The 57,671-nt window shown below is 39.0% G+C and carries 55 protein-coding genes and 1 pseudogene (1 of these 56 running past the window's edge); 17 read left to right on the top strand and 39 right to left on the bottom strand.

Annotated elements, in window-relative coordinates; genetic code table 11:
- The 6 genes from FZF08_RS21275 to pdxA form a co-directional block, all read right to left on the bottom strand.
- Window positions 1-1,230, bottom strand: the 5' portion of a protein-coding gene (locus FZF08_RS21275; protein ID WP_159472988.1) for an RND family transporter. The gene continues 1,092 nt to the left of window position 1, outside the view; only the first 1,230 of its 2,322 coding nucleotides appear in the window; it begins with the start codon at window positions 1,228-1,230; its stop codon lies beyond the left edge, outside the window.
- 120 nt (window positions 1,231-1,350) lie between these two features.
- Window positions 1,351-2,532, bottom strand: a complete 1,182-nt coding sequence (locus FZF08_RS21270) for an SAM-dependent methyltransferase (RefSeq protein ID WP_159472985.1) — start codon at window positions 2,530-2,532, stop codon at window positions 1,351-1,353.
- A 73-nt stretch (window positions 2,533-2,605) separates the two neighbouring features.
- Window positions 2,606-4,216: a tetratricopeptide repeat protein gene (locus FZF08_RS21265; protein ID WP_159472982.1), complete on the bottom strand. Its 1,611-nt coding sequence runs from the start codon at window positions 4,214-4,216 to the stop codon at window positions 2,606-2,608.
- A 355-nt stretch (window positions 4,217-4,571) separates the two neighbouring features.
- Window positions 4,572-5,198, bottom strand: a complete 627-nt coding sequence (locus FZF08_RS21260) for a DNA-3-methyladenine glycosylase (protein ID WP_159472979.1) — start codon at window positions 5,196-5,198, stop codon at window positions 4,572-4,574.
- Entirely contained in the window at window positions 5,199-6,086 is an 888-nt protein-coding gene (locus FZF08_RS21255) for a YicC/YloC family endoribonuclease (protein WP_159472976.1), read from the bottom strand.
- Window positions 6,087-6,158: 72 nt separating this feature from the next.
- The gene (gene pdxA, locus FZF08_RS21250; RefSeq protein WP_159472973.1) at window positions 6,159-7,262 is read right to left on the bottom strand and encodes a 4-hydroxythreonine-4-phosphate dehydrogenase PdxA; all 1,104 of its coding nucleotides are present in this window, start codon (window positions 7,260-7,262) and stop codon (window positions 6,159-6,161) included.
- 204 nt (window positions 7,263-7,466) lie between these two features.
- Between pdxA and FZF08_RS21245 the strand changes: the two genes are divergently transcribed.
- The gene (locus FZF08_RS21245) at window positions 7,467-8,402 is read left to right on the top strand and encodes an NAD(P)-dependent oxidoreductase (protein ID WP_159472970.1); all 936 of its coding nucleotides are present in this window, start codon (window positions 7,467-7,469) and stop codon (window positions 8,400-8,402) included.
- A gap of 2 nt (window positions 8,403-8,404) precedes the next feature.
- Here the strand turns inward: FZF08_RS21245 and FZF08_RS21240 are convergent, their stop codons facing one another.
- The 7 genes from FZF08_RS21240 to FZF08_RS21210 form a co-directional block, all read right to left on the bottom strand.
- The gene (locus tag FZF08_RS21240; RefSeq protein ID WP_159472967.1) at window positions 8,405-8,899 is read right to left on the bottom strand and encodes a DUF421 domain-containing protein; all 495 of its coding nucleotides are present in this window, start codon (window positions 8,897-8,899) and stop codon (window positions 8,405-8,407) included.
- A gap of 123 nt (window positions 8,900-9,022) precedes the next feature.
- Complete coding sequence (locus FZF08_RS21235) at window positions 9,023-9,589, bottom strand: 50S ribosomal protein L25/general stress protein Ctc (protein WP_159472964.1); 567 nt, start codon at window positions 9,587-9,589, stop codon at window positions 9,023-9,025.
- A gap of 33 nt (window positions 9,590-9,622) precedes the next feature.
- Entirely contained in the window at window positions 9,623-10,567 is a 945-nt protein-coding gene (locus FZF08_RS21230; RefSeq protein ID WP_159472961.1) for a ribose-phosphate pyrophosphokinase, read from the bottom strand.
- 38 nt (window positions 10,568-10,605) lie between these two features.
- Window positions 10,606-11,181, bottom strand: a complete 576-nt coding sequence (locus FZF08_RS21225; protein ID WP_159472958.1) for a phosphatase PAP2 family protein — start codon at window positions 11,179-11,181, stop codon at window positions 10,606-10,608.
- Complete coding sequence (gene trpS, locus FZF08_RS21220) at window positions 11,178-12,155, bottom strand: tryptophan--tRNA ligase (protein WP_159472955.1); 978 nt, start codon at window positions 12,153-12,155, stop codon at window positions 11,178-11,180. Before trpS ends, FZF08_RS21225 begins: the two co-directional genes overlap by 4 nt.
- Before the next feature lie 46 nt (window positions 12,156-12,201).
- Entirely contained in the window at window positions 12,202-12,489 is a 288-nt protein-coding gene (locus FZF08_RS21215) for a type II toxin-antitoxin system RelE/ParE family toxin (RefSeq protein WP_159472953.1), read from the bottom strand.
- Window positions 12,486-12,713 (bottom strand): hypothetical protein, encoded by a 228-nt coding sequence (locus FZF08_RS21210; protein WP_159472950.1) that lies wholly within the window; start codon window positions 12,711-12,713, stop codon window positions 12,486-12,488. Before FZF08_RS21210 ends, FZF08_RS21215 begins: the two co-directional genes overlap by 4 nt.
- A 155-nt stretch (window positions 12,714-12,868) precedes the next feature.
- On the opposite strand from FZF08_RS21210, the gene FZF08_RS21205 reads away from it, so the two are divergent.
- The 3 genes from FZF08_RS21205 to trxA all read left to right on the top strand — a co-directional run bounded on the left by FZF08_RS21205 (window position 12,869) and on the right by trxA (window position 17,691).
- Window positions 12,869-13,558 (top strand): DUF2461 domain-containing protein, encoded by a 690-nt coding sequence (locus FZF08_RS21205; protein WP_159472947.1) that lies wholly within the window; start codon window positions 12,869-12,871, stop codon window positions 13,556-13,558.
- A gap of 57 nt (window positions 13,559-13,615) precedes the next feature.
- Complete coding sequence (gene dnaE, locus FZF08_RS21200; protein WP_159472944.1) at window positions 13,616-17,269, top strand: DNA polymerase III subunit alpha; 3,654 nt, start codon at window positions 13,616-13,618, stop codon at window positions 17,267-17,269.
- A gap of 89 nt (window positions 17,270-17,358) precedes the next feature.
- Entirely contained in the window at window positions 17,359-17,691 is a 333-nt protein-coding gene (gene trxA, locus FZF08_RS21195; RefSeq protein ID WP_159472941.1) for a thioredoxin, read from the top strand.
- Between the two features lie 257 nt (window positions 17,692-17,948).
- Here the strand turns inward: trxA and FZF08_RS21190 are convergent, their stop codons facing one another.
- The 8 genes from FZF08_RS21190 to FZF08_RS21155 all read right to left on the bottom strand — a co-directional run bounded on the left by FZF08_RS21190 (window position 17,949) and on the right by FZF08_RS21155 (window position 26,549).
- Window positions 17,949-18,764, bottom strand: coding sequence for a serine hydrolase (locus FZF08_RS21190; protein ID WP_229216635.1), 816 nt, complete (start codon window positions 18,762-18,764; stop codon window positions 17,949-17,951).
- 78 nt (window positions 18,765-18,842) lie between these two features.
- Window positions 18,843-19,718: an aldose 1-epimerase family protein gene (locus tag FZF08_RS21185; protein WP_229216634.1), complete on the bottom strand. Its 876-nt coding sequence runs from the start codon at window positions 19,716-19,718 to the stop codon at window positions 18,843-18,845.
- A gap of 55 nt (window positions 19,719-19,773) precedes the next feature.
- On the bottom strand, window positions 19,774-20,985 hold the full coding sequence (locus FZF08_RS21180; protein ID WP_159472935.1) for an aspartate aminotransferase family protein: 1,212 nt from the start codon (window positions 20,983-20,985) through the stop codon (window positions 19,774-19,776).
- An 81-nt stretch (window positions 20,986-21,066) separates the two neighbouring features.
- Window positions 21,067-22,260 carry a hypothetical protein gene (locus FZF08_RS21175; protein WP_159472932.1) on the bottom strand — a complete coding sequence of 398 codons (1,194 nt, stop codon included), beginning with the start codon at window positions 22,258-22,260 and terminating at the stop codon, window positions 21,067-21,069.
- A 37-nt stretch (window positions 22,261-22,297) separates the two neighbouring features.
- Complete coding sequence (locus FZF08_RS21170; RefSeq protein ID WP_159472929.1) at window positions 22,298-23,155, bottom strand: type 1 glutamine amidotransferase; 858 nt, start codon at window positions 23,153-23,155, stop codon at window positions 22,298-22,300.
- Window positions 23,156-23,322: 167 nt separating this feature from the next.
- The gene (locus FZF08_RS21165; RefSeq protein WP_159472927.1) at window positions 23,323-24,423 is read right to left on the bottom strand and encodes a carboxylate-amine ligase; all 1,101 of its coding nucleotides are present in this window, start codon (window positions 24,421-24,423) and stop codon (window positions 23,323-23,325) included.
- Window positions 24,424-24,456: 33 nt separating this feature from the next.
- Window positions 24,457-25,737 (bottom strand): RimK family alpha-L-glutamate ligase, encoded by a 1,281-nt coding sequence (locus FZF08_RS21160; RefSeq protein WP_229216633.1) that lies wholly within the window; start codon window positions 25,735-25,737, stop codon window positions 24,457-24,459.
- Between the two features lie 104 nt (window positions 25,738-25,841).
- The gene (locus FZF08_RS21155) at window positions 25,842-26,549 is read right to left on the bottom strand and encodes an esterase family protein (protein WP_159472923.1); all 708 of its coding nucleotides are present in this window, start codon (window positions 26,547-26,549) and stop codon (window positions 25,842-25,844) included.
- 276 nt (window positions 26,550-26,825) lie between these two features.
- On the opposite strand from FZF08_RS21155, the pseudogene FZF08_RS32355 reads away from it, so the two are divergent.
- Window positions 26,826-27,110, top strand: a pseudogene (locus FZF08_RS32355) (carboxypeptidase-like regulatory domain-containing protein); the annotation flags it as partial.
- Here the strand turns inward: FZF08_RS32355 and FZF08_RS31845 are convergent.
- The gene (locus FZF08_RS31845) at window positions 27,068-27,292 is read right to left on the bottom strand and encodes a hypothetical protein (RefSeq protein WP_229216632.1); all 225 of its coding nucleotides are present in this window, start codon (window positions 27,290-27,292) and stop codon (window positions 27,068-27,070) included. The pseudogene FZF08_RS32355 and the gene FZF08_RS31845 sit on opposite strands and share 43 nt — an antisense overlap.
- 162 nt (window positions 27,293-27,454) lie before the next feature.
- On the opposite strand from FZF08_RS31845, the gene FZF08_RS31840 reads away from it, so the two are divergent.
- Both FZF08_RS31840 and FZF08_RS21140 read left to right on the top strand, forming a co-directional pair.
- Window positions 27,455-27,970: a hypothetical protein gene (locus FZF08_RS31840; RefSeq protein ID WP_229216631.1), complete on the top strand. Its 516-nt coding sequence runs from the start codon at window positions 27,455-27,457 to the stop codon at window positions 27,968-27,970.
- A 98-nt stretch (window positions 27,971-28,068) separates the two neighbouring features.
- Window positions 28,069-28,860, top strand: coding sequence for an esterase family protein (locus tag FZF08_RS21140; RefSeq protein WP_159472915.1), 792 nt, complete (start codon window positions 28,069-28,071; stop codon window positions 28,858-28,860).
- 27 nt (window positions 28,861-28,887) lie between these two features.
- Here the strand turns inward: FZF08_RS21140 and FZF08_RS21135 are convergent, their stop codons facing one another.
- Window positions 28,888-29,907, bottom strand: coding sequence for an acyl-CoA reductase (locus FZF08_RS21135; protein WP_200837146.1), 1,020 nt, complete (start codon window positions 29,905-29,907; stop codon window positions 28,888-28,890).
- Between the two features lie 132 nt (window positions 29,908-30,039).
- Here FZF08_RS21135 and FZF08_RS21130 point away from each other — a divergent pair, with 132 nt between their 5' ends.
- From FZF08_RS21130 to FZF08_RS21120, 3 genes are all read left to right on the top strand, one after another.
- Window positions 30,040-30,387 (top strand): 4Fe-4S binding protein, encoded by a 348-nt coding sequence (locus FZF08_RS21130; protein WP_159472912.1) that lies wholly within the window; start codon window positions 30,040-30,042, stop codon window positions 30,385-30,387.
- Between the two features lie 347 nt (window positions 30,388-30,734).
- Complete coding sequence (locus FZF08_RS21125; protein ID WP_229216630.1) at window positions 30,735-31,973, top strand: porin; 1,239 nt, start codon at window positions 30,735-30,737, stop codon at window positions 31,971-31,973.
- 43 nt (window positions 31,974-32,016) lie between these two features.
- Window positions 32,017-33,336, top strand: a complete 1,320-nt coding sequence (locus FZF08_RS21120) for an ammonium transporter (RefSeq protein WP_159472908.1) — start codon at window positions 32,017-32,019, stop codon at window positions 33,334-33,336.
- A 160-nt stretch (window positions 33,337-33,496) separates the two neighbouring features.
- Here FZF08_RS21120 and mtaB read toward each other — a convergent pair whose 3' ends face one another.
- Window positions 33,497-34,825, bottom strand: a complete 1,329-nt coding sequence (gene mtaB / locus FZF08_RS21115; RefSeq protein WP_159472905.1) for a tRNA (N(6)-L-threonylcarbamoyladenosine(37)-C(2))-methylthiotransferase MtaB — start codon at window positions 34,823-34,825, stop codon at window positions 33,497-33,499.
- A gap of 39 nt (window positions 34,826-34,864) precedes the next feature.
- Window positions 34,865-36,703, bottom strand: coding sequence for an LTA synthase family protein (locus FZF08_RS21110; RefSeq protein ID WP_159472902.1), 1,839 nt, complete (start codon window positions 36,701-36,703; stop codon window positions 34,865-34,867).
- A 156-nt stretch (window positions 36,704-36,859) separates the two neighbouring features.
- Between FZF08_RS21110 and FZF08_RS21105 the strand changes: the two genes are divergently transcribed.
- Window positions 36,860-39,046 (top strand): glutamine synthetase III, encoded by a 2,187-nt coding sequence (locus tag FZF08_RS21105; RefSeq protein WP_159472899.1) that lies wholly within the window; start codon window positions 36,860-36,862, stop codon window positions 39,044-39,046.
- A gap of 42 nt (window positions 39,047-39,088) precedes the next feature.
- Complete coding sequence (locus tag FZF08_RS21100) at window positions 39,089-39,640, top strand: hypothetical protein (protein WP_159472896.1); 552 nt, start codon at window positions 39,089-39,091, stop codon at window positions 39,638-39,640.
- 76 nt (window positions 39,641-39,716) lie between these two features.
- Here the strand turns inward: FZF08_RS21100 and FZF08_RS21095 are convergent, their stop codons facing one another.
- Entirely contained in the window at window positions 39,717-40,727 is a 1,011-nt protein-coding gene (locus tag FZF08_RS21095) for a glutamine synthetase beta-grasp domain-containing protein (protein WP_159472893.1), read from the bottom strand.
- A gap of 391 nt (window positions 40,728-41,118) precedes the next feature.
- On the opposite strand from FZF08_RS21095, the gene FZF08_RS21090 reads away from it, so the two are divergent.
- From FZF08_RS21090 to FZF08_RS21080, 3 genes are all read left to right on the top strand, one after another.
- The gene (locus FZF08_RS21090; RefSeq protein WP_159472891.1) at window positions 41,119-41,826 is read left to right on the top strand and encodes a 16S rRNA (uracil(1498)-N(3))-methyltransferase; all 708 of its coding nucleotides are present in this window, start codon (window positions 41,119-41,121) and stop codon (window positions 41,824-41,826) included.
- A 47-nt stretch (window positions 41,827-41,873) separates the two neighbouring features.
- Window positions 41,874-42,551, top strand: coding sequence for a DUF4159 domain-containing protein (locus FZF08_RS21085; RefSeq protein ID WP_159472888.1), 678 nt, complete (start codon window positions 41,874-41,876; stop codon window positions 42,549-42,551).
- A gap of 144 nt (window positions 42,552-42,695) precedes the next feature.
- The gene (locus FZF08_RS21080) at window positions 42,696-43,442 is read left to right on the top strand and encodes an acyl-CoA desaturase (protein WP_159472885.1); all 747 of its coding nucleotides are present in this window, start codon (window positions 42,696-42,698) and stop codon (window positions 43,440-43,442) included.
- Between the two features lie 304 nt (window positions 43,443-43,746).
- Here FZF08_RS21080 and FZF08_RS21075 read toward each other — a convergent pair whose 3' ends face one another.
- The 5 genes from FZF08_RS21075 to FZF08_RS21055 form a co-directional block, all read right to left on the bottom strand.
- Window positions 43,747-45,120 (bottom strand): HAMP domain-containing sensor histidine kinase, encoded by a 1,374-nt coding sequence (locus FZF08_RS21075; RefSeq protein ID WP_159472882.1) that lies wholly within the window; start codon window positions 45,118-45,120, stop codon window positions 43,747-43,749.
- A gap of 2 nt (window positions 45,121-45,122) precedes the next feature.
- Complete coding sequence (locus FZF08_RS21070; RefSeq protein ID WP_137342906.1) at window positions 45,123-45,800, bottom strand: response regulator; 678 nt, start codon at window positions 45,798-45,800, stop codon at window positions 45,123-45,125.
- Complete coding sequence (locus FZF08_RS21065; protein WP_159472879.1) at window positions 45,797-46,330, bottom strand: 5' nucleotidase, NT5C type; 534 nt, start codon at window positions 46,328-46,330, stop codon at window positions 45,797-45,799. Before FZF08_RS21065 ends, FZF08_RS21070 begins: the two co-directional genes overlap by 4 nt.
- Complete coding sequence (locus FZF08_RS21060) at window positions 46,331-47,635, bottom strand: dihydrolipoamide acetyltransferase family protein (RefSeq protein ID WP_159472876.1); 1,305 nt, start codon at window positions 47,633-47,635, stop codon at window positions 46,331-46,333.
- A 67-nt stretch (window positions 47,636-47,702) separates the two neighbouring features.
- Window positions 47,703-48,977 carry a competence/damage-inducible protein A gene (locus tag FZF08_RS21055; RefSeq protein ID WP_159472873.1) on the bottom strand — a complete coding sequence of 425 codons (1,275 nt, stop codon included), beginning with the start codon at window positions 48,975-48,977 and terminating at the stop codon, window positions 47,703-47,705.
- A gap of 107 nt (window positions 48,978-49,084) precedes the next feature.
- Between FZF08_RS21055 and FZF08_RS21050 the strand changes: the two genes are divergently transcribed.
- Together FZF08_RS21050 and gldC are read left to right on the top strand one after the other, a co-directional pair.
- The gene (locus FZF08_RS21050; protein WP_159472870.1) at window positions 49,085-49,816 is read left to right on the top strand and encodes a DUF4197 domain-containing protein; all 732 of its coding nucleotides are present in this window, start codon (window positions 49,085-49,087) and stop codon (window positions 49,814-49,816) included.
- 64 nt (window positions 49,817-49,880) lie between these two features.
- Entirely contained in the window at window positions 49,881-50,222 is a 342-nt protein-coding gene (gene gldC / locus FZF08_RS21045; protein WP_159472867.1) for a gliding motility protein GldC, read from the top strand.
- Between the two features lie 105 nt (window positions 50,223-50,327).
- On the opposite strand, the gene FZF08_RS32350 is transcribed toward gldC, so the two are convergent.
- The 8 genes from FZF08_RS32350 to FZF08_RS21005 all read right to left on the bottom strand — a co-directional run bounded on the left by FZF08_RS32350 (window position 50,328) and on the right by FZF08_RS21005 (window position 57,453).
- Window positions 50,328-50,621 (bottom strand): type II toxin-antitoxin system RelE/ParE family toxin, encoded by a 294-nt coding sequence (locus tag FZF08_RS32350; RefSeq protein ID WP_159472862.1) that lies wholly within the window; start codon window positions 50,619-50,621, stop codon window positions 50,328-50,330.
- Window positions 50,621-50,866, bottom strand: a complete 246-nt coding sequence (locus FZF08_RS21035) for a type II toxin-antitoxin system ParD family antitoxin (protein WP_159472859.1) — start codon at window positions 50,864-50,866, stop codon at window positions 50,621-50,623. The genes FZF08_RS32350 and FZF08_RS21035 overlap by 1 nt, the downstream gene beginning before the upstream one ends.
- A gap of 36 nt (window positions 50,867-50,902) precedes the next feature.
- On the bottom strand, window positions 50,903-51,253 hold the full coding sequence (locus FZF08_RS21030) for an MmcQ/YjbR family DNA-binding protein (RefSeq protein ID WP_159472856.1): 351 nt from the start codon (window positions 51,251-51,253) through the stop codon (window positions 50,903-50,905).
- Window positions 51,250-51,429, bottom strand: a complete 180-nt coding sequence (locus tag FZF08_RS21025; RefSeq protein ID WP_159472853.1) for a DUF6728 family protein — start codon at window positions 51,427-51,429, stop codon at window positions 51,250-51,252. Before FZF08_RS21025 ends, FZF08_RS21030 begins: the two co-directional genes overlap by 4 nt.
- A 24-nt stretch (window positions 51,430-51,453) precedes the next feature.
- A complete protein-coding gene (ispG, locus tag FZF08_RS21020; RefSeq protein WP_159472850.1) occupies window positions 51,454-53,463 on the bottom strand; it encodes a (E)-4-hydroxy-3-methylbut-2-enyl-diphosphate synthase in 2,010 nt (669 codons plus the stop codon).
- A 261-nt stretch (window positions 53,464-53,724) separates the two neighbouring features.
- Window positions 53,725-54,807 carry a galactokinase family protein gene (locus FZF08_RS21015; RefSeq protein WP_159472847.1) on the bottom strand — a complete coding sequence of 361 codons (1,083 nt, stop codon included), beginning with the start codon at window positions 54,805-54,807 and terminating at the stop codon, window positions 53,725-53,727.
- A gap of 3 nt (window positions 54,808-54,810) precedes the next feature.
- Window positions 54,811-56,040 carry a sugar MFS transporter gene (locus FZF08_RS21010; RefSeq protein WP_159472844.1) on the bottom strand — a complete coding sequence of 410 codons (1,230 nt, stop codon included), beginning with the start codon at window positions 56,038-56,040 and terminating at the stop codon, window positions 54,811-54,813.
- Between the two features lie 54 nt (window positions 56,041-56,094).
- On the bottom strand, window positions 56,095-57,453 hold the full coding sequence (locus FZF08_RS21005; RefSeq protein ID WP_159472841.1) for a Gfo/Idh/MocA family protein: 1,359 nt from the start codon (window positions 57,451-57,453) through the stop codon (window positions 56,095-56,097).
- Window positions 57,454-57,671 lie beyond the last annotated feature (218 nt).

Raw genomic sequence — 57,671 nt, 5'->3', positions numbered from 1 at the left:
GAACATTGCGATATAAATTTCCTTGCGGCGGTTATGTACCAGATAATTAATTTTTGATAGAAATCCATGTGCCCATTTTCCATCCAAATGTTTTAAGTGACGTGCTTTTGGCACATCCATATAATGAAGTGTGATTGGGAGCAGTAACAAACAAATAACATAAGTTACCATAACACTGATCGCAGCAACAATGCCAAACTCGACCAGCAAAGTACTGTTGGTAAAATAGAAAACGCCGAAACCGATGGCGGTAGTAATATTGGCAAGGAAAGTTGAGAGCCCTATCTGGCGCACCATTTCAAGCAAAGCGTCATCTTTTGACCTACCGGCTTTAAGTTCTGTCTGGTATTTATTAATAAAAAATACACAGTTTGGAACGCCTATTACAATGAGCAGGGGAGGAATGAGCCCTGTAAGTGCAGTAATCTTATAGCCGAATAATTGCAGAAAACCCACCGAGAATATTACTCCAATCAACACAACGATGATAGAAAGTAAAGTAAGGCGGAAAGATCGGAAAAATGCCCAAAGGATAAATAGCGTCACCAGAACGGCCAGTCCCATGAACAATTCCATTTCACCGGAAATTTTCTTCATGTTCACAGTCCGGATATATGGCATCCCCGAGTAGTGTAAATCCGTTTTATATTTAACTGCAAATTCCTCAGCCATCGCTTCAATATCACCTACGATACTAAGTCTGCGTGCTGAATTCAGTGCCTTATCATTAAAAGTGATAACGATTAGTGTAGCATTTGTTTTGGAGTTGAGCACCAGACCTTCGTAAAACGGAAGATTAAGAATTTCCTTTTTCAGGCTATCAACTTCTGATTGGGTTGTTGGAATTGTCCTGATTATGGGAGCGAAATCGAACTGGCTCAGACTGTCGTTTCTGACAACTTTTTGCAGGTTGGCCAGGGACAAAACATTTTTTATACCTGTGGTTTCTTTAATGCGCTGGGAAAGTTTGCACCAGTCCTGAAATTTGTTAACCTGAAAAAGTCCTGGATCCTGCCATCCAATGACCATTACGCTGCCATCTTCGCCAAATAATTTACGGAAATCCTGATACTCTTTTTCAACCGGATCGTTTGCGGGAAGAATTCTGGCAAACTGATATGAAAGTTCGATTTTTTTTGCCTCGTACGCCATGAAAACGGTTGAGACTAACACCAATGCAACCCACCAAAGCCGGTAGCGGATTATGTAAGTTGCTAATTTATTCCACATATATAGTAATTAGGTTTTTTGCAAAAAGCTGCAAATATACACAGCATGTTTAGGAAACGGTCTTTTTTGACCTTTTTTGTCATTCTGAAAAAATAACTATGTAAATTCTCATGCCATAGCTTAAATTCCCAACATTTTTTCTAAATGATGGTATTCAATACCAAAATAAGATTTGGCATCTTTAATTTTTTTCAGCAGCTGCCTTTGATCAGGATTTGACTTATGATTTTTAATGCCGACAATCATAACGTTTTTTGGCGTATGAGCGTCTGAAATGAATTCAAAAACTTTTGTTTTGTAGCCGAAGTATTCCAAAATCATTGCCCGGATTCCGTCTGTAACCATTTCGGCCTGACGTTCCAGAAAAATTCCGTATTTAGTCAAGAAATCGACGTCGTTGCTTGCTTTATGCTTTTCAATTTCTCTTCGGATTTGTTTATGACAGCAAGGCGCCACTACAATTAATTCCGCATTTGCCTTTATGCCTTTGAAAATGGCATCGTCAGTGGCCGTATCGCAGGCATGAAGTGCAATAAGAATATCGATTTCTTTGCTTTCATAATCTTCAATCGTTCCTTCCACAAAATTCAGCTGTTTGAAAGAGGCATTTTCGGCAATAGTATTACAAAGTGTAACCATGTCTGCACGGAATTCAACGCCAGTAATTTCCGGTTGAAGATTTAATACATTTTGAAGATAATCATATAAGGCAAAAGTCAGATATCCTTTTCCTGAGCCCATGTCCACCACTTTTAAGGCTCCATCGGTAGGGATTTCCTTAATAAGCGAACTCAGTATTTCTACATAATGATTGATCTGTTTATATTTATCCTGCGCATTTTTAAAGACATTTCCTTCCTGATCTGTGATCTTTAAATCAGTCAGGTAAGATTTGTTTTGTGCCGGAATAAGTCTTTTTTTATTTTTATCGTGATCCAGAGAGGCTGTACTTTTTGAGGAAGTTTTTTTCTTCAAAGTAACCTTATCCGTATGCAGAATTTCAAATTGGAGATCCGATTCCGTAGAAAAAAGTGTAGATACCCTGAATCCTACAAGAAGAAAATTTTCTATAAGGCCAATGGCTTCCTCTTTGGAAAAATTTTTAACAATATCCCGTGTTTTATAGCGGTAAGTAAAGCTTAGTTTTTCTTCTTTTTTGATCAGAATCCTTTTGACATAAAGATTTTTAAGATTTTCTTCTTTGCCTTTATAATTGCCCAGAGACAGGCTGATGAAAGTTTGATCGGTGATGGATTGCGAAATTGCTTGTATAAATTCTCTAACTTTTTCAGAAATAATCATTAGACGTGTTTTGTTTTCTCAAAATAGACTAACACCACGAACGTTAATACAGTTTGGTTAAAGAAGAATAAGTTTATTTAGGAATCTCAATTCCAATGTTCGCTCCTGGGTTTTCCTCATTAGAAATCATGATTTTTCCTTTTAGGCTTTGCACCCTGTTTTTCACATTTCCCAGACCAACGCCATGTAAAGAATTATTTTTGATCCCATTACCATTGTCGCTAATCGTCAGATGAATGCTGCGAATGGATTCCTTTAAAGAGATTTCTGCTTTGTCGGCTTTGGAATGTTTGAGGATATTATTGGTAAGCTCAAGCAGGATGCTGTACAACTCAAATTCAACCTTTTTGTCGAGTCGCTTGTCCAGGCCCTCCACTTCAAAATTAAACTGGATGGAATTATTCTCGTTCAATTTCCCGACCAAGCGTTGTAAAGCTACGATAAGCCCATGTTCTTCAAGCTCAATCGGCATTAAATTATGCGACAAACTTCTGACTTCCCGATACGCTGCGCCAACCATTTGATGGACACTTTTATATATTTTTTGTTCTTCTTCGGACAATAGTTTTTTGTCCATACCATATAAATACCAGTTCAGCGACGCCAGCGTACCGCCTAAATGGTCATGTAGTTCGGCTGCAACGCGTTTTCTTTCAATGGTTTGTCCCTGGACTAATGCTTCTTTTATCGCAGCATTTTTTCTTCTCAGCTTTTTATTATTAAACCAGAGGAACGCCGAAAAAGCAACGATCATTATTAAAAAACCAATCAGAACACTCTGGATCGTATTTTGTTCATTGATGATTTTACGCTGAATTTCTGATTCCATTTGCTGATTTTCGTAAATCAGCTTGTACATATTATACTCTCTCGCAATGCGTTCGATATGCCGTGTTCGGCGAATGTAATCGACTTGTTCAAGATAATATAGTGATTGTTTGACATTATTCTGTGCTTTGTACGCCTTGTAAAGACATATAAGGGCCCAGTTGGTCTGGCGGGAGGAATGATAAAGTTTGCTGAGTTTTAATGCTTCACTCTCTGTTGCGATAGCCTGGTCATATTTTTTTTGTTCATAATAAACATTTCCAAGGTCGTTTAATGCGTTAAGAATTCCAAAACGATTATTCAGTTTTTGGAAAATCATCAAGGCCTGAGTAACATATTTTTCTGCCTTATCCGGTTCATTTTTCCGTACATAAAGATAGCCCCGATCTTGGAGCACAGAGGCCATTCCCCATTGCGAACCGATCTTTTTAAAGGAGTCAAATGCCAAATCGTAATACCGGATGGCTTGGGTATAATCAAGTTTCTCCCGATAAAAATTACCAATATTTTCCAGACAGACTGCTTTGGAGCTGTCTTGTTTCATATCGCTGTATATTTTGAAAGCACTCTGGAAATTGGCCAGGGAGAGATCAAATTGCTTATACTCCGCACTGGATTCGCCTTGAAATCTTTTTGCATTAGCGGTATATAACGGAAGGTTTTCTTTTTGAGACAGAATGAGTATTTCATTGGATATTTCTCTCAGTATATCATAGCTGCCATCGATGATATAGTATGTACACAAAAGATCATAGGCCATAATCTTACCTTTTGACCATTGATGTTTTTGTGCTAAACGAAGAATCTGTTGAGAATATAGTACCGCTTTATCTGCATCAAAATATAAATTTTGCATTGCAAGTTTACGGTATTTGTATATCAGTAAAGTGTCCTGCGGAAAATTTTTTAAAATTTTAGATTGCACTGAGCGCTCATTACCTCTTGAAGTTTGGGCAAAACAGTAGTTCCCTTCGAGAAGGTTTACGTATACCAGTAAAACAAAAGCTAACGAGTAAAGTTTAGCCACAAAAAGATCAGGCATGTATGGCAGGGCGCGTATTAAACCAAATAAATTTTTAAAAGAAGTTATATAACGCTGAGTATTTTAAACAAAGGCCAAATATAGAAAATCATAAAACAAAAAGTCGACATGTAGGTATTTCTTTTATTGGTTTGTAGTATAAATTTTGGTTTTGTAGCCCGCTGTTGATCTATTTGCTAACAAAAGGATTGTTTTTGATTGAATAACGATACAGAAAATCAGTTCCCTGCGTAATACCAATTCTTTTAGAGATTTCTATTTCAAACAGATTTTCTGGTAGGCGCGGGGTAATGTATAATGAACTGTCAGCCAAAGATTTTCCATTGTGAACGGATCTGTCTATTCCCATTGCCTGAACAAGTTTTCCCGGTCCGCGGCATAATTCCTTTAAAGAAATTGATTTTGTTAAAGCACCCATAGCTTTTTTGCGGGACAATTCCCTTCGCATTTCCATCAGCCCTATCCCTCTCGTAGGTTGCAATGCTCGAATTAGTACTGCTTCGCCATGGCCTGTTTTATTGCTTACAACATTGACACACTGATACATTCCATAAATGAGATAAACATAAATAGTACCAGCCGGGCCATACATGGGTTCGGTCCGTGGTGTTCTTTTCTGATAAGCGTGACAAGCCGGATCGTCTTGTAAATAGGCTTCTGTTTCAACAATAATCCCGGTGGTAATACCATCGGGACTATCGTGAACAAGTTCGCAGCCAAGCAATTCCCGGGCTAGCGTTCGTGTATCAAAAGCTTCATAAAAGGACAGTGGCAAGCGATTTGCGCCAGGAATCATTTATATAATATTCATTGTTTGTTCTTTGATTTTTTCCAGCTCGTCTTTCATCTGAACGACAAAACGCTGAATACCGAAGTCGTTTGCTTTGGAACCAATCGTATTGATTTCCCGTCCGATTTCCTGGGCAATAAAGTTCAGCTTTTTGCCATTGCTTTCCGGCGATTGCAACGTTTCGTTGAAATACAGCAAATGATTGGCAAGACGAATTTTTTCCTCTGAGATATCAAATTTTTCTATGTAATAGATCAATTCCTGCTCAAAGCGGTTCGGGTCAAAATTTTCGTCAGATAACAAATCACGTACTTGTTTTTCCAAACGTTCACGTACGGCTGGAATCCGTAATTTATCCTGTTCTTTTACTTCTTCCAAAAGTGTGGAAATGGTACCGATATAATCTGCAAATTTATCCGCAGTCATTTTTCCTTCCTGCTCACGAAAAACGGTACATTTTTTTAACGCTTCATGAACGGCTTCTTTAATCTGCGCCCAGTCATTATCCCGATTTGATTCACTTACAGATTCGGTATTGTACGCGTTTGGCATTTGAAGCGCCATACGAAGCAAATCTGTTGATTCACCAGAAAAGCCAAGATCATTAGCAGTTTCTGTTAAATCGTTAAAGTAAGCTTTCACCAACGGACGGTTTACTGCAGTAGTAGCAATGGCCTTTCCAACAGGCTGTACAGTCAGGCTTACTTCTACTTTTCCGCGTTCCAAAGATTGTGTAACCAGGTTACGAATTTCTATTTCGCGTTCTGAATAATTTCTGGGAACGCGGCAATATATATCCAGGAATTTGGAATTCAGTGTTTTAATCTCAACAGTTACGTTGATCGATTCGGATTCGATGTTTGCTACACCGTAGCCGGTCATGGATCTTAACATGTAGGGGTCTTTAATTAAATTAAAAGTTAAATGATGAAAGCGACCACGGAAAACCGGGCTGTTTTACTTACATCAGTTTTGTCTTTGTTTTCCTGATTTTGCCGGATGCTGGCTTTCAGACTGCTGTGGTTTTGTAATCAGTGCATTTTTATCGATCTCCTGACTGGATGTTCTGTATTTTGCCACATCACAGGCCAGATAAATAGCTTGTAATAATGAACCAGGTTCTGCCTGATTTTTCCCGGCAATGTTATACGCAGTTCCGTGGTCAGGTGAAGTTCTTACAGCAGACAATCCCGCAGTGAAATTTACACCTTCATTGAATGCCAGAGTTTTGAATGGTATCAAACCCTGGTCATGGTACATGGCTAGTACGGCATCATATTGTTTGTAAGTTCCGGCGGCGAAAAAGCCATCTGCCGGGAAAGGTCCCACGACAAGATTCCCCTTTTCACGGAAGTTTTTGAGAACAGGAATAATCGTATCAATTTCTTCACTGCCCAGCAAACCGTTTTCACCTGCGTGAGGATTTAACCCCAAAACAGCCAATCTTGGTTTTTTTATGCCAAAATCATTTTTCAATGAATATAACATTTGTTCAATTTTGGCCGTCAGTTTTTCCGTAGTTACCCATGCCGGAACATCTTTCACAGGAATATGACCAGAAAGTACACCCACGCGAAGATCGCCTGAAACCATAAACATTAAAGCTTCCTGAACTTCAAAAGATTCTGCCAGGAATTCTGTATGTCCGGGAAATTTAAATTCCGCACTTTGAATATTGTCTTTGTTGATAGGACCAGTAACGACGGCATGTAATTTGCCGGTTTTAAGATCTTCGACAGCACGTTTCAAAGAAGATAAAGAACCTTGTCCTGCCTCAGGAGTAACTTTTCCCGGTTGAATTTCTGTCTGATGGTCATGCCAGCAGGTGATAACGTTCGTCAATTTAGGGTTAGCCTGTTCAGGGCGCTGTATGCCATGCAATGTCCAGTCTTTCATCTCAAAAAGATTGCGATATTGATTCAGTACGCGCAAAGAACCGTATATAACCGGCGTGCATAACTTGGCTAACTGATTTCCTTCCAATGCTTTAAGGATTACTTCCGGGCCAATCCCGTTATAATCTCCTAACGTAATCCCTATTAATGGTTTATCACTTGGTAGTTCACTCATTTATTTGATATAGTATTGATTGTTATTTCTGTTTTGTTGAAATTACTTTGCAAGGTACTGATATTAATAATTTTGTATTCATAATGAAGGATTTTAAACATAGAACTTCCTATCGAATATGCTTTTATATCATCCACTGTATGTATTTCTGATTACTTTTGTAAAACTAATCAATTGGCAAGTTACAAAAATTCCCGTGCTCCTATGAAAATCCTGATAGCAGACTCCATGCATCCGTCACTTTTTACTATGTTAAAAGCGGAAGGTTGGGAATATGCCTATCATCCCGAATACAAAAGGGAAGATATTATCCGTGCGTTACCTGAATTTGAGGGATTATTTATCCGAAGTAAAACTTTTGTTGATCTGGAAGTAATGCAACCGGCAAAAAAACTTCGCTTTATTGCCCGTGCAGGAGCTGGTCTTGATTTGATTGATCTTGATATAGCAAAAGAAAAAGGCATTGAAGTTTTTCATGCGGGTGAAGGAAACCGGGATGCTGTTGCCGAGCATATGCTAGGAATGCTTCTGGGATTGCTTGCTAATATTGTAAAAGCGGATAAGGAAGTTCGCAACGGTATTTGGGACAGGGAAGGAAACAGGGGAGTGGAGTTGATGAATAAAACCGTTGGGCTTATTGGTTATGGAAATAATGGAGGAGCCACTGCGAAGCGGTTGAGTGGTTTTGGATGCAAGGTTTTAGCTTATGACAAATACCGCGATAATTATGGCGATGCCTTTGCAGAAGAAGCTTCTCTGGAAAAAATTATGCAGGAAGCTGACATATTGAGTTTACACGTTCCGCTTACCGACGAAACAAAATATCTGGTTGATCAAAATTTCATTGACCGTTTTTCCAAGCCTTTTTACCTGATGAATTTGTCAAGAGGGAAAGTTGCGAATCTGACTGCGGTTGTAGAAGGTTTGAAATCCGGAAAAATAATCGGAGCTTGCCTGGATGTTTTAGAAAATGAAAAATTAAAAACGCTTACAGAAGAACAGCAATCCGTTTTTGATTATTTAATTAATTCCAATCGCGTAGTGCTTACTCCTCATATTGGTGGCTGGACGCATGAAAGTTACATAAGGATTAATGAGGTTTTGCTTCGTCAAATTAAAGAAGGGCTGTTAGAAACCTGAGATCATTCTTTCAAAATAACACTGATATTTCCTGTTGCTTCAAGATAACAGGTTTTCACTTTTGTGAAGTCATCCACATCTTTTTCACGTAAAAGCGCAAGTAATTCGTCTTCATCGATCAATTCCTTTTCCATGTTTTTATGTAAAAGTCTGCCATTGCGGATTAATAGCACTGGGTCCGGCTTTGCAAATTTTCCAAAAATAACTTTGTTATAGCCCATCCAGTCAATCGCAAAATCCCAGAACAGCAATGTCAGAATCAACGCTGCACCTTCTACCACTGAATTGTAAGTGCCTGCCATTGCATTTTGAGCGGCATCGGAAATCATTGTAATCAGAAGCAAATCACTTATACTCAACTGTCCCGTGCCTCTGCGAAATAATCGCATACAAAGATAGATAACCCAGTAAGTGAGGGTCCCTCGCAAAAATATTTCCAGCAGCGATAAGCTGGGGATAAACATGGCGTGCCAGTCTACATTAAAAAGTTTATCCATAAAAATGTTCAGGTTGTCTGGAGTCGGATGTTATGTAGTGAAAAACTAAAACCCTATATAACAAATATGCCGACCAAAGGTCGGCACGTTTGCATCTATTAGCCATGAAAAATAAAATACTTATTATTTACCGATCGTACCACGAAGTGCACGAGGGATTTCAACTGAGGCAATTGGATTGCTGATCGATGTAAGGATAACAAATCCTTCAGGCTTGATAGCTCCAACTTTAACAGATTTTCCAAGATCAAGTTCAGTTACATCAACTTCAACGTAATCAGGGATATTGTCTGCTAAACCTTGTACGCGCAATTTACGCAATTTTTGGTTCATTTTACCACCTTTCATTACACCAGAAGATGCTCCTGTCAATTTCACAGGTACATCAACTTTAATTTCCTTGCCATCAATGATCTGAAGGAAATCCGCATGTAACAACATATCGTTTACAGGGTGGAATTGTTTTTCCTGTAAAATGGCATTATATATAGTTCCCTCGATATTCAAGGTAACGTTAAAAACATCCGGTGTGAAAAGCAATGTGCGGAACAACATAGCAGGTGCGTAAAAATGCACTTGTTCGGTACCACCATACAGCACAGATGGAACATAACCCTGAGCACGTAACTCCTGAGCTTCCACCTTGCCGAGATTCGCTCTTCTAAACCCTACAATCTCATGCGTTTTCATAAGAATAATTATTAAAGTTAAAAAAAATAAAATTTACTGATAATTTATAAACAAAGAACTAATAGATTCATGATCTCTAATACGACCGATCGCTTTTGCAAATAACTCTGCAACTGACAATACGCGTATTTTGTCATTCTGTTGCTTAAGAGGGATCGTATCTGTAACAATTAATTCCTCTAGAACAGAATTTGCAATATTTTCGTGCGCCTTACCCGACATGATCGGGTGCGTACTGATTGCTCTTACTGAATTGGCGCCTTTACCCATGATGATTTCAGCTGCCTTACACAAGGTTCCACCAGTATCTATAAGGTCATCAACCAAAACCACATCCATTCCCTCAACCTCACCAATCACCTGCATACTGGCAATTTCATTTGCTCTTTTTCTGTGTTTATCACAAAGGATCATGTCCACGTTCAGAAACTTGGCGAAATTACGGGCTCTTGCCGCGCCACCCATATCCGGTGAAGCGATCAAAAGATTTTTAAGTCCCAGTGATTTGATATATGGAACAAAAATCGACGTCCCTTCCAGGTGATCGACAGGTAAATCGAAAAATCCCTGAATTTGTCCTGCGTGAAGATCAACCGTCATTAAGCGATCCACTCCAACAGCTGTTAACAAATTGGCAACCACTTTTGCAGCTATTGCCACACGGGGTTTGTCCTTTCTGTCCTGACGTGCATACCCAAAATAAGGAATGACCACAGTCACATAATGTGCGGAAGCCCTGCGTGCTGCATCTACCATGAGAAGTAGTTCAAGCAAATTATCCGCCGGTGGAAAGGTTGACTGAATCAAAAACACGTCACAGCCGCGCACTGATTCTTCAAAGCTTGGGGACAATTCTCCATCGCTGAACTTACGCAATGTGTAGCCTCCCAGCTCTTTACCAAAATACCTTGCGATGTCTTTTGCGAGGTATTCCGACTGACTTCCTGAAAATATTTTTACTGTGTTAAAAGAGCCCATGGCCAAACTAAAATTTGCGCAAAATTAATAAAAATCAATTAATTAAGATAGTATTTCTTAAAAAATATTAAATAAAGTTGAATACATATCCAGCCGACGATGAGGCCAACCAGTGCCCCGACGAAAATATCACCAGGATAATGGACGCCAACATATACCCGGCTGTAAGAATACAAAGCCGCCCAGGCAAACAACCAGCCTACATGACGCATCTTCTTTTTTGTGAGTTGAAACCACACAATTGCCAATGAAAAACTCGTTGCAGCATGTGCAGATGCAAACCCATATAAACCGCCGCAATCGCCAACATTATGTACAAGACCTGCCAACAAAGGTTCATGACAAGGCCGAAAGCGTTCAAAATAAGGTTTCATCACACCTGATACAACCTTGTCTGATAAAATTACTGCCACTAAAACGGTGACTATTATTGCAATGGCCTTTTTCTTTTCTGTTTTAATCGTAAAAAAAAGCAAAACCAAATACATCGGAATCCAGGTAAATTTATAAGTCACCCAGTACATAAGCGAATCTATCCAAGGTAAATGTTCGCCATTAAACCACAGAAACAGCTGTTGATCTTCGTGAATAAGGTCATGAATTGCCGGGGTCATGCACCAAAACCGAGTACACGGCGGACTTTTTCGATTGTTCCTCTGGCAATAATCCGGGCTTTTTCTTCACCTGTTTTCAAGATGCCTTCGAGTTCATCATTGTTCTCCATATAATAATTGTAGAGACGGCGCGGTTCGGCATATTTTTCAAGAATTATTTCTAAAAGAGCTTGTTTAGCGTGGCCATAACCATATCCTCCGTTCAAATAATTCTGGCGCATGGTTTCAGTTTCCGTTTCCGAGGCAAGCAAAGAATAGATTTTGAACGTTATATCCGTGTCAGGATCTTTTGGTTCTTCAAGCGGAGTAGAATCTGAAACAATCTTTTTAAGAACATTTTTCAATTCCTTTTCTGGTAGAAAAATGTTGATATAGTTGTTGTAAGACTTACTCATCTTTTGTCCGTCTATACCCGGAATGGTCATCATTCGTTCGTCAATCAGCGGTTCGGGCAAAACCAGAATATCTTCTCCGGCAAGGTTATTAAAGCGCGAAGCAATATCTTTTGCCATCTCCAGATGCTGTTTTTGATCTTTTCCAACAGGAATAATATTGGCGTTGTAAAGTAAAATATCAGCTGCCATCAAAACCGGATAAGTAAATAATCCTGCATTTACATCCGCAAGTTTCTCAGATTTATCTTTGAAAGAAGTCGCATTTGCAAGCATCGGAAAAGGAGTGAAGCAGCTAAGATACCATGAAAGTTCTGCGTGCTCCTGAACCCGGGATTGTCTCCAGAAAACATTTTTGTCGGTATCAAACCCAAATGCCAGCCAGGTGGATGCAATCGACCGAACGTACAATTCACGTTCGGTTCCGTTTTTAAGGGTAGTCAGCGAATGAAGATCCGCTATGAAAAGGAAAGATTCGTTTTGTGGATTTTTGGATAATTCGATAGCAGGCTGTATTGCGCCTAAAAGATTTCCCAAATGTGGAAGTCCGCTACTTTGTATCCCGGTAAGAATTCTGGCCATTTAATTAATAACAAATTACTTATTATAATAATTATACATCACGATTTTAATAACGTGGTTTTCGACGATTGTCCCAAAAATAAAGTAGCACTACAACATCATTTTCGACTTGATAAAAGAGCAAACATTGCTTAGTAATAACACCCTTCCGAATAGTAGAATTGGAAGCAGAAGCTTCGAACATATGAGGGAAATCTGCAATTTTGCGAATTTTATTTCTTACGATCCTTACAAATTTTTGCGTTTGCTTTTCTGATCGATTTTCTTCTAAATAGTGTATGATAAGACGGAAGCTCTCTTCAGCTTCTGTTGTCCAACGAACGGTAAATGTCATAAATACTTTTTAAAGCTATCCATTACCTCATCGTCTGTCTTGGTTTCACCGGCGAAGAATTGCTTTTGTGCCTTTTCTATTCCATCCTTGACATGATCAGGAAGACCGTTCCAAAAATCAGGCTCTTCAATTTTAAGCTGTTTTTTTATCTTGTTCCAATATTCAATCGGTATTACAGCGGCAGTCTTCTCACCCTTTTCATTTGACAAAAATTGAACGTTCATAATTTTCAGTTGATTATGAGTTTTAAAGAAACTTCGTTCTTTCGAATTGTAAAATTCGTTAAATTGATTCAGAAAAACGTGGTAAATTTGATATTTGTAAATTGTCTAAGGTTTACAAAACGTGAAAAACGGATTATTATCTCAGAATATATTTTATGCTTCAATCATCAACACTGAAATTTCTTACTGACTTAGTTCAAAATAACAATAGAGAATGGTTTCTGGAAAACAGAAAACGATATGACGACTCCAAAGCAGATCTGGAAAAACTGGTTGGTACTTTAATAACAGATCTTGGTAAATTTCATGATTTAGGAAATTTGCAGGTCAAAGATTGTATTTTCAGGATCAATCGTGACGTTCGGTTTTCAAAAAATAAAGATCCTTATAAAAGTGATTTAAGCGCGGGAATAGGTCCGGGAGGTAGAAGTTCGGGCAAAGTTGATTATTATCTGCATATCCAACCGGATGGACAATCGTTTTTGGGTGGAGGAATGTGGGACGCAACGGCAGAACAATTGGCAAAATATCGTCAGGAAGTTGACTATAATGCAGATGAATTGAAAAGCATTATTCATGATAAAACTTTTCGCGAATTCTTTCCTGAAATTTCCGGTGAATCATTAAAAACTGCACCAAAAGGTTACCCGAAAGATCATCCGGAAATTGAATTGTTGAGAAGAAAACAACTTTTCTTTATTCATCGGTTCACAGATAAAGATGTGACTTCAAAGGATTTCGCGGATTCCATTATAAAAGGTATGAAGTTGCTGAAACCTTATACTGATTTTATGAATTATATATTGTACGATGCTAATCCGGAAGCGGAAGATATTCAGTTGTAATGATTGAATGATAGAATTTGTGAATGATAGAATTGAGCGAATCTTCAAATAAAAAATATGCAATTTTCCCACTTACACTGCCACACTCAGTTTTCTTTACTAGATGGTGCTGCTGATATCAAAAAGCTTTTCAAAAAAGCCAAAGAAGATAACATGCCGGCCGTTGCTATTACCGATCATGGAAACATGTTTGGTGTTTTTGAGTTTGTGGCCGAGGGTAATAAACAAGGTATAAAACCCATTGTTGGCTGTGAATTTTATGTGGTGGAAGACCGCCATATTCGTCAGTTTACAAAAGAAAAAAAGGATGTTCGCCATCATCAGCTGCTTTTGGCAAAAGATGAGATAGGGTATAAAAATCTTGTCAAAATGTGTTCTCTTGGCTTTATTGAGGGAATGTATGGCAAATATCCGCGTATTGATAAAGAGCTGATTGTTAGATATCATAAAGGACTTATCGCCACTACATGCTGTATCGGAGCAATTATTCCTAAGACAATTATCCGAAAAAGTGAGGCCGAAGCTGAGAAGGAATTTAAATGGTGGCTGGATCTTTTTGGTGATGATTTTTATGTTGAATTGCAGCGTCATGAAATTCGTGATCAATATATTGTAAACGAAGTACTTATTCGTTTCGCAAGAAAATATAATGTTAAAATTATTGCTTCCAATGACTCGCATTATGTAGATCAGGAAGATTGGAATGCCCACGATATTTTGCTTTGTATCAACACAGGAGATAAGCAGAGTACGCCTTCTGCAAAGGATTTTGATGACGACAAAGGTATTCCGAAAGGCTCACGTTTTGCATTTTTTAATGATCAGTTTTATTTCAAAAAAACAAGTGAAATGATGCAGTTGTTTAACGACTTACCTGAGTCGATAGACAATACAAATGAGATCGTTGATAAGATCAAAACGCTGAATCTTAATAAAGACATCCTGCTGCCAAACTTCCCGATTCCCGAAGAATTCAAGACGCACCGGTTGTCTGAAATGGTTGGGAATAAAGAGCTGACAGCGGATGTGCTAAACCAATGGGAATACCTGCGGCATATAACTTTTGAAGGAGCCAAGTTCAAATATGGCACGATTACAGCTGAAATTGAAGATCGATTAAACTTTGAGCTGAATACAATCCGTAATATGGGTTTCCCAGGTTACTTCCTGATCGTTGCTGACTTTATTGATGCCGGTCGGAAAATGGGCGTATTCATTGGTCCGGGTCGTGGGTCTGCTGCCGGATCCGTAGTGGCGTATTGTACAGGAATTACCAATATTGACCCTATTAAATACGATCTGCTTTTTGAGCGTTTCTTAAATCCTGACCGTATCTCACTTCCTGATATTGATACGGATTTTGATGATGAAGGTCGCCAGAAAGTAATCGATTATGTTGTAAAAAAATATGGTTATAACCAGGTCGCCCAGATTGTAACCTATGGTACCATGGCTGCCAAATCAGCGATTAAAGATGTTGCCCGTGTAATGGATTTGCATTTATCCGACGCCAACATGCTTGTAAAATTGGTTCCTGATAAGCCAGCCTATAACATGACGTTGGCCAGGATTTTTTCTGCACCGCTGGAAGGAGAGGGAAGTTTGTCGAAGAAAGAAGGAATTGCTCCGGAAGAACTTGATAATGTTAAAAAACTCCGGGCGATTATTGCAGGTAATGACTTGCAGGCAAGTGTATTGCAGGAAGCACGGAGGCTGGAAGGTACAGTTCGGAATACGGGTATACACGCTGCCGGAATTATCATTGCGCCAAGTGATCTGACAGAGATTATTCCGGTTAGTACTTCAAAGGATTCGAATTTTCTGATTACCCAGTATCAGGGTAAAATTATTGAAGATGCGGGTGTTATTAAAATGGACTTTTTGGGTCTTCGAAACCTGACCATTATTAAAGAAGCACTTCGTCTGATCAAACGAAATCACAGTATCTCAATCGTAATCGACGATATTCCACTGGACGATCCAAAAGTTTTTGAGCTTTTCCAAAGAGGAGAGACGAACGCGATTTTCCAGTTTGAATCCGATGGTATGAAAAAACACATGCGGGATCTTATTCCTGACCGTTTTGAACACCTTATCGCGATGAACGCGTTATACCGTCCGGGGCCAATTGCCTACATTCCAAATTTTATCCGTAGGAAAAACGGACATGAGGAAATTACTTATGATTTACCTGAACTGGAAGAGTATCTGGCTGATACTTACGGGATTACGGTCTACCAGGAACAGGTAATGCTTTTGTCCCAAAAACTGGGTGGATTTACCAAAGGCCAAGCGGATACTTTGCGTAAGGCAATGGGTAAAAAACAGATTGAAACCCTGAATAAAATGAAAGGGTATTTCATGAAAGGCGGGGAAGAAAAAGGTCTGGACTTGAAGAAACTTGAAAAGATCTGGACCGACTGGGAAGCTTTTGCATCATATGCCTTTAACAAATCCCACTCGACCTGTTACGCTTTTGTTGCTTATCAAACAGCATACTTAAAAGCACATTATACAGCGGAATATATGTCAGCGGTTTTGACAAGCTCGCTAGGTAATATTGAAAAAATTACATTCTTCATGGAAGAGTGTAAGAGTCAGGGAATTACAGTTTTGGGCCCGGATATTAATGAATCGGACCGCCAGTTTAATGCAACAAGCAGAGGAGAAATAAGATTTGGACTTGCAGGAGTTAAAGGAAGTGGTGATGCGGCTGTTGAATCGATAATAGAAGAAAGAGACGCGAATGGAGAGTTTAAAGATATTTTTGATTTTATAACAAGGGTCAATCTCCGGACTGTTAATAAGAAAACGCTTGAAAGTCTGGCTTACGCGGGCGGGTTTGACTGTTTTGAAGAATATCACCGTGCACAATATTTCACCTCTGAACCAGGTGGTGATGTAGGTACTTTTATTGAGCGTCTTATTCGATATGCCAATAATTATCATGCTGAAAAATCTTCTGCGCAGGCGTCCTTATTTGGAGCATTTGGTGGAAATGAAGCATTGATGGTGAAGCCAAAACCTGCTGATGTGCAGCCCTGGGATGATCTTGCAAAATTACGTTATGAGCAGGAGGTGGTTGGTTTTTATATTTCAGGACATCCACTGGATACTTTCCGGCTTGAACTTGATAATTTCTGTAACGGTACGCTGGATGAATTGCTCACCATTCATGAGGGAGAACGTTCGCCAAGAAATTTCGGGAAAGATATTAGTGTAGGTGGAATTGTGACAAGTGTAATTGAGCGGATGTCTAAAAATGGAAATCCGTTTATGATCTTTAAACTGGAAGATTACAGAGGGTCGATTGAAATGCTCCTTGGCGGAGAAGATTGCGTTAAGTTTAAAAACTATCTGGAAGTTGGGCGCTTTCTGTATATCAAAGGAAAAATACAAAATCGCTGGAAACAGGAAGATCAGTTTGAGTTTAAAATTTCTTCAATACAATTGCTAACTGAAATCCGTGATAAGATGTGTAAAAAGATAAGAGTTAATTTAACCCTAGATCAGATTGATGCTCAGTTTATCATGTTGTTAAACGAAACATTCAATAATAATCAAGGGCCATGTCCTGTGAATGTCACAGTTAAAGACCCTGATTCTCAACTGGAAGTTGAGATGGTTTCGCGTGGTTATCGCGTGTCTCCAACCAACGAATTATTCAAAACGCTTGAAGGTTCTTTGGGTGTCAAATTTTTTCTTAATTAGAACGGAAATTCAAGAATTCCGGAACTTTTATACCACTAATTTCATTATTATGTCAACTAATTAATAACAAAAAATAGACACTTATTGACATGGGAAAAGCACTTGAAATTACCGATAGCACTTTTGAAGAACTTATTCAGGGCGATCAGCCTGTACTTGTTGATTTCTGGGCAGAGTGGTGTGGTCCTTGTAAAATGATCGGACCGGTTGTTGAGCAATTGGCAGGCGAATATGAAGGAAAAGCTGTTATTGGTAAAATGGATGTAGATATGAATTCTGCAATTCCTGCTAAATTCGGTATCCGCAGCATCCCTACTTTAATGATCTTCAAAAATGGTCAGTTGGTAGATAAAGTTGTAGGTGTAGTACCTAAAACTACTTTGGAAGATAAATTAAATGCTCAAATTACAGCAACTGTTTAATATTAACAGTTTCAGGATTTATATAAAAAAGGCTCCATCAGGGGCCTTTTTTATTGAACATATAAATTATTTTGAGTGTACCTGATCCACATTTCTTAGGGATTAGATGTTTAAAGAAATAGGTCTCGATTAACCAAATTAACTGCATCGCAGTCTCCTCCTATTATCTCAGCAGAAGGAGGCCTCTATGGAGCCAATGTTTATACTTAACCTCTCTCTTCTATAAGCGGGAGGCTCTGCTGCCATAGCGGAAGCACTTATTTCAAATTCAAATAAATCATCTCGGAAATTCCTGCCAGCATTTTCCTGTTAGCCGCTTCACTTTCCCAGTCTCTGGACAAAATTACCAGTATATATTTTCTCCCGTCCGGAAGGAAAACAATTCCGCTATCGTGTTGGATATTTGGAAGCCCACCTGTTTTGTGAGCTACTTTCACATCTTTTGGAAGATTTCCGGGTATAACGTCATTGAATTTTTGATCCAGTAAAATCTTGATCATGGCGTCGCAAGCTTTCTGATTTACAATCTTGCCAAGGGCCATTTTTTCAAAAAGTAATCGCAAATCGTAAGCATTCGTCGTGTTATTCAATCCTTTCTGAAAAGCTTTTGCATCTTCAACGCCACGAAGAATCAAAATATCTTTGGCACCAAGATCACGCATGGTTTGCGTTACATTTTTAGCACCAACAAGATCAATTACCATATTCGTAGCAAAATTGCTGCTGACGATAATCATCTCGTAAACCAGATCTTTGATGGCTCGTTTCTCTCCGATATGCCTGTAAAGAATATGATCACTATCCTGAATGGAATCCTGACTGTACAAACTTCCATCCACAATACTTTTGAATTCATTTTTGATCGTAATCGAATCCGTTAGTTTAAACTTGCCCTGGGAAGCCTGCTTGAAAACTTCGATCATGACTGGCATTTTCATTGTACTTGCCGCATGAAAAGTTTCGTGCTCGTTGATTCCAAACTCTTCGCCAGTTTTAAGATCCTTAAAAGCAATAGCATAAGATCCTTTATGTTTTGCTAATTCTTCTGAAATTTTCTGCTTTAAATCTTCCATTTTTAATTTCGACTGCCCGAAAACAGAGAAAATTGACAAACAAAATAAAGCGATAGTAAAGCATACTTGTTTCATAGATTATTCTTGAATTTCGATGGAATATGATGCATTAAAAGTTCCTTTGGCAGCCAGATTGAGTATGCCTTCCTTGGTTTCAAAATTGTGGTCACTGGCAGCATTATCGGCGATTCCGAGCCAGGGCTCAATACAAACAAACTTTGCATTTGGTTTTGCCCAAATTCCCAGATAAGGGAATCCTGTATAATCCACATGGACGGATTGCGGTGATTTCCTGCTTTTTAAACTTACGCTTGTCGAATTCAGATCCTTGAATATCAGCGCGTCGTTATCAAACATATCTGATTTTAACGGCAGGATATTTGAATTCTCAATGACCGGTTTTGTAGTTTTTCCAACCAGACCGTCCTTTTCCAAAAGCCAGGTTGCTGCATTTTCCGTTTTCTCAAATTCAAGGTAATAATCTTCATATTCTTCACCTTCATTGACTGGACATTTAAAAGCAGGATGTCCGCCGAGAGAAAAAAGCATAGTATCGTCTCCATGATTTATGATCTTGTGACTTACGGTAACCCTATTGCCGTCAAGCGAAAAAGTGATCAGAAACTCAAATTCGTATGGATAGATAAGCAATGTTTTTTCGCTGTATTTTAAACCATAGGTAAGGCTGTTTTCAGTTTGCTCAACGAGTTTGACGTTTGGGTTATTTCTAACAAAACCGTGTCTGGGTACTTTATATTGCTGTCCCTTAATCAAAACATAACCATCTTTAATGGCGCCAATAACCGGAAAAAGTACGGGTGCATAACTGCTCCAAATGTCCGGATTTGCATCCCACATATATTCCTTTCCTGAAATTTTGGAATGGATTTCACAAAGCTCTGCACCAAGTTCATTGACGCCAATTCTAAGAATATCGTTTTCTATCTTAGCCATGATCTAATTTAAAGTTTATTAATCAGTAAAATAAATTTGGTTGGTAATGTCTAATTTATTCTTCCAATACCTCTATTATCACTGCGCATCCTTCTCGGATTTGCTCTTCTGTGATAATCAGCGGAGGCGCAAGGCGCATGGAATTATCACAAAAAAGAAACCAGTCGGTAATTACGCCTTTTGAGATACAAGCGTCAATGGTTTTCTTTAAAATTTCAAAGGAATCCATTTCAGCCGCCAGCATTAAGCCTCTTCCTCTGACTTCTTTAATTTTTGGATGAATTAGCAAGGATTTGAAAAGCTCTCCTTTTGCTTTAGATTTTTCAGCAAGATTTTCTTTTAAAGTTACCTGAAGCGCTGCAAGAGATGCGGCAGAACTTACCGGATGCCCGCCAAAAGTTGTAATATGTCCCAGAACCGGATTATTTTTAAAAACGCTCATAATTTCTTGAGAAGCCATAAAAGCACCGATAGGCATTCCGCCTCCCATACCTTTTGCACTTAAAAGTACATCAGGATAAATGTTATATTGCTCAAATGCCCAGAAAGAACCTGTGCGCCCAAAACCTGTTTGCACTTCGTCAAGAATTAGCAAAGCACCAGTATCCGTACATCTTTTGCGTAGCGCTTTGATATACTCCAAAGACGGTACACGAACGCCGGATTCTCCTCCGATTATTTCAATTATAACCGCAGCCGTTTTGGTTGTGATAAATTGCAAATCCTCAATAACACCATGTTCAATATTTCTGATTCCGGGTAATAAGGGACGGAAATTCCGTTTGAAAGATTCTGCTCCCGAAAGGCTTAATGCCCCCTGGGTAGAACCGTGATATGCGTTGTAGCATGAAATAAATTCAACCCGTCCGGTATAACGCTTTGCGAGTTTCATCGCACCTTCCACCGCTTCTGTTCCGGAATTGGTAAAATATACATTATCTATTTTGCCAAAAGGAGAGGGGTTTTCTGATTCAATATTTAAAGTGTCTGTCAATGCTTTTGCAAGCTGAACTTGTGTGCTTTGTACAAACTCACCGTAAACCAGCAAATGCATATGCTTGTCCAGCTGCTCGTGCAAAGCAGATAAAACTTCCGGATGTCTGTGGCCAACATTACTTACTCCAATACCCGAAATAAGGTCTAAATAACGTTTTCCATCTGTTCCATACATATACACGCCATCTGCTTTTTCAATTTCGAGGGCAAGCGGAAAGTCGGATGTTTGGGCAATATGATCAAAAAAATGTTGACGATGTGAAATGTGCATTTAATACTTATTATACTTTTTTTATTATCTGTATTAATTTTAAATACTTAGCTTATTATATTTTTTGAAAAATAAGATTACTTATTTTTCAAAAAAACAAGCTGTCCCGCCCACCCAGGTGAAATCTTTGTTGAACCGGACGCCAATCATTTCTCCACGACTTAGTCGGCTAAGGCTCGTTAACAATTGTGGTTTGGCTTCATTATCCGGCCAGCCGTACATCATTCTTACCTCACATTTCACAAGTCCGTCGGGTGCCTGTACAACGGGTTCGTAAACAACTTTTCTTTGCAAAATGTAATTTTCAGGATCATTGATCTCATTTAACATTTCCTTATTTACATGAAGCTTAACCCCGGTTCCTGCAAAAGAAAAGAGCGGTTTCAAGACATAATTTTCAAGATCAGCAGGGAAATTATTTTCATAGTCAGCCAGAAACCGGGTTTCCGGGATATACTCGCCTTTTAGAAAAGGCATTGTAAATTTGCTGATTCTGAAAAACCAGTTCGGGTGACCGACCCAATCCACATCCACATCATCGGTAAAGTGGTAGCTCGTTTCCAGATCTGGATAGTTTTTCAGGTCATCAAAAATCAATCGGTTGTAAACCCTTTTAATCTGGATCTTTTGTCCGTCTTTATCATAGAAAAGATTCCGTCCTTCTTTGATCAATTTCGTATAACAAACTGCTTTCACACCCAATAGTTTTTCTGTCAAAGCAAAATCAACTCTTGTTTTTTGTTTTTCGGGAAATATTTCGAGCAGAATTACATTCTCTGGATTTTCTTCACCAACCATCAGTTTTTTTAAATCTTCGATATAGCTTTCAAAGTTTTCAGAGCCGAAAGAATATTGAAAATTCTCCGGGATTGGAAAATATTTTTTGAATGTTTCTGACAGATAACCCTGGTAAGTATAAAGTGAAGCAAATCCTTGTAGCTCAATTAATTTTGGTACCAATGTGCCATTTTCGTCTTTACAAACAGCAAAGTCGATAGCGATGAACGAGGTATGTCCATTTTCATTTGGGACATTTTGGTCAGCAGGAATAGCGCGATCCGTTTTTGATTTAAAATCATCAGAAACAATTGTTTCAATGATTTCGTCACAAGCTTCAATCAATTTATTTTTTAAATCTTTTGGAATGAAAACGGGCGTTTCAGCCACACGAAAATCAAGTTGATCCGGATAATCTGTTTGAATTTTATTTGTAAGCTGCTGGTATTTTTCCTCAGAAAATGACTGGTTAAATTGTTTCCGTGCTTCCTGATGCATATTTTCCTGAATTTACTTTGTTGATTGAATTACTCCATTATTTGACAATAACAGCCAAACTTTCTGGCTCCTGAATTTTGTCAAATGCTATTTTTAAAAACGTTGGAATAATGGTAGCTTCCGTCATTCTGATTTTATCAGGATCGTTCAAATGCTCGATCATATCATTATATTTCGCTTCTCCGTGATTTTCAATAATACTTTTTTTCTTGTCTTCTCGTAAAAAATATCTCAGCATTCCTTCCGAATCTGCTTCCGGATGAAATTGAGTACCTACGATTTCTTTTGAAAAACGTATCGCCATAATCGCACGCTCCAAAGTTACGTGAGGACGGATTTTTTCAAGACAAATTATCTTTGCTCCCATATTATCTATCACCTGCTGGTCTGGCTGAATAACCTGAAAATCTCTGGAATCAACAATCCAGAAAGGGTCATTAAGCGGATTTAGTAAGGGGTCTTTCCTCCCCCAGGAAGTTTTATGGACAGGAAATGTTCCAAAGGAAGTTTTTCTTCTTTTACCAACCGTCCCAATTTGCCAGTGAATACTTGCCACCTGGAAGGAGTGACAAATCAGGAAAAGATGTTTTTTGATACGGTTGTGGCGACTGGCATTGAATGCAGTCAACTGATCAAGAAAGCGGAAAAATTTACGCTCCCAGGCTTCGCCGGAAGGTGCCGGATTTCCTGGTCCGCCTGATGAAATGTAGGCGTCAAAATCCATTCCGGGTATTTCCAGTTTCTGACGCACATCAAAAATTTCATAGCTCAGATTCAATGATTCTTTTTCTCCAAACTCGGTGACGATTTTTTTAATACAACGCATCCCCTCATTTACAAAGCCGTTATTCATATCCAGAATTGCAATTCTGAACTGTCTCTTATCGTTGTTCATTTTTTAGATAGGGCCCAAAGCTGATAGATAATTTTGGTACTCCGTTTTGTTATTGTCTTATTTCAAAACGTAAATTTCCTCATTTGATTCAACAAAAAGAAGAATTCCCTTAGTAAGTACTAAAAAGAATTCTTCTCTCAAACAATTATTACCCGGAATGTAACCTGTTAATAAATTCCAATTTTGGTTTCGGAAACAATATAATCGACCACAGCATTCATATCATTTGTTTTTTCAAAAACAGCAAGTTGCCTGTCTGCTCCTGTACCCATTTCCAGAATTTGGTGAATGTATTCGATCTCTTTTCTGCTTCCCAGCTCGTCAATGACATCGTCAATAAATTCCAGTAATTCTACGACAAGCAATTTATATTCGACTTCTTCCTGTTTGCCAAAATCAATCAGTTTTCCGCTGATCCCGTATCGCGCTGCACGCCATTTATTTTCGTTGATCAGCATGCGGTGGTAAGGCCGGAAACTTAGATTTTGGCGGTGAAGTTTGTGTATTTTGGCCACAAGCGCCTGCATTATTGCAGCCAGACAAATGGTTTCATCCGTCCGCATCGGTACATCGCACATTCGGAATTCGATTGTATTGAAAAAAGGATGAAGCCTGATGTCCCACCAGATTTTCTTTCCGTTGTCTATACATTTCGTCTTGACCAACAGGTTGATATATTCATCATATTCTGCTGCGCTTGAAAAATAATCAGGGATACCCGTTCTTGGGAATTTATCAAAAACCTTTGATCGATATGATTTGAACCCAGTATTCCGGCCACACCAAAATGGCGAGTTCGTGGATAATGCATAAATATGGGGCAAGAAATACCTTACCGCATTCATGATTTCAATTCCCTCGTTGCGGTTCTCAATTCCCACATGAACATGTAAACCAAAAATCAAATTCCCCCGGGCGACATCCCGCATCTCGTCAATAATCTCGTCATAGCGAGGATCGGGCGTAATCAGTTGTTCCACCCAGTCCGCAAAAGGATGTGTTCCGGCTGCTCCAACTTGCAAATTCTGCTTGGCAGCCAAATCCAGGATCATTTTTCGCAGATAAGTAACTTCTTCTCTCGCCTCCTGGATATTATGACAAATATTGGTACCTACTTCCACCACCGCCTGGTGCATTTCAGCCTTAACACGTTCCTGAAGCGTTATTTTTCCATCCTCAACAAGTTTGGACATGTGGGAACGCAGATTTCTGGTAACAGGGTCAATCGTTTGAAATTCTTCTTCAATTCCGAGTGTGAAAGTTGCCATATTTTGATGCTGAGGTTAATATTATATTGGCCGCTATTTCTTTTTTGTCGTTTTGGTGCCTGCTTTCTTGGGAACTTCTGCTGTTTCCGCTTTTGGAGCCGCAGCTTTTTTTGGAGCAGTTTTGGCTGCTGGTTTAGCAGGGGTGGTTTCTTTAACCTCCGCTTTTTCAGAAGGTTTAGGCACAATTTTCCTTTTTGGAATTTCTTCGAAAGCTACGGGTGCAGGTGCTTTTTCTTTCACAACCGCAGCTGGTGCCGGAGTTTCGGAAGTTTCATTTTTAGGAGAGGATTCCTTTTTTAATTTCACTGCTTTTGCAACAACCACTTCTGCATCTTTCGGCGCAGGGTCCGGGGCTGGCAGGGCAGCACCAATAGAATCTTTGATAAATGTTCCCCAGGTCAAATTTGTCTGACCGGTTTTATGATTTTTCGCTCTTTCAATCGCCATATTCGCTGCGGCTTCCACAACCCATTCAAAGTTGTCGTTTCCAACAGAGTAAATATCCGCATCCGGTGCAGGGTTACAGAAATCAATAGCAATAGGAATTCCGTCACGTACCGCAAATTCTACCGTATTGAAATCATATCCTAATGCAATATTCAATTTCAATGTATATTCTTTAATTGTTGCGAGAAGTTTTTCAGCTTCTTCACCTTTCGCTTTCATTTCGGAAGCATAGCGCAGGTGATGCGGATTTCTTGGCTCGTATGGCATGATCAGCACATCTTTTTGACCAATACAATAGCAGCGGAAATAATCCTCAAACTGAATTTCTTCCTGCAACATCATGATTAGTTGTCCCGTTTCCTCATGTTTTCTCCACATATCATGCGGGTCATTTACCTGATAAACGCTTTTCCAGCCACCGCCATCGTGTGGTTTCATATAAGCGGGGAATCCTATGTATTGAAACATTTCTTCCCAGGCCAATGGAAATTTCAAATTCCGGAAGGAGGTTTCGGACGTATCCGTTGGTCTCTCCTTTGAAGGAATCAAAACTGTTTTTGGAACAGGAACACCAATCTTTTCGGCCAATGCATTGTTGAAGAACTTTTCATCCGCACTCCACCAAAAAGGATTATTTATTACAGCGGTTCCGCTTAAAGCAGCATTTTTAAGATAAGCTCTGTAAAAAGGAACATCCTGAGAAATCCGGTCAATAATTACAGCATATTCCGTAGGATCAGCCTGTACAACTTTTTCGATCGTCACTGCTTCCGCGATAATACCTTTTTCATGTTTACTGTTGACACGATCTATAAATGCCTGTGGAAAGGTGTTTTCCATTCCAAAGAGTATCCCAATTTTTTTCATAATAATTGTTGATAATGAGTTTGATTATTAAATAGGGTCTATTTTTTGAAAATTTTGCCCCCTTTTTTTCGAATACCAAAATGGTGCCAAAGAGACAAATTAAGTCACATGATTCTGTTTAAATAATCCGGAAACATTTGGTTCCAAAGTGGCCAGTCATGTTTTTCCCACCCCCGGATATCAAGCCAATGGTCAATTCCCATTGAGCTGAGGATGTTCGACATTTTTATATTGCTATTCAGGCAAATATCCCAGTCGGAAGTACCCAGCACGATTTTCATGTGATTATAACGCCAGCTTTGTTCATTTGGCATAAAATCTACTGGATTGCTGAAATAAACGTTGTCGTCATAAAAGCCGTCCATAAAATTTCGTATGTCAAAAGCTCCGCTCATACTGACCATATATGCTACCGAATCAGGGTGGCGAAATGCAAAATTAGCCGCGTGAAAACCACCGAAACTACAACCTGCCACACCAATTTTTTCTACATGGCATTCATTCCTAATGTAAGGAACAAGCTCATTTGTAAGAAATTTATCATACTGAATGTGATTTAAAACACGTGCTTCCGGATTTAGATGTTTGGCATACCACGAATCTGCATCCACGGAGTCAATACAATAAATTTTATATTTTCCGGAATCAACGAGGCCACGGACAGACTCAATAAGTCCCATATCTTTTGCCTGATAATAACGTCCGAGCGTTGTAGGAAAAACTAAGATCGGATAGCCCCAACTTCCGTACACCAGCATCTCGATATCACGTCCGAGATGGTGCGAGTAATATTTAATGTGCTTTTCCTCCAATGTGAACAGATTTATTGTTGATTTTGAAATATACAAAACATATAATAAGAAGCAAATAAGTGAAAGTTGAAAAAAATTAAGGGTTTTGATTTTAAAAGCTAGATTTCACTAATTGCAAGATGAACTGGTAAAGCGTAAAAGTGATTTATTTTGAATAGAAAAAGCTGCGAGACGCACTTAAGGAATTGAGAATCTTTCATTATAATTTTAAAAATAAAAGTAATAGCGTATTTTGTAAAGTAAAAATAATTTTGGTTTCAGTTGTTACACACGAATATGTTGGCCATGAAAATTTTCTGTTTGTATGCCATGCTACTTTTCATTTTTTTTTCTTCCGTTGCTCTCGCACAGAAGAAGGCTTATAATGGCCGTGTAATTGACGAAAAAACTAATGAGCCGCTGGAATTTGTGTCGGTTTATATTACAAATACAACGATTGGCACGATAACTAATGAAAAAGGTGGTTTTTCCCTGATGCTGGACCCCGGGAATTATGAGGTGGTTGTATCAATGGTGGGTTATGGGCCTATTGTACATCCGATAGAAATTAAAAGCCAGGAATCTGCAATGGCTCCTACATTATTCAAAATTGCGCAGAAATCATATGTGCTGGATACCGTTTCTGTTCTGGCCAAACGTGATGCGTCATGGTATTCCAACTTGCGATCGTTTAAAGAATATTTTCTTGGGAAAAGTTCGATGGCGCAAAAATGTAAGCTGCTTAATCCTGATGCGCTGATCACAGTATTTGATATTGAAAAACAAACACTGACGGTTACCGCTAAAGAGCCCCTGTTGATTGAAAATCCCGAGCTGGGGTACAAAATTAAATTTTTGCTCATTGCTTTTGTAATGAATAAAGAGGCCAGGTATTCAAGTTATCTGGGTTATCCGCATTTTGAAGCATGCATGGTAATGAAGCGAAAAGGAAGGAATGGGCGGAAAAACGTCTGGAGACATTTCGGGGATCCACCATGCATTTCGTACGTTCGTTGCGGGATCAAAAGTTGCAGCAGGAAGGATTCCGTGTTACCAGGCCGGTGGAAGGTTTTAGTGTTTCTGCTGCGGGAGTTTCGGCAGATGGAAAGCCAAAATTTACTCAGTCGACGCAATATGAAGATGTTTCAAACAGTGAATATCTTTCTTTTCCGGACAACAAGGCAAAACTGGAATTCAAGGGAAATTTACACATCACATATTTGCGTGAAATGGAAGATCTTGAGTATGTTTATTCCACAACCTCTACCGATATAAGAAAAGCTTCTTATCAGACTTCGCTAATCTCGTTGAGAGATTCCAGCGTTTTTTTACAAGAAAACGGAAGTTTTGACAAACCACTAGGTATCACGTTTCAGGGCTATTGGAGTTGGGATAAAGTGGGAGACATGCTTCCTTATGATTATTATCCAAAGTCAGAATAATTTTGATCTTTCTTTTATTAAAAGTCTGTATCTGTTACCTTGCCGTTTTACCGTTTTTCCAGTTTATTTTGATTTCATCAGATTCCCGGCTTTTTAGTATGGAGCAAAGCATCTTTTCTTTGTTTCTTCATCGTGAAGTTCTCATTTCCGTAATACTTCCTGTACATTACAATGAAGCTGAACGATATCCGCTACTATTGATTAACGACGGACAGGATTTTGACGCACTAAGGATGAATCCTATTCTTACTGACTTGCAAATTAATGGATTAATCGAGTCCATAATTGTGGTAGGTATCCATGCCGGAACGGACCGTCTGCATGAATATGGCACAGTTTGTATGCCCGACTATGCACATCGGGGAAGCAAGGCGGGCGCAACTACTAATTTTGTACTTAAAGAATTATTGCCGTTTTTAAATAAATATTATCAGATTGAAGGAGAAAATATATGTTATGCCGGATTTTCGCTTGGTGGATTAATGGCGTTGGACATGGTTTTGAACCATCCTGATATTTTTTCAAAAACCGGGGTATTTTCGGGAGCTTTATGGTGGAGGCAAAAGGCTTTGGGTGCTGGATACAGAGATTCAGATAGAATCATGCACCAACAAATCAGAAATTCTACAACAAAATCTGATTTGAAATTCTGGTTTCAGACCGGTACCAATGATGAGACAGATGACCGAGACGATGATGGAATTATTGATTCGATCCAGGATACGCTGGAATGCATTGCTGAGCTTGAACGAAAAGGATTTGTTTGGGGAAAAGATATTGCTTATTGTGAAACCCTGGGAGGAGAACATAATCCTGAAACCTGGGCTCACGCCATGCCGGATTTTCTTATTTGGGCATTTGGTAAAAATATCCATGAAAAGCAGGATTGATGTTCTTTGCTTCTCATGGATGCTATTTTACAAAGAAGTTAAAAAAGCCATCGTATCAACAGAATCTGCATAATCCGAAAGTTCCGGTTCCTGTGTATGTCCAAATGGAACGGCGTTAAAGATGTTATTTTTGTCACCTACAATACATTGGATTTTATCCGAATTCTCTTCAAGATACCCTTTCATAGATTCCAAATTGTCATAGGTTTCATAATGAACAACACTAATAGGAGATACCATAGCCGGACTTTCAGTCAGCATTAAAAATCCATTATCGTAATGCAGAGTTCGGTTTACGAGTAAAATTGATTTGTTGTATTCATAGTTATTAAAGTATTTGTGATGATTAAGACACAGTTGATCAAAAGATTGGATCGATTCGAAAAACTTGGTAAAATCATATCCTTCGGGAACATATAATTTCGAAACATTCCTGCATCCAAGCCCGAAATATTGTAAAATATCCTTACCCAGCGCATGCAGCTCCTCTTCACTTTCGTTGCCACTAATCACAGCAATGGAAGTCCTGTTCTTCCTGATTATATTCGGTTTTTTTGAAAAATAATAATGGAAATACCTTGCTGTATTATCGCTTCCCGTGGCAATGTAGGCATCGGAATCATTTAGTCTTTCTACAAAAAATATGTAGTCGGCAAAGGCAGGCTCAATCTCGATCAGTTTTTCCAGCAGCGCAGGAATCAGGATAGGGTCATCTGAACTGGGTTTTGCCAATAATTTATGACCGCTTATCAATACGCACAAAATATCATGAAAGCCAACAGCCGGGATATTGCCGGCCATGATCACCCCAATTTTCTGAGAAGTGACAGGTTCAGGATACTGGCCAACCCAGGCTGCAAGATTCTCTTCAGATAAGAAATGCGTAGCGATTGCATTTAAAGATCCAAGTACGTTAACTGGCGTAAACCAGTTATTTTTTCTATTGGCACCAATGGCCAATTCCTGAAGATAATCTCCGTTTTGAGGGTCTCTCAAAAAATTTCCTAATTGAATAAAGGCATTTATGCGTTGAATTCTTGATATCATTCCAGGTAAACTAAAAATAATTAAATTTGTAAATCTGTTTTTATTTTTCTGATTGCCGGGAAACTTTAAATAGTTATATTTGTTAGTCTATTAGGGCGAAAAATAGGAACAAATATAAACAATCCGGCGACTATGGCTATAATGATAACCGATGAATGCATAAATTGTGGGGCGTGCGAGCCAGAGTGCCCCAACACGGCTATTTATGAAGGAGGTGTAGAATGGACTTGGGGAGATGGTACGAGTTTGGACGAGGTAGATTTTGGAGACGGCACCGTTATAAGCGGTAAAGAAAAACAATCACCTGTTTCTGGCGAATTCTATTATATAGTAACAGATAAATGTACCGAGTGCGTAGGCTTTCATGAAGAACCGCAATGCGCTGCCGTTTGTCCGGTAGATTGTTGCGTGCCAGATCCTGAAAATGAAGAAGAACAAGAAACTTTACTGGCTAAAAAAGCTTGGATGCATGGTGAATAATCCATAATCAAATCTTAACGCTTTAAAAGACCCACTGATCAGTGGGTCTTTTTTTGTGCCTCGTTTTCTTTAATGGTAAAATAATAATAAAATTTCTTAATTAATGAGCGGTGTGTTATTTAATAAAATTTTGTAATACTATGCAAATACAGAATAAATTAAAATTTATTAAAAAATATGTTTTAGGTTAAATATGGTTTAATATTAATAAAAAAGAGTACAAAAAGATGAAAATTTGTATTTTCATGATAAAAAATGACTATAATATTTGATAAATATAATTTTAGTACAATATTTGGTACGTAAATAATCAGTGAAACTATTAAATACGTAAACAGAAGAAAATTATGAAAAAGGTCTATTGCACAGTATTATCTTTAATGATCCCTTTTTTGGGTTTTAGTAAGTCAGGGTTGGGAGAAGAAAAAAAAACCAAAACAACAGAAACTACCAAAATTGAAGAGGTAAAAGAAGAAGGTGAAGAAGGTAAAGGATCTTTTGCGTTTTCTGGTTATTTGGATTCCTATTACATGGCTAATTTCAACAAGCCAGCTTCACGTTCAAATCTTGGTCAGGCAAATGCCCGTGTATTCGATATTAAATCGGGTGAGTTTCAATTAGGTTTGGTTCAGGCAAAAGCAGTTTATACAAATTCAAAATCTGAGGCAGTTGTTGACTTGACTTTTGGTCCTAATGCAAACCTTGGTAACTATGGCAACTTTCCGTTCAGTACCGCACTTGCTATTAAACAAGCTTACTTTACATACAAGTTTACGGATAAGTTCTCTATGACAGCGGGGCAATTCGGGACACATATCGGATATGAAGTAATTGATGCGCCTGCAAACTTTAACTACTCACTTTCAAACTTATTCAACAACGGGCCATTTTATCATACGGGTGTTAAGGCAACTTATGCTTTTACTGACAAAGTCTCTTTAATGGCTGGTGTAGTTAACAACGTAGATGGTCTGGGAGACAACAACCGCAAAAAAGGTATTATAGCTCAGTTATTCATTTCTCCTGTTACGGGCTGGAACGTTTATCTGAACGCAATCAATAGTAACGAAGCAAATCCGGGTGCTGACGGAGATTCTCCAAAAGCACATTATCGTGTATTTGACGTAACTTCCAGTTACCAGATTACCCCAAAATTCCTGGTTGGGGTTAATGCCGCGCTTGGCTCTCAAAAAGGTGATTATCAAGGAACAGGCGGACCAGTAGATTCAAAATCATGGGGTGGTGCAGCAATTTATTCTAATGTAGCCATTACTGATAACTTCGCAATTGGTGCGCGTTATGAATATTTTGATAACGATAACGGTGTAAGAGCTTTACTTGCATTCCCAAATGGAAAAGGAACAGTTGAAAGTCCAATATCAGGTATTGGAACTCATGTAAATTCTGTAACTTTAACAGGTAACATCGGTCTGGCAGACGGACACATTCTTATCAAACCTGAATTCCGTCTTGATGCTTATCCAAAAGCGGGCGGTACCAAAAAGGAACAATTTGAAGACTCTGATGGAAATTACACAAAAAGCAGCCAGACAACATTTGGAATCGCTTTTATATATAAATTTTAATTCACCTTCTTAAATCAAAAACAATCGAAATCTCTACAAAACAATGGAAAAACGTAATTATTTACCACTGATTATTTTACTGGTAATTGCGCTGCTGGGGGCCTTTGTTCCTAGTGTGCCTACCAAAATTGTCACTGAGGGCTTAAATTCGGGCGATATCGCCTGGATGTTGGTATCATCCGCACTGGTACTGTTAATGACTCCCGGTTTAGCTTACTTCTATGGAGGAATGGTTAATAACAAAAATGTTATTTCTACCATGCTTCAAAGCTTCATCGCCATGGGTGTTATTAGCGTTCTTTGGGTTGTAGTTGGTTTCAGTCTTGCTTTTGGAGATGACATTGGAGGATTTATCGGTAACCCAACCACTCACTTTATGTTTAAAGGCGTGTTGGATGGTCCTGCTTTCGGAACAATTCCTTTCGCTTTGTTTGCGATGTTCCAAATGAAATTCGCTGTCATTACACCTGCTCTTATCACAGGTTCTATGGCTGAGCGTGTTAATTTTCGCTCGTATGTACTTTTCATGATCTTGTTCTGTGTGTTCGTTTACGCTCCGCTTTGCCACATGACATGGCATGCAGATGGTATCCTGTTCAAAATGGGTGTTCTTGACTTTGCAGGTGGAACAGTAGTTCACATGTCCGCTGGCTGGGCTGCTTTGGCTGGTGCGATGTACCTGAAAAGACGTAAATCTGTACTTGAATCACACGTATTGCCTCCTGCAAATATTCCTTACGTTCTTTTGGGAACTGGTTTGCTTTGGTTTGGATGGTTCGGTTTCAACGCCGGTTCTGCTCTGACTGCTTCTCCTTTGGCTGTTTCCGCTTTCGCTGCTACTAATACGGCTGCCGGTGCTGCTGGTTTGGCCTGGGTATTGTTTGATGTTGCAAGAGGTAAAAAAGTTTCTGCTCTTGGATTCTGTATTGGTGCGGTAGTAGGTCTCGTAGCTATCACACCTGCTGCTGGTTTCGTAACAGTTCCTTCGTCTATCTTCATCGGTTCCGTTGCTGCATGTATCAGTAACTACGTTGCTCACCTTCGTACACGCTCGACTTTGGATGATACACTTGACGTATTCCCTTGCCATGGTGTAGGTGGAATGGTTGGTATGTTGATGACCGGTATTTTCGCAACAAGCGCAGTGAACCCATTGGTAACTGATCAAGGTCTTGCTTTTGGAGAAACTACACTTTTCATCAATCACGTAATTGCTTTGGTAGGTGTATCTGTATTTGCTTTCGGAGGATCATTCCTTCTTTTGAAAATCACAGATCTTATCTTGCCGCTACGTGTATCTGAAACTGACGAAAAAGTTGGTTTGGATATCAGTCAGCATGATGAGTTCCTTGTAGAAGCATAAGAATTCAAAATATAACAAAAGCGACCGGCAGAATATTCTGCCGGTCGCTTTTGTTATATAACGTTTTGTGAAATAATCTAAAATTAAAAGCAGTAACCTGGAACCGGATCTAAATATGGAACTTGTTAACAGCTAACAGCTAATAGCTAACAGCTAACTGCTAATGCGCAGGTTCGTAGTTCTCGGATTCCATTACCTCCATAAGTCCCGATTCGTTAACATTAACGTACTGAATTTCCTTGGTTTCATTGATTAGAAGGGGATCATATTTCACCGCTACACGAATGTAGTTTTCGGTAAAGCCCAGCATTTGTCCGTTTTGTATTTCATCTTCAAACAAAACGGTGCCGGTTTTGCCAATCTGGGATTCATAAAAATGTCTCTTTTTCTTTTCGGAAAGTATATGAAGCATTTTAGATCGTTCAGCTCTTTCAGATTTTGGAACTACGGGTTTAATTGTAAGCGCCAAAGTATTTTCTCTTTCCGAATAGGTGAAAACGTGTAGGTAAGAAATATCCAGTTCATTCAGGAACTGATAGCTTTCCAGAAACAATTCATGTGTTTCACCAGGATGCCCCACAATCACATCAACACCGATACAGCAGTCGGGCATTAATGATTTTATTTTCGCTACTCTTTCAACATACAATTCTCTGCGATATCTACGGCGCATAAGCGACAAAACCTTGTTTGAACCGGATTGCAAAGGAATATGGAAATGAGGGACAAAACGTTTCGACTGAGCTACAAATTCAATCACTTCGTCTGTCAGTAAATTAGGTTCGATGGAAGAAATCCTGAATCTTGCTATTCCCTCCACTTCATCCAGCGCTTTGATCAGATCCAGAAAAGTTTCTTTTTTCTCACCATTCTGAATACCAAAATCTCCGATATTCACACCAGTAAGCACAATTTCCTTGACGTCTCTTGCTGCAATATCGTTGGCAGCTTTAACAATATTCGCTATTGTATCTGAACGACTTTTGCCACGGGCAAGTGGAATGGTGCAATAGGCGCAAGGGTAGTCACAGCCATCCTGCACTTTCAGGAAAGTACGGGTACGGTCATTAAGTGAATAAGATGTGTGATATTCCACTGCATCTTCAATAGGAGAAGCAAGAATTTTGGCAGTTTGATTAACTGGTTCCTTTTCAAAAGTATCCAGTAATTCAACTAGGCGAAATTTTTCGGCTGCACCTAAAACCGCATCAACACCTGGAATTTCAGCAATTTCGGCAGGTTTTAATTGCGCATAACAGCCAATGATGGCGACATACCCATCTGCATTTATTTTTTGTGCTTCGCGAACGATTTTACGGCATTTCTTATCCGCATTTTCAGTCACAGAACATGTATTGATGATAAATATATCCGGCTTATCGTTGAACTCAACTTTGTAGTAACCCTTGTCTTCAAACATTCTCGCGATCGAAGAACTTTCAGAGTAATTCAGTTTACAACCCAGCGTATAAAAAGCGACTTTTTTCATAGTAATGACAATAAGAGTGCAAAATTACACTTTTTCCGCTTAACGCTTCAAATAATCGCCAAAAGAAGCTTGTAAATAGGATTTTCCGTAGTCAACTTCGGCAGGTTTAAGATTTCCTGATTTCTCGGTAATGTTTCCTCCAATATTATCTCTCACAATAAATCCGTTAGGTCGCATCCAGCCAAAACCATTCATAAAGGCGAAATAAGCAAATGGAGTACGGTTTTTCATGAAAATATCATTGCTCCAGTGGAAAGTTTTTGACGGGAAATTTAGCTGATTAAGTAAAGTGGCAGCCAAATCTGTCTGTGAGCACAATGAGTCAACGGTGATATTCTTTTTTTTCAAAACACCGCCAAGCCATAACATGGGAATGTGAAACTCATTTGGTTTGGTCGCTGGTTTTTCCGGCAAAGGATGTCCATGATCTGCCAAAATGACTATTAGCGTGTTATTCCACCAGGGTTTAGTTTTGGCTTTTCTGATAAATTCACCAATGGACGCATCCGAATAATGATGTGCATTTAGAAATAAATGTTCCTGGTCGCTTCCCGGAATTACTGTTTTTACCGGAACTTCAAAAGGTTCATGACTGCTCAGCGTAAAAAGTGTTGAGAAAAATGGCTGCTTTTTTTGATCAAGATCAGACAAGAATTTGTTTAGAACCACGTGATCGTGAGCGCCCCATTTCGAATTCATATCCTCTTCGTCGAATGCATTTTTGTCAACAATCGTATTAAATCCCTGTTGTATAAAATATGTTTTCATATTGGCAAACTCAGTTTCACCACCATAATAAAAGGATGTATTATAACCGAAATCTCTAAATTCTCTGGGAAGCGAAGGGAGCGAAACTGTTTTGTTTGGTATTTTTATAATAGATGTAGTCGGTTGTGCGGGATATCCGCTGAGAACGGCCACCATACCTTTGTCACTTCGGTTTCCACTAGCATACATATTAGTAAAAAGAATTCCGTCTTTTGTAAGTGCATCAAATTGTGGCGTGATGCCAGGAACTCCATTCAGTTTTTCAACGATTTTGGCCGTGAAACTTTCCCAGATAATAATGATGACGTTCACGGGCGCATGCGTGGTATCAATTAATTGTTCATGCTCTTTTTCATTATGATACAAGGACTTCACGATTGCCTTTGCTTTATCCTCTGGGAAATAGTTGAAAGGATTTTTTTTGTTAAATCCTTCATTAAGTAACGAGCGGCTAAAATTCCAGGGAACATTTACCGCCGCATAATTGGCAAAACTCCGGTTGGAAAAATACACTGCACTTTCGTTCATAGGTGCAAGCTGGAAACCACCCCGAATTGGAACAATCAATGCAGCAGCCAGAAAAATGAAAAGTAAAGCGGTGAAAATTGGCGATGATCGGGAGAAATATGGAATCGTCCTTTTTTGAACGGTTAATAAAATTTTGATTACCAGAAAAAGGAGCAAAATCAGTAGTACCAAAAGCGGAAAAACGGGAGCAGCACCCATGGAAGCAAAAGCCTCTTTTGGTGTTTTTAAATAGATCAATGAGGTGGCATCAATCCGAAAACCCCAGGCACGAAACAATTCCAGGTCAAAAACGGTAAGCAAAACCATTAAAACCGCGACGATTGCGCTATACCATTGCAGGAAATTTTGATACCATTTCCATTTTATGCTGCTTGCTGCTAAGAGAAGTGTAGGTATCATCAGAATATAACCTGAAAAAGAAATGTCCATTCTCAATCCGTGCAAAGCACTTTGGACAAGCAAGGCGCCGCCGAGATCAACCGACTTTTTGAAATGATAAACAAAAAAAATGATACGGAAGAGTTGAAAGAATAATATCCAGCTCAACCCGTAAAGGGCAAGAAATTGAATTCTTTTCAGCATGTTAGGGGAATAAAATGCAAAAATCTAAAAAATATCTTGAATTTGACTCTTGTTGTAACTTATAAAATGAAAAATCAGAAAAATTCATGCAGTTTTGGTGCTTAGTATTCCGAAATAAATAATTTTGGCAAGAAATTCTATTAATTCACCATACTTATGACCTTTCGTTCCAAAGCGTTTGAGATTGCCTTAGGCCGTGTTGCACCTATATTAACGCCCCCTACCGAGAAGGTTGCTGACCTATATGGAAGTAACACGTTCAGCGATGATGTGATGAGAACATTACTCTCCAATGAAGCTTATATCAAAATTTCAAACGCAATCCGTTCAGGATCGACCATTGACAGAGAAGTTGCGGAGGAAGTTTCCGCGGCGATGAAATCATGGGCGATTTCCAAAGGAGCAACGCATTATACACACTGGTTTCAGCCATTAACGGGCAGTACAGCTGAAAAGCACGATTCTTTTTTCGATCTAACTATTGACGGAAAAGCCGTTGAGAAATTCAAGGGAAGTGCATTAGTACAGCAGGAACCTGACGCTTCGTCGTTTCCAAGCGGCGGGCTACGCGCTACTTTTGAAGCACGGGGATATACCGGCTGGGATCCAAGTTCTCCCGCTTTTTTAATGGATAATGGGGCAGGAGGAAAAACTTTATGTATTCCGTCCGTCTTTATTTCTTACACCGGTGAAGCGCTGGATTACAAAGCGCCGTTGCTCAGGTCGCTGGTAATGCTGGATAAAGCTGCGACTTCGGTGTGTCAGTTTTTTAACCGGGATGTTGATAAGGTTACGCCAACCCTTGGTATTGAACAGGAATATTTTCTGGTAGATAAAGCATTATATTACGCCCGTCCGGATTTGTTGATGACCGGAAGAACGGTATTTGGACATAGTCCTGCACGTGGCCAGCAATTGGACGATCACTATTTTGGATCGATTTCGCCGCGGGTTAATGCCTTTATGGTTGATTTCGAATTTGAAGCATTAAAACTTGGAATTCCTGTTCGCACCCGACATAATGAAGTAGCACCGGGGCAATTTGAATGTGCCCCAACTTTTGAAGAAGTTAACCTTGCCATTGATCATAATGCTTTGCTGATGGATCTGATGCAGAAAATTGGTGAGAAGCACAACTTCCAGGTTTTGTTTCATGAAAAACCTTTTGCAGGAATAAACGGTAGTGGGAAACATAATAACTGGTCGCTGTCGACGGACACAGGAATTAATCTTCTGGCCCCAACGACGAAACCAAAGGAAAATCTTCGGTTTCTAACCTTTTTGCTTAATGTGGTAAAAGCGGTACATGATCATGCGGATTTGTTGCGTGCTTCTATTTCATCCGCAGGAAATGAACATCGTTTGGGGGCAAATGAAGCTCCGCCATCAATAGTTTCTGTATTTTTGGGTGGGGAATTGACCAATATGCTGGAAGAGCTTGTCAATAAGGGAGAAATTACGTTGGAAAAAGGTGAAAATTTTTATTACAAGCTGGGTATTACCAGAATACCTAATTTGCAACGCGATAATACAGACCGGAACAGAACATCACCTTTCTGTTTTACAGGAAATAAATTTGAGTATCGGGCCGTTGGAAGCGCGTTAAACAGTGCGTCGCCAATGATCGTTTTGAATACGATTGTCGCTAATCAGCTGACTGAGTTCAAGAGAGAAATGGACGAAAGGCTTAATGCGGGAGAAGAAAAGAAAGTGGCTACCGTGACAATTTTGAAAAGATATTTTAAAGAATCGAAAAAAATCCTTTTTGAAGGAAACGGTTATTCAGAGGAATGGGTTGAAGAGGCTAAGAGAAGAGGATTGAGTAATATTAGTGCCACTTATGATGCACTCTATGCCTATGTAACGGAAAGTACGATTAAAGCATTTGAAAAAATGGGTGTCCTTTCTTCAAGAGAGTTACATGCCCGTTATGAAATTGAACTTGAAAATTATGTTAAAAAATTACAGATAGAATCAAGGGTTATAAGTGACCTGGCACTGAATCACGTCGTATCAACAGTCGTTAAATATCAGTTTAAACTGGCACAAACTGCGAGAGCCCTGACAGATCTGGACATGTTGGACGAAGCAGAACCAATCAAGGAAATTATCAAGGATATTTCTTCACATGTGGTGGTTATCAAAAGATTGGTTCACGAAATGACGGATAGCAGGAAGACGGCCAATAATATGGAGGATTTGTTTGATAGGGCTCGCTTTTATGGGTCGACAGTTAAAGGATATTTTGATGAAATCAGATATCATGTTGATAAATTGGAGTTGCTTATCGACGATGAAGACTGGCCGCTTGCCAAATACAGGGAAATGCTATTTTTAGAATAATTATCTTTATCATTGCTTTAAAATAATAATCAAAATAAAACTATGAATCCGGGATTCGATCCAGAAGAAATTGCACAGCTTAAACGGGAATGTAAAGCTGAACGATTGAACTTTGTATATGTGACAGACGAGTTCGAAGACGAAGAAGAAGAAAATAATGAACATGCCCACGTTCAATTTGTAGGTTTTTACAAAGATAAAGAAGTGGTTTATGATTTGTTAATTTATACTTTAAGACTTCATCATTCAACATTGGTGTATGACGAGGCTTTGGAAAGATTAAAAGTTCAAATGCCTGATTATATTTCTCCTGATGAAAGAGGAGAGAATGATGTTGTGGATTTCGATAAAGATGAAGAAGCTGAAATTTTGCTTACTGAATTTATTGAAGAAATTGAAGAAAATGAGGAAATTTCGGTTCGTGAACATGTTGAAGTTGACGATAAATTTGAATATGGAATAGGCCTGGAAGTTGGTTTGAACAAAACAGAAATTAATGAAAAAGTCATCAACGATTTCATTATCCGTTACAACTCAGGACGCCTTCAGCTTGATCCAAATGTGTATTCTTTTTCAACTGAGGATGAAGAATAATTTTTTCTGAATGCAATAACAACAAAAAAACCACCTTATGGTGGTTTTTTTGTTGTTATTCTTAAATAACTATTTTCTAAACAGCTCCTTTAACAGTCTTGATAATACGAGCAGCTACTTTATAAGGATCAGCAGCTGAATTTGGGCGACGATCTTCAAGGTATCCGCTCCATCCTTTTTGAGGAACAAGAACTGGGATACGGATAGATGCGCCACGGTCAGAAACACCGTAGCTGAAATCATGAATACTAGCAGTTTCATGTTTTCCAGTCAAACGAAGATGGTTATCAGCACCGTAGACTTCGATATGTTCTTTAACAACAGGGCGGAAAGCTTCGCAAACTTTGTCGAAAGTTTCTTTGCTGCCCGCAGTTCTCAATACACCGTTTGAGAAATTGGCGTGCATTCCGCTTCCGTTCCAGTCAAGAGCCCCAAGTGGTTTTGGATGCCAGTTGATAGAAACACCATATTTTTCACCGATACGTTCCAAAAGATAACGTCCCAACCAGATTTCATCTCCAGCTTGTTTTGCTCCTTTTGCGAACATTTGGAATTCCCACTGACCAGCCGCAACCTCTGCATTGATACCTTCAATGTTAAGACCTGCTTCTATACAAGCGTCAAGATGTTCCTCGATAATTTCACGTCCGTATGCATTTTGAGCACCAACTGAACAATAGTAAGGTCCTTGTGGTGCAGGGTAGCCATTTGAAGGAAATCCTAATGGCTTATTCGTTTCGATATCCCAAAGGAAATATTCCTGTTCAAAACCGAACCAGAAATCGTTGTCATCATCTTCAATCGTAGCTCTGCCATTTGAAACGTGGGGAGTTCCGTCAGCGTTAAGTACCTCGCACATAACAAGGTATCCGTCTTTACGTTGTGGATCCGGGATAAGATAAACAGGTTTCAATAGACAGTCAGAAGAACCTCCAGCTGCTTGCTCAGTAGATGAACCATCAAACGACCAATTGCTTAGATCTTCTAATTTACCACTAAAGTCGCTTTCAATTTTGGTTTTGCTGCGTAAACTTTGGGTTGGCTTATAGCCGTCCAGCCAAATGTATTCCAGCTTAGATTTTGACATAATAATACTAGATAAAGTGGTGACGAATTAATATTACGACACAATATTAATGCTAAATTGTATTTCTAAAAAATAAAATCTAACATATTTTAATCTAATACAGAATAAAATTGCGAGTATGGTAGTATTTTCAGTAAATAATGTACTTTTTCGATAAAATAAGCTAAGATTTAAAAATAAACCTTTCAAAACGCAATTGTGCATATATATCATAATTAGGGTTTATATTGATAAGTATTTTTGGGAAAATTGAAAAAATACAAAAAACAGGTTTTCGTAGACTTTTGACCCAATCTTGGATTATTCACTTTTTGACTCTGAATTGATTAGTTATTATTAGCTATTTTTGAAAAATATATTGAAGCTGTCGCTTTCGAAATTAAATTACATTATGCATTTATTTTTTCAGCCTGATCCAAAGGTTTTTGAATTGGATGAAGAGGAGTCACGGCACTGTACCAAGGTGCTTCGATTAACTTCAGGAGATATCATTTATGTGACTGACGGTAAAGGGCTTTTGCAAAAGTGCAGGCTTAACATTGGTCGGAGAAATGTTACTTATGAAGCAGTCGAATCTAGTTTTGTACCCAAAAGGCCATATAACGTGCACATAGCGGTGGCTCCAACGAGAAAGGCGGAACGGAATGAATGGATGGTAGAAAAAATGACCGAAATGGGAGTGGATCGAATCGATTTTATCGTGACCGAACACACACATCGCGAAACGGTGTCCCGAGTAGTGAATCTCAGTCGCCTAAATCGTATTGCTGCATCGGCTATGAAACAGTCGCAGCAATATTATATGCCGGAAATCAGATTGGTTACTGAATTTCATTCGTTTATAAAGGAATGTGCGCATGAAACGCGGCTGATCGCTTATGTGCCGGATAATCATTTGACCGACCATGTTATAAAAAAGGTCAAAAAGCATTCGAACACGATATTATTGATAGGGCCGGAGGGCGATTTTTCGCCGGAAGAAGTTATATTAGCAATTAACAATGGATTTGAGGCGGTTTCATTAGGAGCTACAAGATTAAGAACGGAAACGGCAGCTGTTGCAGGATGCCACGCAATTAATCTGGCAGAATTACTTTGAACGGAAATATAAATCCTCCGTTCCTGAATTAGTTATTTCATGATTATATGATTGTAAAAAGCATCTTTTGGAAGAAATCTTTTTTGGTACTTAGTTTTTTGGCAACGGTAATAACGGGCCAGGCACAATCTGCTTTAAAAATCGCTAAACTGAAATATGGCGGCGGAGGCGACTGGTATGCCAATAAAACATCGCTTCCAAATTTGATCCGGTTTGGCAATTCCGAGCTTAAAATGAATATTAATCCTGTTGAAGATGTAGTGGAGGTGGGAAGTCCGGACCTATTTACCTATCCTTTTGTGCACATGACGGGTCACGGCAATGTGGTTTTTACCGATGCGGAAGCAAGGAATTTGAGGAATTATCTGCTGGCAGGAGGGTTTTTGCATATCGATGATAATTATGGACTGGATCCTTTTATTCGTCGTGAAATGAAAAAAGTATTTCCTGAATTATCTTTTGTAGAACTTCCTTTTGATCACCAGATTTATCACCTGAAATATGATTTTCCCAATGGTTTGCCAAAAGTGCATGAGCACGATGGAAAACAGCCCCAGGGTTTTGGTTTAATTTATCAGGGACGTTTATTATGCTTTTATTCCTATGAGTGTGATCTGGGTAACGGCTGGGAGGATCAGAGCGTTTACAAAGATCCCGAAGAGTTGCGACGTAAAGCTTTGCAAATGGGAGCTAACTTGCTTGATTACGCTTTTACGATTTTGTAATATCCCAAGCTCCCGATAGTATTTTAGTGATATTATAGAATGAATATAAATAAGTATTCAAATTAACTGTTAATGATGGTGGAATTCTGCCTTCTTACCATTAAATTTGTGTTATAATTCCGTTTTTAACCATTATATCTTTTCATGTATATAGTTCTTGCCGTTTTTGTTGTACACTGGTACTTGTCTCTTTTTTGTCAAACATTCTTTTTGCACCGTTATTCAGCTCATAAAATGTTTATCATGAGCAAGCCTTGGGAGCGGTTTTTTTATCTGTTAACTTATTTATCACAAGGTTCTTCATATTTGAGCCCACGTGCTTACGCTATACTTCACCGGATGCACCATGCTTTCAGTGATACAGAAAGGGATCCGCATTCACCGCATCACACCAAGAACGTGTTTACGATGATGTGGGAAACAAAAGATATCTATAATGCTGTTTTAAATCGTAAAAGAGCAATTGAAACGCAGTTTGAACGCAATTACCCGGAATGGAATTTCATTGAAAAACTTGGAGATTCCTGGGCTTCAAGAGCAGTCTGGGCGATTTTGTATTCTGCTTTTTATGTTCTTGCTTATATCTATCTGGATATGCATTGGGCATTTTTCTTCCTTTTGCCAATACATTTTTTAATGGGTCCAATTCATGGAGCCATTGTTAACTGGAGTGGTCACAAATATGGTTACCAGAATTTCGACAATGATGACAAATCTAAAAATTCTTTGATTTTTGATTTTCTTATGATGGGAGAGTTGTTCCAGAACAATCACCACAAACGCCCTAATTCGATTAATTTCGGTTCAAAATGGTTTGAGGTAGATCCAACTTATCCTGTAATAAAAATGCTGAACAAGTTAAAAATTATTGAGATTCGTAAGAAAAGCTGAGTAATATATGATCTATACAAAAGCAGTGACCAATTAATGGTTTACTGCTTTTTTTGTTAAGTATAAAAAATACCCTAGACATGGCCGACATTGTAGCAGTAGATTTTACTCCATGAAATTAAATTATAATTGGTCACAAAAAAACTTTGGCAGGTGTGAGTGACACCTGCCAAGTTTGCTTATTAACACCACAAAAAATGAAATCTAATTTTACGCGTTCGATCAAATAGTCTGACGCTTAAAAGAACAATACAAATAAAACATATAATGCTTAAGATGGACTTAAGGATAAATTAGAATTTGCTTAGAGGCGAATAAAATTTATCACAAAGGTTGTACCCTTGGGCTGATTGGTTTGAATGGAGACGTATCCATTGTGAAGTTTAACAATTCTTTCAACCAAGGAAAGTCCAATGCCGTATCCTTTTACATTGGCCGTATTATCGCCACGGTAAAAGGGTTGGAAAATAAGATTCTGATCTTGTACCGGAATCCCCTTGCCGGTGTCAGAAAAACGCAGATTTAATTTTTTTGAAGAAGCGTTTAAAGTTATCTTAACCATTTGATTTTCTGAAAACTTGCAGGCGTTATCCATGAGATTCAGAAATGCAGTTTTCAACAATGTTGAATTTCCTGCAATTTCCAACCAGGTATCATCATCAGGAAGCTCGTCCAGATTGAGCTGAATATTATATGACGGATTGGCCTGGCTCAGGCTTTGTCTGCAATCCCAAAGTAAATCATCAATTCGTACTATTTCCGTTAATAGATCCCGCTGATCTTCGCTTACTTTGGCAAGTTCCAGCAGCGTATTAGACAGCTGAGCAAGTTCCTGGACATCTTCCAGAACCGATTGAATAGTAACCTGATAATCTTTGCTGCTTCGCTCTTTTAGCATACTTACTTCGAGCTGCGACCTTATTTTAGTTAACGGATTTTTGAGTTCATGGGATACGTTGGCTACAAAAATTTTCTGCATCTGAAAGGCAGTTTCAATCCGGTCCAACAGTTTATTGAACGTTGTTGATAAACGGCCAATTTCATCTTTCTGGTTTGGGATTTCCAGCCGGGTATCAAGTTTCTGTGGTAGAATTCCTTCCACAGCGTTCATTACTTTTGAAATGGGACGAAGTGCACGTTTAGCAAAAATCCACCCTGCAAGCCCGACAATGGCTGTTACAATAAGATATAAAACAGTAAGGAGCGTATTTAAATTGGACAAATTGGCTTGACCGTACAAATCCTGTGCTCCCAACATCACCACAGCGCGGTTGAAAGGGTATTTATAATAAAGTCCTACAACTTTGTAATCTCCGTCGGTATAGCGAATTTCTCCCGATTTTCTGATTTCATCCAGCCAGTAATTTGATACGTGAATTGATTTGGTAACGGCATTTGTGTTTGTGTAAATAAGCCTGTTTTTTTCATCAAAAATGAGGATGTTTTCGTTGTAGATCAAGTCGCGGTTTGAACCTTCCAATGCCCGCAAAACTTCTGTATTTACCTGAGGGACTTTGAGTAAAAGCTCCGCTGTGGATTTGGCTTTAGACCTTAATCTGTCGTAAAAATCCTCGGTAACATTATTGTAGGTAAAATAATAAATGGCGAAAAATGTAACCAATAAAATGCCGCTTACAAGCAAGGAGAACTGGATCGTAAGTCGGGTACGGATTTGCATATTTACTCGATTTTAAGCACGTAGCCCATTCCAAACTGGGTATGAATCAGTTTGACCGGATAATCTTTATCGATTTTTTTACGAAGATAATTGACATAAACTTCAATTACATTGGTCCCTGTATCAAACCCAATATCCCATACCTGCTCCGCAATCTCAACTTTTGAAACCACGCGGCCCTGATTTCTGATCAGGTAAACAAGCAAATTAAACTCTCTTGCTGTTAAATTAATTTTATTTCCAGACCTATGAACCGTTTTTGCATCCATCGAAACTTCAATATCCGCAAAACGTAAAATCTGCGCAGTCTGAGAAATCGTTGAACCACGTTTTGTCAGCGCACGAACACGTGCCAGAAGTTCTTTAAACTCAAACGGCTTGACAAGATAATCGTCTGCTCCGGCGTCCAGTCCTGTCACTTTATCATCCGTAGAACCTAGCGCAGTCAGCATTAAAATTGGGGTTTCATCACCGGAATGGCGAAGCTCCCTGCAAAGTTCTATTCCATTGATGCCTGGAATAATAATATCACTTATAATTAACTGATAGCCGCCTTTTTTAGCCAGTTGTTTCCCAATCAGACCGTCGTATGCAATATCAACCTCATACCCATTTTCTTCAAGTCCCTGTTTGAGGGATTGAACGGTTTTCGGTTCATCTTCTATCAGTAGTAATTTCATTTATTGGGTAAAAATAATTCGGAAACTTCCTGCCAGTTCGACACCCGGCGAAATGTTTTGTCAGAAAGATTGTGTGTTGCTGTAAACAAAATTCCTTCACCTTTGAAGGCATTCAGATTTCGCACATGATCATCAATCAGATAATCTGAATGAATGATACTTTTATGACCACAAAAAACAATATTGGACCAAGGGATAAAACTGAAATGTTTTTGCAGCCAGTCAAATTTATCTTTAAATGAATTCGGGAATTCCATAGCGGCCGTGGCTACATAAATCTCATAGAAGCTGGAAAGCTTCAATATCGTTTCCCGGGCATCTTTTTTTACTGGTATATCGGCAAAGAAACCCGGCTCATTCATGATTTTTTTTAACCGCGTCAATTGTTTGGGATGAAGTAATTCTTTCAACGACTTTGTGTCAAAATCTTTTATTGTCAAAGTTGTGTCAAAATCTTTTAGAATTATATCCGATAGTTTTTCATAAGTATCGGCCATTACATCATCCATATCCAAAGTAAGTCTCAGCATTTATACGAGCGTTCTGTGGGCATCAAAATTTTCAAGATAATCAGAAACCCTTTTAACAAACATACCGCCAAGAGAACCGTCAACCACACGGTGATCGTATGAATGAGAAATAAACATCAGACTTCTTATCCCTAACAAATCGCCTTGTAAAGTTTCTATAACGGCCGGTTTCTTTTTTATTGCTCCAAAGGCCATGATAGCCACTTGTGGCTGAACGATAATTGGCGTTCCCATTAAATTCCCGAAAGCACCAATATTGGAAACTGTATAGGTTCCTCCTGCAAGATCGTCCGCTTTTAATTTATTTTCGCGCGCTCTTTTTGCCAGTTCATTTACCTTTCTTGCCAATCCCGCCAGATCGTATTGGTCCGCATGATGAATGACCGGAACAATCAGGTTTCCATCAGGCAAAGCTACCGCCATACCAATATTGATGTCCTTCTTTTTGATAATATTATCTCCTTCGACTGAAATATTGATCAATGGATAATCTTTTATTGCTTTTACAACAGCTTCAATCAGAATGGGCGTAAATGTGATGCTGTCACCCGATTTTTTCCTGAAATCATTTTTTATCGCATCTCTCCATTTTACCACTGTTGTCATGTCAGTTTCAATAAAGGAAGTAACATGCGCGGAAATGCGCTTGGATTCACTCATGCGCGAGGAAATCATCTTCCGCATACGATCCATTTCAATAATTTCGGAAGAACCGTTCAGCGAAGTAGCTTTTGCTGGAAGAGGTTGAGCGGGTTCTTTTTTAGGATTTGTCCTGTCTTTTAGATAGGAAATGATATCGTTTTTGGTGACACGATTTTCTGAACCGGTACCCTGGATGTTGGCCAGTTCCTGCGCATTTAAATTTTCTTCCCGGGCAATACTTAATACCAGAGGAGAATAAAATGTGCTGGATTCAGAACCACTTTTTAGTAAAAGTTCTGCTTCAACCGTTTCGGAAGTTTTGCGAACCGCATTATGGATGTCTTTTTCTAAAAATGCAACCGCATCAAAAGCAGGATCATCGAAACTTGTTTTCGGAGAATTATCCTGAATTTCTTCACCTTCTTCCACCTGAATATGAGCCACCGCACTACCGATCGCAACAACATCGCCTTCTTTTACAAGCCATTCAATCAACACGCCGGAGTAGGGTGAGGGAACTTCCGTATCCACTTTATCAGTGGCTACTTCCAGGACAGAATCGTCAGCAGTGATTGAATCTCCCGCTTTATTGAGGAGCGTCAACACCGTACATTCCATAATACTCTCTCCCAAAGCGGGCATCAACATTTCAACTATTTTCATATTTTTCTATATTTCATCTCCGCAACCCAACCCCACAATATAATGAATGATGTAAATTTATAAATCGTTACTTTTTTATTTTGTCGGCTTCCGTTTTAATAATTGTTTTTCTTAACAAATTTAAAACGTAACTCGATGTCAGCTCAATATTTACTTTTCTATCGTTTCTTAACGTTAAAAGCTGCGTAACTGTTTCTTTCGGTGTAGCACATGCAATCCACACGGTTCCAACAGGTTTTTCAAGCGTTCCACCGTCCGGACCAGCAATTCCGGTGGTGGAAATTGCATAGGTTGTATTTAATTTCCGGCGTGCACCTTCGGCCATTTCCCGTGCAGTTTGTTCGCTTACTGCTCCAAAATCTTCCAGCGTTTGCCTGGATACACCCAATATATGCATTTTTATTGCATTGCTATAACTGATAACGGAACCTTCGTAATATCCTGAGGAACCGGGAACATTCGTGATCTGATTTGCTACAAACCCGCCTGTGCAACTTTCGGCTGTGGAAACGGTGGCATCATTTGCCAGAAGCAATTTTCCAATGACATTTTCCAGTTCGTCTGCATCATATCCAAAAATAAATTCCTCAATCATAGGAACAAGCTGATCAACCTGCTCTTTTAATTCCGAGTCCAAAGTAGCCTGATTATCTCCTGTTGCTGTCAATCTTAATTTTACCTGTCCGAAATGGGGGAGATAAGCCAGTTTGATATGAGATGGTAAAGCATCTTCCCAGTCAGCTATTTTTTCTGCTAAAAAAGATTCCCCGATACCAATTGTGCGAATTATTTTGTGCGTTATAATATTAAAAATGAACCGCTCTTTTAACTTGGGCAGAATAGCATGTGTCATCAGACTTTTCATTTCATAAGGAACGCCTGGAAGGGAAACGTAAATTACCCCGTCTTTTTCGAACCACATGCCCGGTGCCGTACCCCAAAGATTTGGAATGTAAGTACAGTTTTCAGGAAGTGCCGCTTGCTGTCTGTTTAGCTCTGTCATTTCTCTACCCCTTTTGGCAAAAAACTCAGTGACAAGCGCCAAAGCATCTTCATTTATTTTTAATTCGGTATTAAAATATTTACAAAATGTATGTTTTGTAATGTCATCTTTCGTCGGGCCGAGGCCACCAGTTACAATAATAACATTGACTCTTTTGCTTGCTTCTGTCAGGGCTGCGATGATATCTTCCTGCAAATCGCCGACCGAAGTTTTCCGAACCGTTCTAATTCCTATGCCAGTAAGCTCAGCACCAATCCATTGAGTATTTGTATCTGTGATTTGTCCAAAAAGAATTTCATCACCTATGGTAATTATTTCCGCCCTGATAATGGGATTCATAAATGCGAATTTGAATGAATTGAACCGTTTATTTTTCCAAAATTAAGTAAAATTAATTGTTATTGATTACGTTTGAAACTTAGTGTGCATTAAACAGAGTAACCCCAATGAATCGTAAAATACTATTAATTGTCTTTTTGTGGATTTCATGTAGCTGTGCTTCAATGGCTCAGTTTAATCTCGGAAAGGTTTTGGACTCATTCAAAAAACCGGAAGGATCATCTTCATTATCTAACGCCGATATTGTAAAAGGTTTGAAAGAAGCATTAACTGTTGGGATTAGTAACGGATCTGCCGAAGCTTCAAAAACAGACGGATTCTTTAAGAATGAACTGATCAAAATTGTTGTACCGCCAGAGGCTCAGAAAGTAACTGCAACGCTTCGTAAACTTGGATTGGGAAAAGAAGTTGACAAATTCACACTTTCGCTAAACCGGGCTGCTGAGGATGCAGCCAAAAAGTCCAAACCGATTTTTGTTAAAGCGATTACTTCCATGACCATAACGGATGCGCTTAGTATTTTAAAAGGACAGGATGACGCGGCAACGAAGTATCTTCAAAAAACGACAAACCAGGATCTCTATAATACTTTTTTTCCGGTTGTTGACAGTACTTTAAGTCTAAATAAGGCGACACAATATTACGCTGATCTTGTAAAAACGTACAACGAAATTCCGTTAGTGAAAAAGGTAAATCCGGATTTGAAAGGATATGCAACGCAGAAGACAATTGATGGACTATACACGTTGATCGCACAGGAAGAAAAGAAAATCAGGAAGGATCCGGTAGCCAGAGTAAGTGATATTTTGAAAACAGTTTTCGGCCAATCAGGAAAGTAGCGAACCTGAAAGTGTCAGGTGTTGTTACTTTGTCTTACTTTTGCGAAAAATATTTAATCCTTTTATGAAAAATTCCGAGATTCATTTCACTGTTGAACTAGATAATCAAAACGTACCTGATAAAATTCACTGGTCTGCGACCGACAATCCAAACGAAGGAATTAATGATACCCGCGCCATTGCTATTGCAGTTTGGGATCATTATCACAGAGGTACTTTGAAAATTGACCTTTGGACGAAAGACATGGAAGTTTTTGAAATGAAACGTTTTTACATTGAAATAATGAGTGGAATAGCAGATACTTTGCTAACTGCTACAAACGATACAGTGATGTCTGACGCAATTGAAGGCGTTTGCGAAACACTAAGCAAGAAACTGGATGAAGAAATGAAAGCTGCGAAATAGGTTTTTGTACTTTTATAATTTCATTTTAAATCATAAAAAGCGGCTTGAAGGCCGCTTTTTGCTTTACATCTGACTTATTAATAAATCAACATCATGAACCTAAATTTACAAATGGGTATTTACATCCATAGTGATATGTAAAATACGAATAATTTCCACTACCTGATTCGAGGATAATCGGAAGAATATGTAATGCTTCCGATAGAGTGCTTTCTTGTAGCCTTCTCGGACTTGATCAATTGATTTCCCTTTGATTCTTCCTGTACCAATCAAGTCAAAGCTTATCAACAATCCGTTAATATATTTTTCAGCTTGCGATAGTGACCATTCCTCAACCGTATATTCCCAGATTTTCTCTAGATCATATACAGCCAGGTTTGTGAGTTTATAATTGGTCACTATATCGTATTATTTTTCTTAAGCTTGGCCTTAAAATCAGACGGATTGAAATTTTCTACCCATCCGCTTTCTTCGCCTTCGATCAATGCTTTTCTAAGCATAACTTGCTTTTTCTCTTCCTGTTCCAGCAAACGTAAGCCTGCAAGTACAACATCGGTCGTCGAAGTGTAACGCCCGGAGTCAATTTGATTTTGAATAAAAGAATCAAAATGCTGCCCTATTGATATAGATGTATTTTTATCCATTTGATCAATGTTATAAATCGTACTTAAACAACTCTTTTATTTCAAAGCAGCCTTATCTTTCTTAGGCAAACTATCCACAACCAACTCGTAAGAATCTTTAATCAAGCCATACAAAAGCTCACTTGGAATACTTCCGGTAATGAGCACGGTGTTCCAGTGTTTTTTATTCATATGATATCCTGGCTGGATATCTGAATATTTTTCGCGTAGTTCTTCGGCTTTTTCGGGATTACATTTTGCGTTAAATTGAGGTTTGGCCGAATCCATAGGTGTCAATAAAAACACTTTTCCCATTACCTTAAATACAAGCGTATCTGGACCGAACGGAAGCTCTTCGATTACTCCCGGCAGGTCCAGACAAAAATCCCGGATTGATTCTAAATTCATCTTGTAAAGGCGCGTACGATCATTACGATCAGACAAAATAAAAACATAATTATTGAAATCCGGTTAATACCATGCATCATCCTGAGATTGAATGAAGTCGGATCATTTGGGTCGCGTTTTTTGAATACCCTGACGAAATAATAAAATACGTCTCCAAGCTGAAAATACTTTTTCATATCAAACAAGTTTAAAATTCGAAATTAAGAAAGTTTGAAAGTTTCGTCCTTACCCGGATCAATCCATCGGCCATCTTCCTTGATTAGTTCAATTAATTCATCAACCGCCTTTGCAGCTGTTACAGAACGTTTTACAACTTCCTGTCCACGGTATAAAGCAATTTTATCTTTGCCCATACCCACATATCCATAATCTGCATCTGCCATTTCTCCCGGTCCGTTCACGATACAACCCATAATCCCGATTTTTAAACCTTTCAAATGCTCGGTATATTTCCGGATCATGGCCGTTGTTTCCTGTAAATCAAACAAAGTCCGGCCACAGGAAGGGCAGGAGATATATTCAGTTTTCGACATCCGCGTTCTGGCGGCCTGCAAAATGCCAAAAGCAATGCTATTGTACGAAGCGGCTAATTTTATCTTTTCTTTCTGCGAAATCGGATATTGAAAATCAGGTGATAATAGTGTACCGTCTCCAAATCCATCTACAAGCAAACCACCAATATCCGTCGCTGAATATAGGGTTAAGCTGTCACCTAGATCGGTTTCGTAGGTACGCTGGATGATAACCGGCGTTTTTATTTTCATTTCTACGAGCCGATAGAAAAACCTTCGCATTTCTGGCATCGCATGATCGTTTTCAGAATGCAGCAGAAGCACAATGTTTTTATCATCACGGATTCTTTCAAGAAAAGAGATATTAAACTGATGAATATTACCTTTAATGAAATTTAATTGAGAGGAAGTTTCAGTGGCTGAATAATATTCGTGGACGGTTAGTGCCGGAAATTTATTTGTACGGTCTTTATGTTGAATCCATTGCGGATGATCAAGAATTTCTTTCAAACCATTTGGTAACATAAACGGAATGGCTTTACTTCCTGAATAAATAAAATCAGCTCCCTGATCGTTCATGGCCCATTTATCAGGCACTGGCAAAAAGAAATGGCCGATGCTTTTTAAATCATCATATTGTTCAACGCCAAGATCTGAATAATCAGCGATCACCCGTGGAACGTTCAGTCCGCCTATATTAAATACTTCTTGTGTTTCTCTTTTTGTATATTGAAAAGGATTGATGGGACATGACTCAATGACTTCTATATGCTCATGAGATGAGCGGTGATTATATCTTTCGACCAATGCACGAGCCACAGGTGCTTCTTTTTCAGGTGCTTCAGTCAGCGAAACACGAACGGTATCACCCAAACCATCTTCCAGTAATGTGCCAATTCCAACCGCGGATTTTATTCTTCCGTCTTCTGCTTCACCAGCTTCTGTCACTCCCAAATGCAAGGGATAAGGTTTCAAACCTTCTTGATCAAGTCGTTGAACAAGTAATCGATATGCTTCTACCATCACCTGCGTATTGCTGGATTTCATGGAAAGAGCAATATTGAAGTAATTGAATTCCTCGCAAATTCTTAGAAATTCCAGTGCAGATTCAACCATTCCGAGTGGCGTATCACCGTAACGACTTAAAATACGATCGGAAAGTGATCCATGATTTGTACCAATGCGCATCGCAGTACCGTACTCCTTACAGATTTTAATCAGCGGAATAAACTTTTCCCGGATTCGTTCCAACTCTGCGGCGTAAGAAGAATCGGTGTAATCAATCACTTCGAAACGTTTTCTATCTGCGTAGTTTCCAGGATTAATACGTACTTTTTCAACAATTCTTGCTGCCAGTTCGGCTGCATTTGGTGTAAAATGTATATCAGCAATCAGAGGAATGAAAATTCCTCTTTGATGCAATCCTTTCCGTATATTTTCAAGATTTTGAGCTTCTTTAACACTAGGAGCCGTGATACGCACATACTCGCAGCCGGATTCTACCATCCGAATAACTTCGTCAATGGATCCCTGCGTATCCATGGTATCAACAGTTGTCATGGACTGAATCCGGATCGGATAATCAGACCCCATAGGAATGTCACCAATGTTAATAGTAATGGTTTTCCTCCGCTTATACTCGGTAAGGGAAGGGCAGTATATATTCAATTTATTCTCAGGAGCTGTCAAAATGGACATCTTGTTTTTGTTTTTAAGCAGATCATTAGTCTACTCGTAAAAAATTTGAGTGCTATCACACTATTTTAATCCTAACAGAAAATAGAGCATCAGAGCATTAGTGTTTCCGGCGGAAACCAGGTTACAAATTACACAAAAGTAAAACACAAATGGAATTACAAAGGTGCATTTATATTATAAGTATAATTTATTCATATAATATAAAATCGGCCCGGAAATTAAATCCCGGGCCGATTTTATATTTTTAACGCAAAAAAACGGTTATGCCTCTATTCTTGTTCCGGAATCGACGTTAATAATGTAGCTTTTTCCTCCTGCGTTATCAATTGCGTCGGCGACTTGCTCAGCATTGTTTGGTGCATAAACAAACATGCAACCACCACCGCCTGAGCCATTTATTTTGCCACCCAAAGCACCCGCAGAAAGTGCAGCATCCATCATTCTTTCTATTTTCGGAGTTGAAGTACGCTTATGATCACGAAGATTTTTGTAATGCTGGTAAAGCAAAGAACCCAATTCCTTATCAAAGGCATCAGTTCCGTCTTCTTCCACATTTTGTGACAACAGCACTTTTCCTTTTAAAAGTATATCCCTGTCGTCAATATTGGCCTGAAGAAGGCTTAATTCATCCTGGGATAATAACTTTTTATAATCGGAAGATTGCACCATTTGTGCTTTAAAGATCGAAAAATAAGGATCGTATTGCGTTACTTTTCTTATCACATCTTCCATACCATACCGACAGCGCGACAGAATTCCAAGCGTATCTTTTGGTTCGAGCGAATCACCAAGTACAAAAGTGCCTAGTTTTGGAGTCAGCGTTTCAACGTAAATTCGGGGTGTTGATTCAAGGTAAATCACATTGCCGATTGCTGTTGAATAATGATCCATCATACCGCCCGGTTCACCAAATTCAAGAACTTCGGCTGCGTTGGCAATTTCTCCCAATTCTTTTTGATCGAAATTAGCAGGATTATCACTCATTTTATCAAGAAAATGCGCCCAGGAAACAATCAGTGCCGAAGAGCTGGAGGTTCCCGAGTTGATCGGGATATTTCCGTGAATCCTGCACTCAAAGCCTTTTGAAAAAACGAGACCTTTTCTTTTTAAAACATTGATTGTACTTCTGAAATAATCTCTCTGAATAATGTACGGAAATGTATCCTTCAAAGAGAATTCTATTTTTTCATTGAGATCAGGTAAATGAAGGATGATCTGATCATCATTCCTATATTCACCGTCAATACTAATTCTTCTTGAAATAGCCGCTGCAATCACGGGAAGACCCAGATAATCCTGGTGTTCCCCGAAAAAACAAATACGGCCGGGCGTTGAGATTCTCATGTACTACCAGCTTTTCTTTTTGTGGCCAACCAGGCCGAAATATAAAATAAATGCATAAAGCGGAAGTACTACAAGGTACGCTTTTTGCGTGCTGCCAATTGAATCCGAAAGACCTCCATAAATCAATGGCATAATTGCACCGCCGGAAATACCCATTACTAAAAGCGCAGAAGCAATTTTTGTAAATTTCCCCAATCCGCTAAGTGCAAGTGGCCATAAAGCCGGCCAGATAACCGCGTTGGCAAAACCAAGAATTGCAATGCACATAACAGATGTGAAGCCAGTTGTGACGAATGCTGCGATAGTGACCACAAGTCCAACGATAGCAGAGAAAATCATATAAGCTTGCTGTGAAACGAATTTTGGAATAAGTATTATCCCAAGTACATAACCAAACATCATTCCGCCCAATGTGTATGCACCAAACACTCTTGCTTCGCTTTCAGGAATTCCTAATGAAACACCATAACTGATAATTGTATCTGCTGCGATAACTTCCGCACCAACGTAACAGAACAAAGCGATAACACCCAAGACAAGATTTGGATATTGAAAAACGCTGGTTTTTTGCACAATATTCTGAGTGGATGTTTGATCTTCATCTTCATCTTCTTCTTCACTAACTTCTACAAGACCTTTGCTCATCCGGATTACTAGTGCCAGAGCAACCAGAATTGCTGTAAGGATCAGATAAGGCACAACAACTTTGTCAAGCTCATCTTTCGGATCAGCCGATTCTGCTCCTGCAAGAAGCAATTTACCAATCACGATCTGACTGATGATACCAGCACCTTTGTTGGCAATCCCCATGACACTGATTCTTTGTGCAGCACTTTCACGCGGCCCTAAAATCGTTGCATATGGATTGGAGGCAGTTTGAAGTACTGTAAGTCCAATACCTATCGTGAAAAGTCCAACCAGAAATAATGGATAAGAGGCCATTTCAGCAGCAGGAATAAAAATAAGCGTTCCAACGGCCATCACGAGAAGTGCCAGGGACATACCATTTTTAAAACCGGTTTTTTTAACGACCATCGAACATGGGATCGCCATGATCACGTAGGAAATAAAAAATGCAAAAGTTACAAGGTAAGAGCTGGTGTTATCCAGAGAAAACGCTTTTTTGAAGAAAGTAATCAGAGTTCCGTTAACCCATGTGATGAAACCCATCACAAAGAAAATTACACCGATAATTACAAGAGGGCCAAGGTAATTGTTCTTATTCTTAGTCATTTAGTTTGAGTATTTAAAAATTTCCGGGTTATAATTGAACTGTTATTTACAAGATTAGTATTCGTCATTAAGGCCAAAAATTGGCTTGTTGGTTTTCCATTTCCCTCTTGTGAAGTCAGGAATTTCAACAGGTGAACTTCCCCGGGCGATGGATAATTCAGAAAGCGGACTGATTGCGCTCCAAACGGCTGCGTCGTAAACATCAATTGGTGGCGCAACTTTTCTTTTTACAGCTTCTATAAAGCCACGGAAAACGAAATAGTCAATTCCGCCATGACCAGCATTTTCAGCTTCTTTTTCATATTTTGTCCAAAGCGGATGGTCATATTTTTTCAAATAAGGCGCATCTGGTTCCGCTTCGTGTTTTTTCGGAGAAACATCTTCCAGGTATATCGTGTGACCGTCATTCATCCAGATTCCTTCCGTTCCCTGTGCTCTGAATCCTAAGGAATAGGGACGGGGAGAATTTGTATCGTGAATGATCACAATGTTTTCTCCGTTATGACACTGGATTACTGTGGTTACGACGTCGCCCAGTTTGAAATTTACTTTCGCATTCGGGTGATCTTTTCCGCCATGATCTACAACATATTTATGCAAACCAAGTGGTTTTGTCGCCGTAGACGTAAGATAGTTAAATTTATTGCCCCGGTTAATATTCATCCAATGTGCTACCGGACCTAATCCGTGCGTCGGGTAAATATCACCATTGCGGTCAACGGAATGCTGTGTACGCCATTTTGCTTCGGAGAATCCTTTTTCTCCGAATTCTACACCAGTACCTTCATTGCTTGTTCCGTTGTTAAATTTAATTCCGCGTAAATCATGTTGATAACCACAATGGGCATAAGTCATTTCTCCAAACATTCCTTCCCGAATCATTTTCAGGATGGCCATCACATCACGGCGGTAACAAACGTTTTCCAGAATCATACAGTGCGAACCTGTTTTTTCAAAAGTATCGACAAGATCCCAGGATTCCTGTAAGGTAACTGTGGCCGAAACTTCAACAGCAGCATATTTGCCCGCTTTCATGGCGGCAATGGCCATTGGAACGTGCCACTGCCAGGGCGTAGCAATTAATATAGCGTCCAGGTCGTCCCTTTTTACCATATTGAGGAAATCCTCATCTCCTTTGGAATAAACGACAGGTTCTTTTTTGCCTGATTTTTTTACGAGGTCCAATGCAGCTTTAACCGAATTGGAATCAATGTCACAAATTGCATTTACCTCCACATCAGGGCGGAACAATGCCTGCTGCAAATGATTGCGACCGCGAAGTCCAACACCAATAAAGCCAATTCTAACTTTATCCCTTGCCTGCTCTGTTTCTTTGTTAAGAAGTATGGATGGTAAAATTCCGGTAGCTGAACCGGCTAATGTTGCTTTTTGAAGAAAATTTCGTCTATCCATAAGAAGGCTTAAGGAAAATTTTATAAGGTTCAGGTATTAGTACTGTAACCGCGCAAGATACGACCAATTACAATATATTTTAAATTTTTTTATTAGACAATATCACGAATAGATTTGTAAGGGCATAAAAAAAAGCCGCCCATGTTTTTAAGTTTGTAGCTGTGAAACAAATAAACGAAAAAGCCCGGGCGACCTGCGACAAATTTAGAGCACTTACC

This window comes from Dyadobacter sp. 3J3 (genome assembly GCF_009801115.1).
Classification (GTDB): Bacteria; Bacteroidota; Bacteroidia; order Cytophagales; family Spirosomataceae; genus Dyadobacter.
This window is presented reverse-complemented; position numbering and strand designations above follow the sequence as displayed.

Bases quoted from the DNA above. Each gene is read 5' to 3' on its own strand.
- FZF08_RS21160 (WP_229216633.1), bottom strand. From the start codon at position 25,737: ATGAAAAAAATTGGGATACTCTTTGGAATGGAAAACACCTTTCCACAG.
- FZF08_RS21265 (WP_159472982.1), bottom strand. From the start codon at position 4,216: ATGCAAAATTTATATTTTGATGCAGATAAAGCGGTACTATATTCTCAA.
- FZF08_RS21010 (WP_159472844.1), bottom strand. From the start codon at position 56,040: ATGACTAAGAATAAGAACAATTACCTTGGCCCTCTTGTAATTATCGGT.
- trpS (WP_159472955.1), bottom strand. From the start codon at position 12,155: ATGGCCAGAATTCTTACCGGGATACAAAGTAGCGGACTTCCACATTTG.
- FZF08_RS21070 (WP_137342906.1), bottom strand. From the start codon at position 45,800: ATGAAATTACTACTGATAGAAGATGAACCGAAAACCGTTCAATCCCTC.
- FZF08_RS21090 (WP_159472891.1), top strand. From the start codon at position 41,119: ATGCATTTATTTTTTCAGCCTGATCCAAAGGTTTTTGAATTGGATGAA.
- pdxA (WP_159472973.1), bottom strand. From the start codon at position 7,262: ATGAGTGAACTACCAAGTGATAAACCATTAATAGGGATTACGTTAGGA.
- dnaE (WP_159472944.1), top strand. From the start codon at position 13,616: ATGCAATTTTCCCACTTACACTGCCACACTCAGTTTTCTTTACTAGAT.
- FZF08_RS21085 (WP_159472888.1), top strand. From the start codon at position 41,874: ATGATTGTAAAAAGCATCTTTTGGAAGAAATCTTTTTTGGTACTTAGT.
- FZF08_RS21165 (WP_159472927.1), bottom strand. From the start codon at position 24,423: ATGGCAACTTTCACACTCGGAATTGAAGAAGAATTTCAAACGATTGAC.
- FZF08_RS21255 (WP_159472976.1), bottom strand. From the start codon at position 6,086: ATGTTAAGATCCATGACCGGCTACGGTGTAGCAAACATCGAATCCGAA.
- FZF08_RS21205 (WP_159472947.1), top strand. From the start codon at position 12,869: ATGCTTCAATCATCAACACTGAAATTTCTTACTGACTTAGTTCAAAAT.
- FZF08_RS21065 (WP_159472879.1), bottom strand. From the start codon at position 46,330: ATGCTGAGACTTACTTTGGATATGGATGATGTAATGGCCGATACTTAT.
- FZF08_RS21055 (WP_159472873.1), bottom strand. From the start codon at position 48,977: ATGAATCCCATTATCAGGGCGGAAATAATTACCATAGGTGATGAAATT.
- FZF08_RS21260 (WP_159472979.1), bottom strand. From the start codon at position 5,198: ATGATTCCTGGCGCAAATCGCTTGCCACTGTCCTTTTATGAAGCTTTT.
- FZF08_RS21105 (WP_159472899.1), top strand. From the start codon at position 36,860: ATGACCTTTCGTTCCAAAGCGTTTGAGATTGCCTTAGGCCGTGTTGCA.
- FZF08_RS21170 (WP_159472929.1), bottom strand. From the start codon at position 23,155: ATGAACAACGATAAGAGACAGTTCAGAATTGCAATTCTGGATATGAAT.
- FZF08_RS21240 (WP_159472967.1), bottom strand. From the start codon at position 8,899: ATGGATAAACTTTTTAATGTAGACTGGCACGCCATGTTTATCCCCAGC.
- FZF08_RS21035 (WP_159472859.1), bottom strand. From the start codon at position 50,866: ATGGATAAAAATACATCTATATCAATAGGGCAGCATTTTGATTCTTTT.
- mtaB (WP_159472905.1), bottom strand. From the start codon at position 34,825: ATGAAAAAAGTCGCTTTTTATACGCTGGGTTGTAAACTGAATTACTCT.
- FZF08_RS21210 (WP_159472950.1), bottom strand. From the start codon at position 12,713: ATGAACGTTCAATTTTTGTCAAATGAAAAGGGTGAGAAGACTGCCGCT.
- FZF08_RS21015 (WP_159472847.1), bottom strand. From the start codon at position 54,807: ATGAGAATCTCAACGCCCGGCCGTATTTGTTTTTTCGGGGAACACCAG.
- FZF08_RS21030 (WP_159472856.1), bottom strand. From the start codon at position 51,253: ATGAATTTAGAATCAATCCGGGATTTTTGTCTGGACCTGCCGGGAGTA.
- FZF08_RS21120 (WP_159472908.1), top strand. From the start codon at position 32,017: ATGGAAAAACGTAATTATTTACCACTGATTATTTTACTGGTAATTGCG.
- FZF08_RS21185 (WP_229216634.1), bottom strand. From the start codon at position 19,718: ATGGCTAAGATAGAAAACGATATTCTTAGAATTGGCGTCAATGAACTT.
- ispG (WP_159472850.1), bottom strand. From the start codon at position 53,463: ATGTCCATTTTGACAGCTCCTGAGAATAAATTGAATATATACTGCCCT.
- FZF08_RS21100 (WP_159472896.1), top strand. From the start codon at position 39,089: ATGAATCCGGGATTCGATCCAGAAGAAATTGCACAGCTTAAACGGGAA.
- FZF08_RS21180 (WP_159472935.1), bottom strand. From the start codon at position 20,985: ATGCACATTTCACATCGTCAACATTTTTTTGATCATATTGCCCAAACA.
- FZF08_RS21005 (WP_159472841.1), bottom strand. From the start codon at position 57,453: ATGGATAGACGAAATTTTCTTCAAAAAGCAACATTAGCCGGTTCAGCT.
- FZF08_RS21140 (WP_159472915.1), top strand. From the start codon at position 28,069: ATGGAGCAAAGCATCTTTTCTTTGTTTCTTCATCGTGAAGTTCTCATT.
- gldC (WP_159472867.1), top strand. From the start codon at position 49,881: ATGAAAAATTCCGAGATTCATTTCACTGTTGAACTAGATAATCAAAAC.
- FZF08_RS21230 (WP_159472961.1), bottom strand. From the start codon at position 10,567: ATGGGCTCTTTTAACACAGTAAAAATATTTTCAGGAAGTCAGTCGGAA.
- FZF08_RS21130 (WP_159472912.1), top strand. From the start codon at position 30,040: ATGGCTATAATGATAACCGATGAATGCATAAATTGTGGGGCGTGCGAG.
- FZF08_RS21235 (WP_159472964.1), bottom strand. From the start codon at position 9,589: ATGAAAACGCATGAGATTGTAGGGTTTAGAAGAGCGAATCTCGGCAAG.
- FZF08_RS21215 (WP_159472953.1), bottom strand. From the start codon at position 12,489: ATGACATTTACCGTTCGTTGGACAACAGAAGCTGAAGAGAGCTTCCGT.
- FZF08_RS21110 (WP_159472902.1), bottom strand. From the start codon at position 36,703: ATGCTGAAAAGAATTCAATTTCTTGCCCTTTACGGGTTGAGCTGGATA.
- FZF08_RS21095 (WP_159472893.1), bottom strand. From the start codon at position 40,727: ATGTCAAAATCTAAGCTGGAATACATTTGGCTGGACGGCTATAAGCCA.
- FZF08_RS21025 (WP_159472853.1), bottom strand. From the start codon at position 51,429: ATGAAAAAGTATTTTCAGCTTGGAGACGTATTTTATTATTTCGTCAGG.
- FZF08_RS21245 (WP_159472970.1), top strand. From the start codon at position 7,467: ATGAAAATCCTGATAGCAGACTCCATGCATCCGTCACTTTTTACTATG.
- FZF08_RS21050 (WP_159472870.1), top strand. From the start codon at position 49,085: ATGAATCGTAAAATACTATTAATTGTCTTTTTGTGGATTTCATGTAGC.
- FZF08_RS31840 (WP_229216631.1), top strand. From the start codon at position 27,455: ATGCATGGTAATGAAGCGAAAAGGAAGGAATGGGCGGAAAAACGTCTG.
- FZF08_RS21135 (WP_200837146.1), bottom strand. From the start codon at position 29,907: ATGATATCAAGAATTCAACGCATAAATGCCTTTATTCAATTAGGAAAT.
- FZF08_RS21270 (WP_159472985.1), bottom strand. From the start codon at position 2,532: ATGATTATTTCTGAAAAAGTTAGAGAATTTATACAAGCAATTTCGCAA.
- FZF08_RS21125 (WP_229216630.1), top strand. From the start codon at position 30,735: ATGAAAAAGGTCTATTGCACAGTATTATCTTTAATGATCCCTTTTTTG.
- FZF08_RS21060 (WP_159472876.1), bottom strand. From the start codon at position 47,635: ATGAAAATAGTTGAAATGTTGATGCCCGCTTTGGGAGAGAGTATTATG.
- FZF08_RS21080 (WP_159472885.1), top strand. From the start codon at position 42,696: ATGTATATAGTTCTTGCCGTTTTTGTTGTACACTGGTACTTGTCTCTT.
- FZF08_RS21075 (WP_159472882.1), bottom strand. From the start codon at position 45,120: ATGCAAATCCGTACCCGACTTACGATCCAGTTCTCCTTGCTTGTAAGC.
- FZF08_RS21175 (WP_159472932.1), bottom strand. From the start codon at position 22,260: ATGCATCAGGAAGCACGGAAACAATTTAACCAGTCATTTTCTGAGGAA.
- trxA (WP_159472941.1), top strand. From the start codon at position 17,359: ATGGGAAAAGCACTTGAAATTACCGATAGCACTTTTGAAGAACTTATT.
- FZF08_RS21190 (WP_229216635.1), bottom strand. From the start codon at position 18,764: ATGGAAGATTTAAAGCAGAAAATTTCAGAAGAATTAGCAAAACATAAA.
- FZF08_RS21225 (WP_159472958.1), bottom strand. From the start codon at position 11,181: ATGACCCCGGCAATTCATGACCTTATTCACGAAGATCAACAGCTGTTT.